Below are 57,671 nucleotides of genomic sequence, written 5' to 3' on the forward strand. Positions count from 1 at the left end.
GCCTTGACGAATCTCTTTGCGCTGCACACCGGTCACATAAGCGAGCATACCTTCCTCGCCGAAGTAACCTTTAGCAAGGTTGTCGGTGGACAAGGCTGCCGTGTGATAGGTCGGCAGTGTAATCAAGTGGTGGAAGATACCCGCTTCACGTGCAGCATCAGCCTGGAAAGACTGAATCCACTGGTCTGCCTCAATGGCCAAGTCGGTAGTATCGTAGTCAACGCTCATTAGCTGATCGCGCTCATATGCGGAAACATCCTTACCTGCTTCGCTCCAAGCATCGAAGACCTGTTGGCGAAAATTCAGGGTCCAGTTGAATGAGGGCGAGTTGTTATAGACCAGTTTTGCATTGGGTACTTGTTTGCGAATCGCATCCACCATGCCACCAATTTGACCCACGTGTGGCTTCTCGGTTTCGATCCACAAAAGATCTGCGCCATTTTGCAGGCTGGTCACACAATCCAGCACGCAGCGCTCTTCGCCAGTGCCCGCTTTAAAGCGATATAAGCCATTGGGCAAGCGTACCGGACGCACAAGCTTGCCATCTTGCTTGATCACCACATCGCCTTCTCGCACATCTTCAGCGCTTGCAACCGTTTCAGTTTCTAAGAAGGCATTGTATTTGTGAGCCAAGTCACCAGTGCTGCGAGACACGGGTATCTTCTGGGTCAGACCGGCACCCAAAGAGTCAGTACGCGCCACAATCACACCGTTATCTACACCCAACTCCAAAAAGGCATAGCGCACTGCATTGATTTTAGCTAGGAAGTCTTCGTGGGGTACGGTGACTTTGCCATCTTGGTGGCCACACTGCTTAGCATCTGATACCTGGTTCTCAATCTGAATGGCACAGGCGCCGGCTTCAATCATGCGCTTGGCTAACAAGTAGGTTGCCTCTTCGTTGCCAAAACCAGCGTCAATATCAGCAATAATAGGCACGACGTGTGTTTCGAAGTTATCAATGGCCTCTAGTGCCGCCTTTTCCTTCGCTTGGTCACCACTTTCACGAGCGGCATCTAGTTCACGATACAAATCATTTAGCTCTCTAGCATCTGCCTGACGCAGAAAAGTGTAGAGCTCCTCAATCAAGTCCGGCACGCTTGTTTTTTCGTGCATGGACTGGTCGGGCAGTGGCCCAAACTCACTGCGCAAAGCCGCGATCATCCAGCCCGAGAGGTAGAGATAGCGCTTACTAGTGGTACCGTGGTGCTTCTTGATCGCAATCATTTTCTGCTGGCCAATAAAGCCATGCCAGCAACCTAGAGATTGAGTGTACTGACTGGAGTCGGCGTCGTACTCAGCCATATCCTTGCGCATAATATCAGCGGTATAGCGAGCAATATCCAAACCCGTGCGAAAACGGTTTTGGAGTTTCATACGCGTAGCGTACTCAGGGTTAATGTGATCCCAGGAACCACCCTGCGCTTTGCGCAGTGCAGCAAATGTTTCAATAGTATTTTGGTAATTGGTCATGACGAGTACCTCGATGCCTGCAAGTGCTATGAGTAGGCCGCTGGAGCGCCCCAATGAATGAAGTACAAGTATCTTAGTTAGGGCTTTGGCATAAATAAAATAAATGATAAGTATTTTTGCCATTCACTAGATGAATGAGATATTTATATTTCTCCGCCAGCAAGATGTCTTGATAAGTCCAAAAAAAGCGCCTTGCCATGCAGGGGGCATAGTTCAAGCACTCCTTTTAGGGAACAAAAAAGCAGCCGATAATGCGGGATGAATAATTATCCTAGTAACTGCTAGCGGCTGAGGATAGAAAAATAGTTGAGCTATTCCACCGAGCGCAAAAATCACCTAGTCTCTATATTAATAATGATAATTGAACCGGAGGTGACGAATGGAACAGTTGAGCGGCCAGGACGCTATGTTCATCCACGCTGAGATTAAAGGGCTCCCACAACACATTGGCGGCGTGACAATCTATAACCCGGCTACTGCTGAAAATGGCATTGTCCGTTTCAAACAAATCCTAGCAATGCTCAGATCCCGGGTGCACCTTTCACCTATTTTTCGCCGCAAATTGGCCCCGGTTCCACTGGGTCTTGGCCAACCCTACTGGACTGAGGACCCCAACTTCGACCTGGAATACCATGTCCGCCATATCGCCCTGCCGCAACCCGGCGACTGGCGACAACTTTGTATCCAAGCGGCTCGAATCCACGCTATTCCCCTGGCCCGAGACAAGCCACTATGGGAGATGTACATCATCGAAGGCTTGGACAATGTCGAGGGCATCCCACCTGGCTGCTTCGCCTTGCTGTTAAAAGTTCACCACTCAGCTATGGATGGACCTACCGGCGCCCACTTTATGAGCCTGATGCACGATATGACCCCCGTGGTAGAAGAGCCGCCCGAAGCGCCGCCCTGGATCATCGAGCAGCCCTCAACACTGGCCATGCTAACGCGGGCCTACCTAGACGCCTTGCGCACGCCTGGCCGCGCGGTCCGCATGCTACGCGATGCAGTGCCTACCTACCGACGCCTGCGACGCGGCTATGCCGAGAAAAAATTTGAGAAAACCGGAGACATACCCCGCACCCGTTTCCAAGGCAAAGTGTCTCCTCACCGAGTAGTCGATGCCCGCACCTTCGATTTTGCTACTGTCCGCGAGCTGAAAAATGCTGTAGCTGGCGCCACTATCAACGATGCAATGCTAGCTATTGTCTCTGGCGCCATGCGGCTCTACCTCGAACAAAAGAACGAGTTACCCAGTCAAAGCCTTGTCACCGGTTGCCCTATTGATGTGCGCTCGCCAGAGGAACGTGCCACTGGCGGTAACATGGTTGGCTTTATGTCTGTATCGCTGTGCTCTGACATCAAAGACCCTGCAAAGCGCTTGGCGGCAATTCAGCGTAAATCCACTGAGGCCAAGGCCTATGCCGAAGCTCTCGGGCCGCGGATAGCGGTCGATATTACCGACCTGCTGCCCGGCGGGGTACTCGCGGTAGCTGTGCGCACCGCCGCTATCACCGGTCTGAGTGAATCCAACGTCATGGCCAATACAGTCGTCACTAACGTGCCTGGAGCACCCTACTCTCAGTATTTGTGTGGTGCCGAGTTGATCAAGAGTTTCAGCCTCGGTCCCCTGTTACCCAATATCGGCCTATTTCACATCGTGTATTCGAGTGTGCAGAAAAAACAAGGCGCGATCACGCTGTCATTTACGGCCTGCCGAGAAATGCTGCCAGACCCCGAGGTCTACGCCCAGTGCCTGCAAGACTCTTTCGACGAGATGTGCCAGAGCCTACTAACTAAAGGACAAGGGCAGTCTACCGGCAAAGGCAAAGCAAGCACCGCTAAGAAAAAAGCAGCTGCCAAAAAGCCCGCCGCCAAGGCTCGCAGTAAAGGCCCAGCCAAAGCAAGCGCTAGGACGAGTACATAAGATGCGGATTATGATGACTGGCGCCACCGGCTTTGTTGGCTATCACACTGCCAAGGCATTGCTTGCGGCTGGGCATGAACTGAGCCTACTAGTACGCAGCGTTGACAAAATGTTGGGCTTATTTGGTGAGGACGTCATCCACAGCAGTGTCCGGGGTGACTTCAACGATGCCAAGCGAGTTAAGCGCGCCCTCGATGGCTGCGATGCCGTAGTGCACTGCGCCGCAGTGGTAAACACCTCTAGCGACAATGCTGAGCAGGTCTATCAAGCCAATGTCGAGGGCGCCCGCCAAGTGATTGGCGGGGCTCTGGACAGCGGCGTGTCCCGTGTCATCTATGTCTCAAGTATCACCGCCCTATATGAGCCAACAGCGCAGTACCTTGATCAGGACTCGCCGCCCGGCAGGGGCATCGCCCAGAGCGGTTATGGCCGCTCAAAAATCACTTGTGAGCACTATGTGCGCAGCCTGCAGGATGCTGGGGAAGCCATCTATAGCACCTACCCAGGCTCAGTCATTGGCCCAGATGACCCGGGCCTGACCGACCCCCACAAAGGACTGGCATCTTTTCTGCAGAGCGGCCTCGCCCCGCTGATGCCGACAGGCAATCAATACATTGATGTACGCGATGTGGCTCAAGCGCACCTGCGCATACTGGAACGGGGCCCCGAAGCCCGCCGCTTTCCGCTAGGCGGTACTTACCTGCCTTGGCGAGACCACGGCCGCCTATTAGGCAAAATCACCGGGCGCTATTTTATGCCGCTGTGGGTACCGCCTTACCTACCCTTAGCAGCGGGGAAATTAATGGATAAAATCTCCCCATACCTACCGATTGAAACACCTTTCTCAGCCGAGGGTATGCAGTATGCCACTGAGTGGGTCATAATGGACGATTCTTTTACGAGCCAGTGCTTGGATCTAGCGTTCAGGCCACTGGAAGACACAATGCGCGAAGCGCTGATTTCGCTATTGCGCAAGGGCCAGATTTCAGCTCGCGCTGCGGGCCGTCTCGCCCGTGAATAAACTCCAATAGAGACAAACAAGTTAATGACTAAGCTGCTGCGCAAGCGTGAAGACCGCCGCATTGAGGAACTAAACAATGCTCTAGCCGAAGCTACTAGCTATCAGGACTGGCTGTCTCTGGCCGAACAGCACGATGAGTTAAGCGGCGCTACCATATGGCGTCGTCGCCCTGAATCCCGCGCTTATAACCACACCAGTATTCGCAACCGGCTCGATCGTCTGCAAAAATTACGCCGGGAAAAAAACGACCCAGGTCTGTTATTCGCTCTTAACGAAGGCATTCATGGCAACATGGCCGGTATGGGCCGCGCCAATCTACACGAGCGAGCACTCTGTGGCACCAAGCTACTCATTGAAAACTATGTCGAGGCCATCAGTGAATCCCTAGAGCACCTTGCCTTCCACGCCAGCTCCAATATTTCACAGGTAAAACGCCTTGAGTTTTTCCGCCGCGCCAGCCACTGCTACGGCCGCTCGGCCCTGATGCTAAGCGGTGGCGGCACACTGGGATACTTTCATTTTGGTGTACTCAAAGCACTCATCGAGCAAGAGCTGTGTCCGGTAGTGATTTCAGGTGCCAGTGCCGGCGCTTTTGTGGCAGCTATTGTGGGAACCCGCAGCGACACTGAGTATCTATCGCTATTTGAAAACAATTTCCTCGCCCGAGCTATGACTGAAAACCGTGGCAATTTAAAAATCGGCCTGGGCATGGACGAGGAAATTGATATGCCTGCGGTACGGGCAGAAATGGCAAAATTAATACCCGATCTGACCTTTTTAGAGGCCTATAAAAAAACTGGGCGTAGTATCAATATCACAATTTCACCCGCACAAGCTAATCAGGAATCTCGACTACTCAACCACATAGCATCTCCTAATGTCACCATACGCTCGGCTGTCCTTGCGAGCTCTGCGCTGCCTGGCGTCTTCCCTGCCGCGCAGCTTGAAGCCAAAGATGACCATGGCAAAGTGCAGCCCTACCTGCCACGCTTACGCTGGATTGATGGCTCGTTTTCTCAGGACCTACCGGCCAAACGACTGGCCCGTATGTACGGTGTGAATCACTTTATTGTCAGCCAAGTCATGCCCGGGCTCGGGCGCAGCAGGGCTAGCAGACCAGGCCTTTACGAGATCTTGTCAGATGCATGGATCGCTGCGACCAAACAATTTATGCGCGGCAGTCTCACCGCTGCCCAACGCTACTTTAGCGTCGGCCCCCGCGCCGGCACCGTACTTAATGCCGTAAACGGATTAATAGACCAACAGTTCAGTGGTGATATTAATATTTTCCCTTCCTACGGGCTTGGCAGTCTGCGCAATCTTTTAAAAGTTCTTAGCGAAGAGGAAATGACCGCTATTATTCATGCTGGTGAACGCGGAACTTGGCCGAAGATAGCCGCTATTGCCACCACTACGCGGATCGGCAGGACCCTAGACAATATTATGCATCACTACGATGTAGAACAGGCCCACTGGTTGCAAAGTGCACCGAGCACTGAATCGTTTAAAAAATCTAAACAAGCGGCTGCATCAAAAGCAAAAGCAGGCAAAAGTTCCGCCCGCAAAGGCTCCAAAAAAGGACCTCTGCAGGCGGTCTAAATGATCTCAAGCGGAAATAGTCGTCGAGAGTCCGGCGACCTTTAGCTAGCCTCAAGGACTGAGGCTGTTCTGCATATTCTTCGCAATGCTAGTAGCCACACGCTTGGCCCGCTCTGTTTTCGGGCCACTAAAATCAGCCTCAAGGCTCTGCATAAATAGCGCCAGCCAACGTTCAAAATCCGCGGGCAGCAAGCTGCGCTTGTCGTTCAGTTGACGGTGAATATTCATGGTGTGTCGCTGATACTTAGTCTCCCCCAAGAGCAGCTTACACCAGTAATCCTTGATGTGAGGAAGGTGTACGTCGAGGTCGATTTGGGCAACGTCCCAGAAAATCGGCGCTAGTTGCTCATCCTTTAGCATACGCGCATAAAAGCTCTCCACGAAGCGCTCTATATTGTCGCGAGAGTCTAAATCTACTTTTTCGGTGGGCGTAGCTGACATATTAAGTGAAGACCTCTAGCTCAGATATCTCTTCTCTTAGCTCAGCGTTTTTTCTTGTTCTTTTTAACATGCGCCATCATCCGGCGCTTGCGCTGCACCTGCCGCTGGCTAAGCTTATTCTGCTTGTCAGCGTAGGGGTTTTCACCCGCTCGAAACTCGACCCGCACTGGGGTGCCGACGAACTTGAGTTCACGTCGATAGACATTTTCTAGATAACGCTGGTAACTCGCTGGTACTTTACCGGTCTGGTTACCGTGCACAATAATTAAGGGTGGATTCTGTCCACCCGCATGGGCATAGCGTAATTTAATGCGGCGCCCATTAATCATTGGCGGTGGGTGATCAAATACCGCCCCTTCCAGAATACGCGTGAGCGCGTTGGTGCTAAGCTTTCTCGTTGCGCTGTCATAAGCAGCGTCAATTGACTTGTAGAGATGACCGACACCAGTACCGTGCAAAGCAGAGATAAAATGGGTGTCCGCATAATCAGCAAATTGTAATCGGCGGTTCAACTCGCTCTTAATCCAGTCGCGCTGATCAGCTTCGACACCATCCCACTTATTGACTGCCAGTACCAAGCCTCGACCGGCTTCAATACAGTGGCCCAGTAAGTGCATGTCCTGATCTACCAAACCTTCATGGGCATCCATCACCAGCACCACCACATGGGCGTCATCGATCGCTTTTAAGGTTTTGACAATGGAGAACTTCTCCACTGATAAGCGGACATTTTTACGCCGGCGTACACCGGCGGTATCAATCAGGGTATATTTCTGATCATTGCGCTCGAAATCGATGTAAATACTATCGCGCGTGGTACCAGGCTCGTCATACACCACCACCCGCTCTTCACCCAGCAGGCGATTGACCAAGGTCGACTTACCCACGTTGGGCCGACCGACAATTGCCACACGAATGCTGTCGTAAAGCTGTGCTTCGGGGCGCGCTTCCTGTGGCGGAAATTCAGCCAGCACCTGCTCTATCATGCTGTTCACACCGCGGCCATGACTGGCCGCGATACCAAACATTTTATCTACCCCAAGGGCGTAGAAATCACTTAAGGCGAGCGATTCATTCAGCCCGTCGATTTTATTTACGATCAGGAAAAATGACTTATTTCGCTGCCTCAAATGTCGAGCCAAAGCTTGATCAGCGGGATTGAGTCCAGCGCGAGCATCCACTAAAAACAGTACTGCATCGGACTCTTCAATGGCGACTAGTGACTGCTCCGCCATCTGCTCATCAATGCCCTCTTCATCGCCACTGATTCCACCAGTGTCAATCACCACAAAGGCCTGCGAGCCCACTTTGGCTTCACCGTACTTTCGATCCCGGGTCAAGCCCGAAAAATCAGCGACCAGCGCATCGCGACTACGCGTTAGCTGATTAAATAGCGTCGATTTACCCACATTAGGGCGACCGACCAAAGCAATTACCGGGATCATGTTTACTCCTCCAGGGGAGTAATCTGGTAGGCGGCCAAGCGGCCACTATTACCGTAAACGTAGAGCACATTGCCGTCGCTGAGCATATCTGCCCGAGCGCCGTCGCCGTCTGCTTTAAAGCGGCCGGCAAACTCACCATCCACTTGCGAAAGAATATGTACGATACCTTCAAAGTCAGCCACTGCTATATAACTACTGACTGGCGTCGGTCGCGACAAACCGCGATAAGCAAGCGCTGTCTGAGTCCAGCGTATGCCCTGACCACCGCGTAGATAAGCGTTCAAGCTGCCATCTTCATCGGCCACATAAACGTTGCCAAAACCCTGTGAAACACCTGAGAAAGAGGACACATTTTGCTGCCACAACTTGCGACCACTGCTGGCGTCGATGGCCGCAATTCGCCCCTGATAGCTAGCTGCGTAGAGCTCTTGGCCTACCAGCTCCATACTGCCATCGATATCGACAATGCGCTCAATTTCAGAACGACCTTGAGCGATAGCCACTCGAACCTCCCAGACAATACCACCGGTCTTAGCTTTAAAGGCCTGCACGCGTCCGTTAGCAAAAGCAGCGTAAACGATGCCGTCCTTTAAAATGGGAGTGCTGGTACCTCTCAGCGTTAAAACAGGCACGTTACTATCATAGGTCCAGAGTTTTTTACCACTCTTGTAATCAAAGCCCTGTAACTTGCCGTCGTAGCTTTGCGCGACAACAACCTCGCCATCACCCTGCGGTGGCGCCAGTACTTCGCCGCTCACCCCAGTTTTCCAAATGAGCGAACCATCGCTGGCGTCGAGGCGCATCACCGAACCATCAGCGCCGCCTAAAAACAGACTATTCTCATGGACGCCTACACCACCTGAAACCGCTGTTTCGAGCTTCTTCTGCCAGCGCTTCTTGCCATTCTTTCGCTTAAGGGCCATGACCTGACCATCACTAGAAGCCACATACAAGCTGTCGCCCTGCATGGCCGGCACAATGCGATAAAGGCCTTTGCCCTGACCTTTGCCGACGCTGGTCGACCAGAGCCGCTTAATGTCCACTGTTTTGGCAATATCCTGCAGTGCAGCTGGCTGGGTAGGATCTTCATCATCGTCAATTTGAAACCAGCCTTTGACGGTACTGCAGGCACTCAGCGACAGCACTAAGCCTAGCACTGTGAGCCAGCGCATCATTAGCGAGCTCATGCTCCCTCTCCTTGCAGCTCTGAGTCTGATCCTGCCTCTATCGCGCTGCCAGCATCCTGGCTCAATTCAACATCCGTTGGTGCCACAGGGTTCAGACTGCTCAGCTTCTGCTGCAAAGTCACGGTGTTTAACTGGCCTGGGTTCTCACTCTCTAACTGCCAGGCTAACTGATAGGCTTCGAGCGCCTCAGCGCGACGACCCGCGGCCAGCAAAGTATCACCTCGCGCTACTTGATAGGACGCCACATAAGGATTACTGCTGGTTACTTTGAGTAAGTCGAGCGCCGCCTCTGTATCGCCATTAGAAGCCAGCACACGAGCTAAACGCTGGCGCGCTACCAAGGCGATATCGCTGCTTCTATCCGCAGCGGATAAGACCCAACGCAACTCGCTTTCGGCCCGCTCTAAGTCACCATCGGCAACCGCTAAGCGAGCGAGTTGCAAACTGGCGAACTGGGCATAAGTTGTGCCTGAGTAGTCGTCTTTCAGTGACCCTGCCAAACGTTCGATCTCACCCTGACGAGCAGGTGTCAGCTCAGCTTGAGACGCAGAATTAAGCAGTTGCTGGTAGATATCTGAAGCCTGCTCGCGCTGCTGCTGTTGATACTGCTGCCAACCCTGCCAACCAAAAACGGCTAGCAAGGCCAGTCCGATACCGACAATGGTCGAGCGACCGTTTTCGTCCCACCAACGGCGCAGCGCTTCTACCTGTTCTTCTTCTGTGCGATATGATTCCACGTCTATTCCTTAACTTTCTAATTCAGTTTACGCCAGTGCGGCGCTGACAAATGCAGCTAACTCGGCCACTGCGACAGTGTGTTGATCGCCCGCTGTACGCAGGAATTTCACGGTACAGTTACCTGCCAAAACCTCATCGTCACCCCAGATCAAGGCCAGCTCTGCACCACTCTTGTCGGCTTTTTTCAGTTGGCTTTTAAAGCTGCCACCGCCTAAGTGCTGTACTATTCGATGCTTTGGCAAGGCATCTCGCAGCGGCTCCACAGCAGCTAGCGCCACGCGCGTAGCCTCGTCCCCAGCCGCCACCACATAGATATCAGCAGCGCTACTTGCAGGCTGCGACTGAGCTACTTCAGACAGCAGTAGCACTAAACGTTCCATGCCCATTGCAAAGCCAATTCCGGGCGTCGCTTTACCACCCAGCTGCTCGACCAAGCCATCATAACGGCCACCAGCACAAACTGTGCCTTGAGCACCTAGACGATCTGTAACCCACTCAAATACAGTTTTGTTGTAGTAATCCAGGCCTCTGACCAAGCGCGGGTTCACACGATAACTCAGACCTGCTGCATCGAGAAAGCCGCAGAGGGAAGAAAAGTCTTGTTTCGACTCATCATCCAAATAATCTGACAGGGCCGGCGCATCATTAAGCAAAGCTTGAGTGGCGGGATTTTTACTGTCGAGGATTCGCAGTGGGTTACTGTGTAAACGGCGCTGACTGTCCTCGTCCAGTTGCTCCTCGCGCTGCTGCAAATAGGCCACCAGAGCTTCGCGGTAAGCTTGACGCGAGGCGCTATTGCCAATGGTATTGAGCTCTAGCTCAACACTGTCAGCCAAACCGAGGCTTCGCCACAGGCGGGCAGTCAACAATATGAGCTCGGCGTCGATATCTGGGCTGGCGATACCAAAGGCTTCAACCCCTATTTGATGAAACTGGCGCTGCCGTCCTTTTTGTGGGCGCTCATAGCGGAACATCGGGCCGCTGTACCACAGCCGCTGTGGCGTGCCGAGTAAGCCCTGCTGAATAACCGCTCTCACGCAACCAGCTGTGCCCTCAGGGCGCAGTGTCAGGCTTTCAGCATTGCGATCATCAAAGGTATACATCTCTTTTTCGACAATATCAGTCACTTCACCGATAGAGCGCTTAAAGAGCTCGGTTCGCTCCACAATGGGCAAGCGAATTTCGCCGTAGCCGTAACTAGATAGAAGGCTGCGCACGCTCTGTTCGAGCGCCTGCCAAGAAGGGGTTTCATCCGGCAGAATATCATTCATACCCCGGATCGCACGTATGTTACTCACTACTTCTCCAAATCCGCGACCCTAGTTAGGCGCTTGTTTTACTAATCAGGTTTTGTTCTTGCCGAGCACGCTCAGCTTCAAGTGCACGGGCTTTTTCCCGAATCACTTGTTCTAGATGATCGATAAAGTCTTGGTTGCTGACTTTATGATCTGGTTCACCAGCAATGTAAATCAGGTTATTGGGCGTTGCGCCAGTCAAGCCAACATCGGCTTCGCGGGCCTCACCGGGACCATTAACAATACAGCCAATCACAGCGACATCCATAGGCGTGCGAATATCTTCCAAGCGCTGTTCGAGACTATTCATAGTCCCTATGACATCGAAGTTTTGCCGCGAGCAACTCGGGCAGGCAATAAAATTGATTCCGTTGGCTCGCAGCTTCAGGCTTTTTAAGATATCAAAGCCAACTTTTACCTCTTCAACCGGGTCTGCTGCCAGCGAGATGCGGATCGTGTCACCTATGCCATCCATCAACAGCATACCCAAGCCCACAGAGGACTTGACCGTGCCCCCGCGCAAGCCCCCGGCCTCGGTAATGCCCAAGTGCAGCGGCTGCTCTATCTGCTTAGCTAGCAGTCGATATGCCTCCACAGCCATAAATACATCGGAGGCTTTTACGCTCACTTTGAAGTCTTGGTAGTTAAATTTGTCTAGGATGTCCACATGGTGCAGAGCCGATTCTACCAGCGCCTCAGCGCATGGTTCGCCGTATTTGCGCTGTAGCTCTTTACCTAGCGAGCCGGCATTCACGCCAATGCGAATAGGTATGCCTTTGTCGCGCGCACTGTCGATGACCTCGCGCACTTTGTCGTCACGCCCTATGTTACCTGGGTTAATCCGCAGGCAATCCACCCCGTACTCAGCGACCTTGAGAGCAATTTTATGGTCAAAATGGATATCTGCTACCAGCGGTACTGTGACTCGGGCACGAATAGCTCGAAAAGCTTCCGCTGCATCCATACTGGGCACTGAGATGCGAACGATGTCTGCCCCAGCGTCGGCAATAGCTTGCACCTGCGCAACGGTGGCATCCACATCGCAGGTTTCTGTGTTGGTCATGCTCTGCACACTGATCGGTGCATCACCGCCCACTGGCACCGAGCCGACATGTATTTGGCGACTGACACGGCGTTTAATTGGAGACTCTTTCATAGCTCACCTGCTGCCGAATTGTGCTGCTGATTTAAGGTGGCTGGCGCAGGTTCTGCCGGAACATCGGCATCACTGCGCCCCCACCAAAGAACAAATACCAACACCAAAAGTATTGCCAGGCAAAGTCCGATAGCTAGGCCTACTTTTTGTGCTGGCAAAGCCGCAACGGGCTTGCGGCGGGCCTCTGTACTTTCACTCACCTCTTCAGCGGCGCTGTCAAAGGCATCTAGTAATGGCTGCGTATCGATTTCCAGCATCCGCCCGTAGGCTCTGATGTAGCCGCGCGCCAACAAGGGCGAACGCAGCGCAGCGTAGTCATTGTTTTCAATAATGCCGATATAAGACGGCAGCCAAAACAAACGCTCGGCCACTTCGCGCTGACTCAAACCCTGAGCTTCACGCGCCGCACGCAACATAGCACCTGGTGAATCCGGTGCTACTCCCAGCTCTTTATTCTCCACTTTGCACTCGCTTATAAGCTTGATATTCAGCTGATTTAGGATAAATATTACTTAATGCCAGCACATAGCTGCTCTCGGCATCATGATCACCACTGTGTTGCGCTAAGCGAATACCCAGCCACAGGCCACGTGCTGACTGCTGACGCACCTCGCGGCGATAATTCGCGTAATACGCTTCTGCGGCCTGATAGTCGCCGTCCTCAAAACGTAATATGGCCAACTCTAACAGTGCGATACGACTATTTCGCTCCATTAAAAGAGCCCGTTCAAATGCCTGCTGAGCCCCTCGTCTATCTGCTAATTGTAGACGGCATAAACCCAAATTGATGAAGGCCTGGGGACGAGCGCTATAGAGCGGATCCTTTATCACCTGCTCCAACTGCTTCTCTGCTTCTTCAAAGCGCGACTGAGAAAACAGAAAGGCCGCGTAGTTATTGCGCGCTCGTGAGAGCTTGCGGTCTAGACGAATGGCTTTTTTGAAGCTCTCTTCGGCTAACTCTGGCTCGCCAGTGCTTTGAAATACCAGCGCAAAAGCCTCGTGTACCTCGGCATTGTTTGGATCAATATGCGCTGCGGCTTTGAGATTGCGCTTGGCATCATCCCAATTTCCCTCGCCAATATATTGCCGTGCTAAAGCAACTCGCTTTTCCAGAGCGACTTGCGGTGAAGGAGGGTCGGTATAAACGCTCTCAGTGTGAGTCACACAGGCGCTGTGCAATAACAAGAGAGTCACTAGCGCTGTGTACTTCAGCAGCCCGACTCGACTTGGTGCTATAAAGGCCAATGCATTCATCCCCCTTGATTAAGCTGCGATTGTGCCGCGTTGCGGTATCGCTCACTGCGGCGAGTGCGGTCCACAACCTGGCCCACTAGCTGACCACAAGCTGCATCAATATCGTCGCCGCGGGTGGTCCGCACCGTGACAATATAGCCCGCATCCACCAGCACTTGCCAGAATCGCGACACGGCATTGCCACTGGGGCGGCGGTAATCGGACTGATCAAAGGTGTTAAAAGGGATTAAATTAATTTTACAGGGAAAGTCCCGCAGTAGTTCGGCCAGCTCTTGGGCCTGCTCTACCTGATCATTGACGCCCGCGATCAAGGTATATTCGATAGTCACTACCCGCTTGGTATCACGCTGGGCATCAATGTAATTAGCTGCAGATCGCAGCAACTGTGCGATCGGATACTTGCGATTAATGGGCACCAATTGATTGCGCAGCGCATCGTTGGGCGCATGCAGAGACACTGCCAGTGATACTTCACTGACTTGCGCCAACTTATCCAGCGCCGGCACCACGCCCGAGGTGCTTAGAGTGACCCGCCGCTTGGAAATACCGTAGGCGAGATCCTCCATCATTAAATCCATGGCTGAGACCACATTATCAAAATTCATCAGTGGCTCGCCCATACCCATCATCACCACATTAGTGACCACCCGAGGACTACCGGGCTTGAAGGCATCATAGGAGTTAATCGCCAGCCATACTTGCCCAATAATTTCCGCCGCGCTTAAATCGCGCTGGAAACCCTGCTTGCCAGTGGAGCAGAAGCTGCAATCCAAGCTGCAGCCCACTTGGGAGGAAACGCACAAAGTGGCACGGCCGCCCTCGGGAATTAACACAGCTTCAACTAAGCCGCCACCATCAACGCGAATGGCCCACTTCCGGGTGCCATCACTAGAGTCTTTTTGGCTGACAATTTCCGGTGGCCGCACCTCGGCTACCCGCTGCAGTTTTTCACGCAGCGCTTTGCCGAGGTTAGACATATCTTCAATCTGAGTGACACCGGCATGGTGTATCCACTTCAGCACTTGCTGGGCGCGGAACTTCTTCTCTCCCAGCTCGAGAAAAAATGCTTCCATTTGATCCCGAGTTAAGCCCAGCAGGTTCACCTTATCAGGTGTCGCGTCTGTAGCTATTTTGTCACTTGTTACAGTGGCGGATGTCATGCCGGTATCCCTGCGCCTTAGGCGCGGTCGCAAATCTCGCTAGCAGCGAAAAAGTAAGCTATTTCACGGGCCGCTGAAGCCGGTGAATCTGAACCGTGAACTGCGTTGGCATCGATAGACTCGGCAAAGTCAGCACGGATAGTGCCCGCATCAGCTTCTTGAGGGTTGGTTGCACCCATCAACTCGCGGTTTTTTGCAATGGCGTTCTCACCTTCAAGCACCTGCACGAGTACTGGGCCAGAGGTCATAAACTCAATCAGTGCCGGGAAGAAAGGACGCTCGCGGTGCTCTGCATAGAAACCACCAGCCACTTCTTCGCTCAACTGAAGCATTTTGGCGGCGACGATGCGCAGGCCATTCTCTTCAAAGCGTGAATAAATTTTGCCAATGACGTTTTTGCCAACTGCATCGGGTTTTACGATGGAAAAAGTGCGTTCTACTGCCATGAGTTTGTCTCCGGTAGGTGATGTGGGGCGCGCGGCGACCCAGCGGGCATCGAGCAACAATGTGTCAAAGCGGCCGGTTTCACCGAGGCGCGTTTAAAGCCGCGCAATTATACGGACTTTGGGCCCCAGTTTCACCCTAGACTTAGCCGCAAGCTGATATTCTTTTTCTTTTAAATCAGCAACTTAAGCAGAACCTTTAGAAAAGCGAAAATTTCACTAAGCGCCTGGGACTCAAGTGGCGCCATCGGCGGCATTGCGCTGCTGCCAGCGAGGGTTACGCTGCCGCAGTTGTGAAACTGTTTTACGCAGCAACTCCGCGGCTCGCTGGGCCTCATCTAAGCTGCTAAAGCGACCGAAACTGAAACGCAGCGAGCTGTGGGCTGTGGCGTCATCCAACCCCAAGGCCCGCAACACATAGGAGGGCTCAAGACTGGCCGAGGTGCAGGCCGAACCACTGGAAATAGCCAAATCCTTCAGCGCCATCAGCAGTGACTCGCCTTCGACGTAAGAGAAAGCGATATTAATCGCCCCCGGCAAGCGCTCTGCGCCGCCGCCATTGACTAGCAATTCCGGCACATCCTCAAGCGCTTGCCAAAAAGTATCGCGCAACTCGCGGATCCGCTCAGCTTCTGCGGCCATCTCCTGCCTGGCAATCGCAGCCGCCTCGCCCATACCGACAATTTGATGTGTCGCCAAGGTTCCTGAGCGCATGCCTCGCTCGTGGCCGCCACCGTGGATCTGGGCTTGCAAGCGAACCGCTGGATTACGTCTCACATAGAGCGCACCCATGCCTTTTGGGCCATACATTTTATGCGCCGACATGGACAGCAAATCCACTGGCCAGCGCGCCAGATCAATGTCGATTTTACCGGCGCTCTGAGCCGCATCGACGTGCAGCAATACCCCAGCTTGGCGGGTAATCTCGGCAATTGCCGCAATATCGTTGATGGTGCCTATTTCATTGTTGGCGTGCATGATACTCACTAGCACCGTATCTGGCCGCAGAGCTGCAGCTACCGCCTCAGGCGCAATTAGCCCCGTGGCAGAGGGCGCCAGATAAGTCACCTCAAAGCCCTCGCTCTCAAGCTGCGCGCAAGTATCAAGCACAGCTTTGTGTTCGATACTCGAGGTAACAATATGCTGGCCACGTTCACGGTAAAAATGCGCAGCACCCTTAATTGCCAAGTTATTCGACTCTGTGGCCCCAGAGGTCCACACAATCTCCCGCGGATCAGCGCCAATCAGATCAGCCACTTGTCGGCGCGCCTCCTCAACGGCGGCCTCTGCGCGCCAGCCAAACATATGCGAGCGCGAGGCCGGATTGCCAAAATTACCGTCAATTGTCAGGCATTGGCACATTTTTTCAGCGACCCGTGGATCAACCGGTGTGGTCGCTAGATAATCAAGATAAATAGGTCCTGACATGCTTACTCTCCCTCGGCTACCGGTCGGGGCACAAACTTCTGGGTCTCGGTCAAAATCCCCCGCAAAATATTGAGCTCCATTTCATCTAGGCGAACGCGGCCATATAAACGCCGCAGACGCGACATTAGCTGCCGCGGCGCAGCGGGATCGAGAAACTCAATATCCACCAGCGTCTGCTCTAAGTGCTGATAAAAGCGCTCCATGTTTTCACTGCTGCTAAAGGGCGTATCCCACTGCTCGTCCTCACGCTGTGGCAGCGTATCTGCCTCCAACAGCATGCGCAGCTCATAACACACAATTTGTACCGCCATGGCTAAATTTAGGGAACTGTAATCCGCAGAAGTAGGAATATTGAGGTGCAAGTTACACAGCTGCAGCTCATCATTAGTGAGCCCCCGATCTTCGCGACCAAAAACCACTGCCACCTGTTCGCGACTAGAGGCCTCTGCCATCCGCTGGGCGCAGTGACGGGGATCGAGCAACGGCCAAGGTATACGGCGACCGCGCGCACTGGTTCCCACCACAAACTGACAATCGGCAACTGCCTCAGCCAAGCTCGAGCTAAGCACTGCTCGATCCAGCACATCGCTGGCCGCAGCCGCGCGCCACTGGGCCTGCTCATCGGGAAACTGGCGTGGTTCCACTAAGTATAAATTTTTCAATCCCATATTTTTCATGGCACGTGCCACAGCGCCGATGTTACCGGGATGAGATGTATTGACCAATACGATACGAATATTGTCGAGATTCATTAGCTGCCGAATGTTGGGGGCCTAGTCTGTCAATATGGGCAATTTCTGCGATTGAATGACGCAAGCACAAGACTCATGATGCGGGCGTGAGGCGCCAGCGAGGGCGGTATTATAGCAGGTTTTACACTGTGATCTGGTCCCATTTCGCTGCTATAATCCCGCGCCCACAGCAAATCACCTAGGATCAAACACTATGGAACCGATGGTCAACATCGCACTACGTGCCGCCCGCAAAGCTGGCGAGCAGATTGTGCGCGCCTCCGACGACTTGGAGCGTGTTGAAGTTGTGGCCAAAGGGCACAACGATTTCGTCTCAGAAGTGGACCGAGCAGCAGAACGCGAGATCATCTACCAGTTACAAAAAGCCTACCCCGATCACGCCTTTTTGGGTGAAGAAGGCGGCCTACAGGGCGACGAAGACGCAGACTATCGCTGGGTCATCGACCCCTTAGACGGCACCACTAATTTTTTGCGCGGCATTCCGCACTACGGCATTTCGATTGCCTGCTTCTACAAAGGCAAGGTCGAGCATGCGGTAGTACTCGACCCCGTTCGCCGTGAAGAATTTACCGCCTCCCGCGGTCGCGGCGCGCGTTTGAATGGCCGCCGCATACGAGTGAGCAAGCGTCAATCTCTCGACGGCGCACTCTTAGGTACTGGTATCCCCTTTAAAAACCACTGCGACGACGCCCTACGTGGCTACAGCAAAAGCTTAGAAATACTGGCTGGACAAACCGCCGGCATCCGGCGCGCAGGCGCAGCATCGCTGGACTTGGCCTACGTGGCGGCAGGTCGCCTGGATGCATTTTGGGAAAAAGGGCTGTCCATTTGGGATATTGCCGCCGGTACCCTGCTGGTACGCGAGGCAGGTGGCTTGGTGGCCGACTTCAATGGCGCCGACAAGCACTTTGAAAGTGGCGACATTGTTTGCGGCAACCCGAAATGCTTCAAGTCGGTACTGCAAGTGACTAAGCCCTTACTCGGCTAAGAGCAGCTCAGGCAGCAGCACAAGTCAATGTCCCGCCTTGCGCGGGACTTTAACACTAACAACAATGCAGCTTCTTATGCTGTCTGAGTAGCTAAATAGTACTCAGACAGCAGAGCCAATACTTAGGGCAACACTTCCTCTTGCTCTGCCCCTTCCTTGACTGGAATCATCAAGTCTTCCTTGTTCACCTTTAGCAGCAACAATGTGCTGGCAGAGACATAGATAGACGAATAAGTACCGATAGCCACACCAACAATCAGCGCAAGAGCAAAGCCGTTGATCATCTCTCCGCCAAAAACTGCCAGTGAAATAAGTACCAGCAAGGTGGTCAGAGAGGTCACCAAGGTCCGGCTCAAGGTCTCAGTCAGCGAGATATTAATAATCTCCACCGGATCAGAGCGGCGCAATTTGCGGAAATTTTCCCGGATGCGGTCGGCCACAACAATGGTGTCGTTCAGCGAATAACCGATCACCGCGAGTAAAGCCGCCAGCACCGTCAGGTCAAACTCAAGGCCGATAACAGAGAAGAAGCCCAAGGTCACGATGACGTCGTGCACCAAGCCCGACACGGCGCCCACAGCGAACTTAAACTGAAAGCGAAAGGCGATATACACCATCACTAGGCCCAAGGCTAAAAGCATGGCCAAGCCGCCCTGCTCGCGCAGCTCATCACCTACCTGCGGGCCAACGAACTCAATACGGCGCAGTTCGACAGTTCCGGCAAAATTATCCTGCAATAGCTCAACCAATGCTGGGCCTGATTTATCGGAGTGCCCCTGTGGCAGCCGAATCAAAACATCCTGGTCACTACCAAAGCTAACGACGATGGCGCCATCGAAAGTACCGCCCTCCAGCAAGCCGCGAATCTCAGTCAAATTGGCAGTCTCACTGTAGTGCACCTCCACTAAGGTGCCGCCAGTAAAATCCAGCCCCCAGTTGAGCTGCTTAGTCACCAATGAACCGATGGCCACAATGAGCAAGATGGCAGAAAAAGCCATTGCCAGCTTACGCTGACCCATAAAGTTTATAATTTTCATGACTTGGGCCCCCCAATAGCCAAGGATTTCACTTTACGGCCACCATAGAACAGGTTGACCATGGCACGGGTACCCACGATTGCAGTAAACATCGAGGTCACAATACCGACTGACAGCGTGACAGCAAAGCCTTTAATCGGCCCAGTGCCTACTGCATACAGAATAACCGCCACAATCAGCGTGGTGATGTTGGCATCGAGAATAGTCGACAGCGCCGCATCATAGCCAGAATGGATCGCCATTTGCGGCGACCTACCATCGCGTATTTCCTCCCGTATTCGAGAGAAGATTAGCACGTTGGCGTCCACCGCCATCCCCACCGTCAGCACGATACCGGCAATACCCGGCAGGGTTAAGGTAGCGCCCAACAATGACATAAAGGCCAGTAGCAATACCAGGTTAAAGCTCAACGCCACCACCGCAAAAACACCAAATACACGGTAGTAGAGAACCATAAATAGCACGACCAAAGCTAAGCCATACTGCACTGACTTAACCCCGAGGCGAATATTCTCGGCCCCCAATGAAGGACCAATCGTTCGCTCTTCCACAAAGCTAATAGGGGCAGCAAGAGCACCCGCTCGCAGCATCAGTGCCAGTTCAGATGACTCCAAGGGGCTATCCAAACCAGTGATCTGAAACTGTGCGCCTAGGGCCGACTGAATGACTGGCGCAGTCAGTAGTTTGCGCTCGTCATAGGGAATCTTAACAGCCACCTCCGTGCCATCGGCCTGCTGTTCGTAGCGGGTGCGGTATTTACGCTCAATAAAGAGCACCCCCATACGCCGCTTGACGTTATTGCGCGTGGCGCGCGACATCAGGCTACCGCCTTCACTATCCAAGCTAATTTGCACATTGGGTCGGCCGTTTTGATCAAAACTAGCCTGCGCATTCGACACCCGCTCGCCGGTGATAATGACGTCGCGCTCCAACCACTCTTTCATTCCAGCGCGATCGGCACTGCGGTATTCAAACTGCTGCTTGTCACTCGCTGGGGCATCCATATTGGCGACTAAGCGGAACTCGAGGTTGGCCACTTTACCCAAGATCCGTTTAGCTTCAGCGGTGTCTTGAATACCTGGCAACTCGACCACGATACGATTTTTGCCCTGCCGCTGTACTAGCGGCTCAGAGACGCCCAACTCATTCACTCGATTGCGGATGGTGGTAAGGTTCTGACTTACGGCGTAATCGGCTATTTCACTGCGTGTTTGCTCAGTCATCGCCGCCCTCACCGAGAAGTTATCACCCTCATCTAAGCGCTCAAGGGTCAGTTCTGGGTGATTCTCAGCGATCAGCGAGCGAGCCTCCTCGCGCTGGCTCTCAGAGCGGAAACGGGCGACTACACGGCCCTGTTTATCCATACTGACCATGCCGCGGATACGTTTTTCACGCAAAGCACGCTTCACAGCGTTGAGGTAATATTCTTGCCGCCGCTCGGTGGCCGCCTCGACATCTACCTCTAGCTTAAAGTGCACACCTCCGCTGAGGTCCAAGCCCAACTTCATTGGCTGCGCCCCGAGAGCACTGAGCCAACTCGGCGTGGTCGGGGCCAAGTTCAAAGCGATGATAAAACCGTCGCCTAAGGCCCGCTGCACCCGAGCCTGAGCAGTCAACTGCTGCTCGGCGCTGCGCAGTCTAATCAGGGCATTGCGGCCATTTTCATCGATTAGCTCATCAAAATGCTCGATGCCGGCCTCTTCCAGTGCCCGTGTAGCCCGCGACAAGATTGCCTCGTCAATAACCTGGGCACTGTTTTCACCGGTAATCTGCAGGGCCGGATCGGGGGCAAATAGGTTGGGGGCTGCATAGACTAAGCCGATCGTGATCACAAAGAGCACGATCAGATATTTCCACAGCGGGTACTTATTTAGCATAGTATTGCTCTAACAGAGGAAAAGATATCGGGGGCCATCAAGACCCCCGGATTTGGCAAAAGCGCCATTATAAATTATCAGCTAGCAGTCACAAGTGACGGCCTTGGACGCATTTAGCCCAACCAAGCGCGAGCATTGCAGAATAAGCGCAACCAGCCAGCATCTTCACGCCACTCTTGCGGTGCCCAGGAACACTGTACCGTGCGATATACCCGCTCGGGATGTGGCATCATGATGGTAGCCCGCCCATCCAAACTACTCAGACCAGTAATACCGGCAGGTGAGCCGTTCGGGTTAGCAGGATAGTCACTGGCTACGCTCAGGTCATTTTCTAAGAAGCGCAACGCAATGGTGCCGCTGTCTTCACAGCGCTGTTGCTGTGCTGCACTTTGGAACTCTGCTCGCCCTTCACCGTGTGCCACGACAATAGGCAAGTAGGAGCCCGCCATATCCGACATCAATACTGAGGGGCTCTGCTCTACCCGCACCAAGGCGTAGCGCGCTTCAAACTGTTCGGAACGGTTGCGTACAAAACGCGGCCAGTGCTCCGCGCCCGGGATCAACTCTTTTAGGGTCGACACCATTTGGCAGCCATTACACACGCCGAGGGTGAAACTGTCTTCACGCTGGAAGAAGTCACTGAACTGTTGGCGCAACACTGGATTGAACAAAATACTCTTAGCCCAGCCTTCACCAGCACCAAGTACGTCACCGTAAGAAAAGCCACCGCAGGCCACTAAGCCTTTGAAGCCCTCGAGCCCACGCCTGCCGTTGAGGAGGTCACTCATATGCACATCGACTGGGGCAAAACCTGCTCGATGGAAGGCCGCTGCCATCTCAACATGGCCATTGACCCCTTGCTCGCGCAAAATGGCCACCTCGGGACGCGCCCCTTTATTAATAAAGGGAGCGGCAATATCTTCGGCGGGGTCATAGCTCAGACTGACGGATAAGCCGGGATCGTCAGCCCCGATTCGCTGAAACTCTTCTCGGGCACAGTCTGGGTTGTCGCGCAGTGCCTGGAGCTCATAGCTGGTACGCGCCCACAGGGACTGCAGCCGTGCTCGGCTGCCACGCAAGAGCAGCTCGTCAGCGCTGTGGATTTCAATCTCATCACCGCTCTGAGCACGACCAATTACATGCAGACAGTCAGCTAGCCCCAGCGTCGCAGCCTGGGATTGGAAAGCCGCCAGATCACTATCAGCAAGCTGTAATACAACACCCACCTCTTCGGCAAAGAGTTTGCCCATTGATTCACCTGGCAAGCTGCCTACATCGACACGCAAACCACAGCGAGCGGCAAAAGCCATTTCCAGCAAACTGACCAATAAGCCACCGTCAGAACGGTCGTGATAAGCCAGCACAGTACCTGCGGCAAGCTGGCTTTGCACCAACTGGAACAGAGCCTTCAAGTCGGCGGCACTATCGAGATCGGCTACCGCGTCACCAAGCTGGTTATAGACTTGGGCCAAGGCCGAAGCACCTAGGCGGTTAGCACCGCGCCCTAGATCCAGCAACACCAAGCTAGCATCCTGACGCACTTGCAATTGTGGAGTCACTGTCCGGCGCACGTCGATGACCGGAGCAAAGGCTGAAATAACTAGCGACATCGGCGCGGTCACCGACTTTTCAGTGCCCTGATCATCCCAGGTAGTGCGCATCGACATGGAGTCTTTACCCACCGGAATGGTAATCCCCAGCTCTGGGCACAATTCCATGCCTACCGCTCGCACGGTATCGTAGAGAATCTCATCTTCTGCGCCATAGCCCGCCGCGCACATCCAGTTAGCGGAGAGCTTGATGTCTTCCAGCTTGCCGATAGAAGCGGCGCAGATATTGGTAATCGCTTCTGCTACAGCCATACGCCCGGAGGCGGGGCCATTAACAAGCGCCAGCGGCGTGCGCTCTCCCATAGCCATGGCTTCACCAGCCGTACTATCGTAAGAGACCGTGGTTACCGCGCAGTCTGCCACTGGCACCTGCCAGGGTCCGACCATTTGATCCCGAGCAACCATGCCGGTGACACTGCGGTCACCAATCGTAATCAAAAAGCTTTTACTCGCCACAGCTGGCAATTGCAGCACGCGCTCGGTAGCTTCAGCAATGCTTGCGCTGATCTGCAGCGCAGGCTGCTCCACGCTCTGACGGGTAATTTCTCGGTGCATGCGAGGCGGCTTGCCAAACAAAACCGACATTGGCAGATCGACTGGTAAATTGCCAAACTCTTTATCGCTGACCTCGAGCAAGAGCTCATCGCTGGCTTCGCCTACCACGGCAAAGGGGCAGCGCTCACGCTGGCAAATGGCCTCGAAACGCGCCAAATTGGCTGGCTCAACCGCCATAACATAGCGCTCTTGAGACTCGTTGCACCAAATTTCCAGAGGTGACATGCCGGGTTCATCATTGGGGATCTCACGCAGTTTAAAGCGTCCACCCCGGCCACCATCTTTGACCAATTCAGGTAAGGCATTAGATAAGCCACCTGCGCCCACATCGTGAATAAAAGCAATTGGGTTGTCTTCACCGAGCTGCCAGCAGCGGTCAATAACCTCTTGGCAACGCCGCTCCATCTCTGGGTTCTGCCGCTGCACTGAAGCAAAATCGAGGTCTTCGGCGCTACTACCACTGGCCATGGATGAGGCCGCGCCGCCGCCCAAGCCAATCAACATGGCAGGGCCACCGAGCACAATCAAATGCGCACCGGCGGAAAACTCACCTTTCTGAACATGCTCTTCGCGAACGTTACCGTAGCCACCGGCGATCATAATGGGCTTGTGGTAGCCACGCACCTCGCGGCCATTAACGCCAAGCACCTCACACTCATAGCTACGGAAATAGCCGCAGAGATTGGGGCGACCAAATTCGTTGTTAAATGCGGCCCCGCCTATCGGTCCTTCCAGCATAATATCCAGTGCTGAAACAATGCGCTCTGGCTTGCCGTAGGCTTGCTCCCAAGGCTGCTGATAACCAGGGATATTGAGGTTTGACACCGAGAAGCCCGTCAAGCCGACTTTGGGCTTAGAACCGCGTCCTACCGCGCCCTCATCTCGAATCTCACCGCCAGCACCGGTACCGGCACCGGCAAAGGGGGCAATAGCCGTAGGGTGGTTATGGGTTTCTACCTTCATCAGAAGGTGGATATTTTCTTGTGTAAAACGGTAATGGCAGCTTTCCGGATCCGGGTAAAAACGCCCTGCATGGTGCCCTACCACGACCGCCGCATTGTCCGAATAGGCAGAGAGAACATTCTCTCCACCACACTTATAGGTGTTGCGGATCATGCCGAACAGGCTGTGCTCTTGCTCAACACCGTCAATACTCCAGCTGGCATTGAAAATTTTGTGGCGACAGTGCTCGGAGTTGGCCTGAGCGAACATCATCAGCTCGACGTCGGTCGGGTTGCGCCCTAGACCGTGGAAACTATCAACCAAGTAGTCAATTTCGTCATCGGCCAAGGCCAAGCCCAGTTCAGTATCAGCCGTGACTAAGGCCTGACGCCCACCATCGAGCACATCAATCAGCGCCAGCGGTGCCGGTTGGGCTTCTTTAAACAGCACTGCAGCAGCTTCAAGTGAAGGCAGCACGCTTTCCGTCATACGATCGTGCAGTAATTGCTCCACTTCGCGCCGCTGCGCGCCACTCAAGCCCGCTGGTATCTGGAGATAGTAAGCCACCCCGCGCTCTAAGCGCTTGACCTCATCCAGGCCACAGTTACGGGCGATATCAGTGGCCTTGCTGGACCAGGGCGAAATAGTGCCTGGTCGTGGCACAACCAGGAGTAACTCGGCTTCTGAGGCCACCGGCGCAGTGTCTTGCTGTGCTTGCGGACCATAGTCCAGCAGCTTTGCCAACACCGCTTCGCGCTCCGCACTTAAGCTTGCACTAAGATGAGTGAAATGGACAAACTCACTGTGCAATAGTTTTAGGTCCGGATGAAGGTCGAAAAGCCGAGCTTCCAGTTTGTCTCGCCGAAAGGCTGACAGGGCCGGTGCACCACGCAGGATCAACATGCTGGGAATGACTCCAAAGGAGGTTTATAGGAAGGCGCACATTGTACTGTATTGGCTTGCCGGCGTTAACCGGTATTACCCTCTGCTATGACGGTAATTGTCACTGTCAGGCAAGAGGCGGATAAGTATAGAATAAGCCCATGTATCGCCACCCTGCCAAAACCTTCATTTCCCTGCTACTAGCCCTTTCTTTGTCTATTCTGCTAGTGGCTTGCTCCAATGACGACCGCCTTGCGAATATCAAAGAGCGCGGTACGCTGGTGGTGGTCAGTCGAAACAGCCCTACCACCTACTATTTAGATAAAAACGGAGCGGCCGGCTTTGAGTATGATTTAGCGCAATTATTTGCCGAAGAGCTAGGTGTAGAGCTTATCATGCAGCCCGCCTTCACCCTCGATGCGCTTTTTACGCGCCTGCGCAGAGGAGAAGCTGATATCGCTGCTGCGGGCCTCAGCCGCTCGGCACATCGCGATGCACAGTTTTTAGCTTCAGTGCCTTACGCCACGCTAACCCCGATCATTATTTATAAGACAGGCCACAAACGGCCACGCAAGCTCAGTGATATTGAGGGCCGAACGCTGCTCGTGTTGCGAGACAGCAGCCATGCCGAGACGCTGCGGGAGCTGCAGGCTAGCGACTTTCCCGATATCGAATGGCAGGAACTTGAAGAGGCCGACTCAATGGAGCTACTGGAGCGGGTAGCGAGCCAAGAGAGCGAGTTAGCCCTGATCGACTCCAGCGAATTTAGCGTGCAGCAAAGTCTCTACCCACGGGTAGCCAAAGCCTTCGACCTAGGCGCAGAAGAGGACATGGTGTGGTATATGCCCGCCGGCGATGACAGTCAAAGCCTACAACTAGCGGTCAATGAGTTTATCAATAAGCTGCGCGGCGACGGCCGCTTAGAGAGGATGCGCGAACAACACTTTGGCCACGCCTCGGTACTTTCCCGAATAGGCTCCCATACCTTTTCACGCAACATGAACTCTACGCTGCCGCGCTATGAAGCGCTGATCCGTGCAGTTGCCGATGAATACCAGCTCGACTGGCACTTACTGGCAGCGGTGGCCTATCAAGAGTCCCACTGGGACCCCAAAGCCACCTCTCCCACTGGAGTGCGAGGCATGATGATGCTGACCTACCCGACAGCCCGCGAAATGGGGGTCAAAGACCGTCTTGATGCACGCCAGAGCCTACGCGGTGGGGCTCGCTACCTGAAAAACATACAGCGCAGACTGCCCTCCGACATCGAAGAACCCGACCGCACCTGGATGGCACTCGCTGCCTATAATATTGGCCTAGCTCACCTTGAGGATGCACGTGTGCTGACCGAGCGCCAAGGAGGCGACCCGCATCTCTGGAGCGAGGTGATGGAGCGCTTGCCGCTACTACAAAAAAGAGAGTTTTACCGGACCCTGCGCTACGGCTACGCAAGGGGACAAGAAGCCGCAACCTATGTGCAAAACATACGCCACTACTACAGTATCTTACAGTGGCAAGCGAGCCCAGTTGACCAGTTAACACCACCACAAAACACTGACCAACATTTACCCCAAGCACTGCGGCATATTCAGCTCAAAGCCCTGTAATACCTCAATTCAGCGCCGAGCCCGGAAGAAGGCTCGCAGGCGCTCACTGCTCTGCTCGGCCAGCACTCCTCCCTGCCAAGTCACACGGTGGTTATACCAAGACTGCTCTAGCTGCGAGGCCTGACTGCAAATCACCCCGGCCCGGGGCTCAGTAGCAGCAAATACTAAATGCGCTACTCGGGCGTGAACAATGGCGCCGGCACACATCGTGCAGGGCTCCAAGGTGACGTACAGCAGGGCACCGGGCAAACGGTAATTGCCAACATGCCGTGCTGCTGCCCGCAAGGCGACAATTTCTGCATGGGCACTAGGGTCAGCTGAGGAAATGACCTGGTTAAAACCCTCTCCAAGTAACTCACCGTCACGCACCAGCACCGCTCCCACAGGCACCTCACCGAGCTCCGCAGCGCGATCAGCTAGCTCTAGTGCTCGCTGCATCCAATATTGATGCTCAGTGGTACTCACTATCACTGATATCCTTGTAGCCTAGCCTCGCCTGACGAGACTGGCAGGAAACAAAGGCAGCATAGCGGCTGCCAAGCTAAATCTAATGACATGGTCAATATCCAGTGAATCATTCCAAGTGATAAGTAACAGAGCACTTGAGACATTTTACTCAGCCTAGAGCAGCTCTGCAGCAGATCAATCCCTAGGCCTCTAGCCCGACACTTGCTCCATACCAAGATCAATTCATCTTAGCGAGCAAATCCCGCTGTAAATGCCGCGCAATATAAAGGTAGAGCGCGCCGGCTATGGCCATAACAAACACCACCCAAGAGAGAGACTGGCGCAAGCCGGAGGCACTAGCGCTTAAACAAACTTGAGCCTTCAGCTGCCCCATTGCTACTATGAGTGCAGACTCGCTAGCCTTACAGGCCTCTACGCTCAACTCTGCAGAAAAAGGAGAGCTCGCCAACTCAGCACTCATCAACCAATCACTGAGCAAACCTACAGCCAATGGCCCCAAACCATAACCGAGCAAATTAATGATAAACAACAACAAAGCCACCGCAGTGGCGCGCGAACGCATGCTGACCACGCCTTGGCATATGGTGTACTGAGCACCCAAGAAAGAGTAGTGCAAGATACTGCCAAGCAGCATGAAAGCCACGGCAGAGCCCAGACTCTCCGCACTAAAGGCTAAAAAGTAAATTGGCGCCGCCAGCAGCAAACCATAGCCAGGGATCCAGGCCACAGCATTGGGATAGCGAGCGCTGATGCGCTCAGTGAGATAGCCAGCACCAAAAGCACCTAAGGAAGCCGTTAGGCCCAAGGGCACGGCTACTTGCGTCGCCACTTCAGCCACACTCAGATCATGAGAGCGCTGAAAGAAAGCCGCTTGAAAATTCAGCATGCCATAGCCGGCAAAAGAGACCGTAGAAGCCGCGATGGCATTGAGCCAGTAACTCCGCTTAGCGGCCAGCTCCGCTAAACTTGCACGAAAACCCAAGTCTTCTAGCACTGGAGTGCCTGGCGGGTCGGCATAACCACGCGGGGGTTCACGCACAATAAATAGGACCGCAATGCCGATTAAAATGCCCGGGACACCCAAGACCAGAAAGGCCTCTCGCCAGGAAAACATTTCTGCTAAAGGCCCGCCAAAAGCATTGGCTAATACACCACCAATAGTGATACCCAGTGTATAAGTTGCCAGCGCTCGGGCGCGGCTACGGGGTGGAAAGTAATCGGCTATCAATGAATTAGCCGGCGGTGTGCAGCCAGCCTCACCGATGCCTACTCCGATGCGAAAAATCAGCAGCGCGGCAAAGCTGCCAGCCAGACCGCAGAGCGCGGTCATCGCTGACCAAACAACGACACTAGCCGCAATGATCCGAACGCGATTATAACGCTCTGACAAACGCGCGAGTGGAATACCCGCAAGGGTATACATCAGGGCAAAGCCAAAACCGGACAGCAGGCCAAACTGCCAGTCCTGTAAGCGAAACTCTTCAATGATGGGCTGCGCCACCACGCCGATTAACACCCGGTCAATAAAATTGAGGGTGTAGACCAAGGTGAGCGTAACTAGAACAAAATGTCGGTAAGCCGGCGTGCCAAAGCCCTGGCCGCGACCAAAACCACCCACAGGAGTACTTGCCCTAAGCGTCATGCATGTGCTCCTGCTAGCCTGCCTCAAGCCCTCAATCAGGCTTGTTGCGTCTCAACTATCAAGCGATATTGGCCAGGAGTCATGCCAAACCATCGCTTACAAGCCCGCGTAAGGCTGGCGCCATCGCTGTACCCACTGGACTGCACCACATCCTCTAGGGAGTGACGCGGGTCTTTCAGCAACTCTGCGACAATATTTTTCATCAGCTCATCTTTAATAGCTTGATAAGAAGTACCCGCCAGTTTGAGCTGGCGCCTGAGGGTCTGCGGCCCAAGGCCCAGGCTTTTACAAAGCTCATCATAGCTTGGCAAAGCACCCTGCTCCTGCAACTGTTCGGACAGCACTTTGCGAAGCTGCCCTTTGAGGCTCACCTGATCGTCCATCACGCGCACGACGTCCACCGGTGAGTCCTTTAACCAACTGGTCAACTCGGGCTTACTGCGCCTCAACTGGCTTTGCAAAAAGCTGGCCGAAAAGGCAAAACAGCTGCTCTCAGATTCATACTCGATTGGCGAATCGAGTAGCCGACTGCAGACCGCGTGATGCTCAGGCTTGGCGTGGGAAAAGCGTACTATTGATAGCGGTATCTGCTGATCAATCGCCCAGCAAAGAAAGCGATGCCACAGCATGGTGTAAAACTCCACTAAAAAGTGCTCTGGATCCCCCTCCCCCTCATAACAAGAGTGCTTTACTACCGCCAGGTTACCTTCGCGGCACAGTTCCACCGCCATGGACTGAGGCGGCAGGAAAGCAAAAATACGCTGGCCCCTGAGCAGTGCTTCCTGCAAAGTGCGACCATCAAGCATATAATCGCAAGCTAAGGCCCAAGTACCGCGACGCATCTTTTCTGGGCTGAGCCCAAAAAACTCATCCTCAGTGGTCTTCCAAAGTGCCCGCAGTAGCAGTGCGACCTCGTCTTCAACTCCGGCCTGTGAGTGGGTATTTTCCTCCAGTTTCTGCACTAAACGCTCACGCGCTAGCGGATCTGTCACCTCGTTTAATGTTCGGGCAATCAATTGGTCGATCACACGTAGATAGTGTGTTCTCTCTTCCTGCAATCCTGAGTCCTCAAAACTGGTGCCACAGCTTAGTGGCACCAAGTATATACTCCAGCTGGGACAGCTGCTGAAGTGCTAATGCAGCATTTGAGTGGCTAATCAGGCACTCACTTCCTCAAGGCTTGGGAAGTCAATATAGCCTTCGTCACCACCCCCGTAGACCAGTGCAGGGTCGCCCATGGGTGCCAACTCAGCATCGTTGGCAAAGCGCTCAACCAAATCTGGGTTACACATATAGGGTCGGGCAATGGAAATAGCAGCTACCTGAGGGTTGACAAGTGCTGCTTGTGCCCTCTGTTTATTGTAGCCCCCATTGAGGATCAACTGCCCTTTGTATAAAGGAAGTAAGTCCTCTGTACTGAAATCAGCCGGTGCCTCCGCAGTACTTTTGGACACTTCTGATTCGTTGATTTCCTCGACCAGTTCTAAGAAGGCCAAATTGCGACTATTAAGCTCGGACACAGCATGGAGATAGAGTGTTCTAGGGTCACTGTCGTGGCAATCCCAAGTAGAAGAGAATGGCGACAAACGTACACCCGTGCGTTCTGCGCCTATCTCAGCGATCACCGCATCGGTCACTTCCAGCAAGAAACGGCAGCGGTTAGCGACCGAGCCACCATACTCATCATCGCGTTGGTTGACCCCATCGCGCAAAAACTGATCGATCAGGTAGCCGTTAGCTGCGTGGATTTCCACTCCGTCAAAACCAGCCTCAATAGCATTGCGCGCGCCCAAGCGATACTGCTCGACAACGCCGGCTATCTCCTCCAAGTCAAGCGCCCGAGGCTGGGAAGTCGGCTGAAAGCCATCTGGCGTAAAGGTGCGAATGTCACCGCGCACCGCTGAGGATGAAACCGGCGCTTGGCCATTTTCCTGAAAACAGCTATGAGATACTCGCCCAGAGTGCCAAATTTGACAGACGATACGCCCCCCTGCTGCATGAACTGCATCGGTAACTGCTTTCCAACCTGCAACCTGCTCAGGCGTGTAGATCCCCGGGGTATTAATAGTCCCTGTCCCCTGAATCGACACTTGGGTTGCTTCAGTAATAATAAGACCAGCACTTGCCCGTTGAGCATAATAGGTCGCATTGGATGAGTTCGGTACGGTATTTGGTGTACGGGCGCGTGTCATCGGCCCCATGGCAATGCGGTTACTCAATTTAATCGAGCCTAAAGTGGTTGGGGAAAACAAAACATCAGACATGAAGAGTAGCTCCTTTTTTGGCCTGCCTGTAGCGCGGGCAACTAGGGGATGTTATATACAGTAAAAGTTTGGATTGGATTGATTCTATGCCTTTTGAACCTAGTGATATAGGCAAGGGGGGATCAGCTTGCCACTGGTTCAATCAGCGCGACCAAGAGCACACAGAGCCCACTAGGTTTTATTGTCGCTGGCTGGCACAGTCAAAAACAGCGGCCATGATATGGCCGAGCAGCCCTAAGAGCAAATACCAAGCCTTTGGATCAGCGTCAAAAGGTGAAGCTGCGGACAGTTAAGGGCAATTACAGAGCCTATCAAGCCTTGCGCCCCGCAAAAGCTAATAAAGCTAAGGTACTAAAGCCACCAAAACACCAAAAAAGCAGCAAAACGCTACCGAAGATTGAAGTGCTTTCAGTTTCTGCCAGGGGCAGCCAGGCAAGCACTGCGCAGATCACTAGTAAGAGCAGAGCTACAAGCACAGGACGAATAAAACTACCTTTAGCTGAAACTTCAAGCTGATCAGAAGTCGAACGGGGAATAACTCCACTAACACTTTTCACAACTACTTCACCTCTACATCAATACGTCTACTTAAGTTCTCATTCTGCTTTATGACAATAACTAGCATAGTTCAGAGTAGGTATTTTTGCCGAGACTAAAGGAAACTTGCGCCCCACCACTAAAGTGTCGCAAACGATCAGCCGCCCTGCCACTTAGGACTAGCGCTATATCGCCAAGCTTTAAGGCTCACCATTCTTCTTATCTGGGTCTTTATCACCGCCGGATATATACTTACGAGCAGCCGCAGAAAATACAAAAACTGCAAGCAAAAGCGTAATAAGCCCCACAGCGCCCAAAACGTACATGATAGGCTCCATCACAGCACCTTGTTTAGAGTTGGAGCAGGGCCCCTAGCTCAGAGGGTTCAGAGCAGTGTGTCCCGCATATCCAGCTTACAAGCAAGTTGCGCGCCAAAAATAAAACCCATTAATAAAACAAAGACTTACTAGACAACTATTGGTTTACAAAGGCTAGACAGCACTTCACTGTCAAAGATTCTGACAAGGGAGGGACAAACAAATAAAACGAAATTGCTGAGCTCGCAGCTGATTAGAAAAATCAAAACCTTAGAGCACTGCGGTTTTACTTTCTCAGCGCACACCTTCGCCGAACAGAACAATTTCGGTGGTACTGAGAATAATCATGAAGTCTAGAAAAAGGCTTTGGTTTTTAACGTAATACAATTCGTATTGCAGCTTCTTTCGGGCATCCTCTTCACTCGCCCCGTAGGGGTAGTGAAGCTGGGCCCAACCGGCAATCCCCGGCTTAACCAAATGGCGGCTGTTGTAGTAGGGAATTTTTTCAGCTAGTTCGGACACGAACTCTGGTCGCTCTGGTCGTGGGCCGACCAAGGACATTTCGCCATAGAGTATATTCAAGATTTGAGGCAGCTCATCAATCCTCAAACGTCTTATCACCGACCCGACCCGAGTCACTCGCTGATCATTTTTTTCCGCCCAACGAGCCTTACCATCACCCTCTGCATCCACGCTCATACTGCGCAATTTCAGAAGGTCGAACAGATCGCCATTCATACCCACTCGCTGCTGCCGATATAGCACCGGCGCGCCAAAGCCGTCTTCGATCCAGATCGCAACCACCGCCAAGAGCATCAGGGGCCAAGTCATCATTAGCAGCAACAGACTGGTCGTAATATCAAACAGTCGTTTGTTCAATAGTTTTTGGCTGCCGCGGCCAAAGCCATCGGAAAAAGCCAACCAACTAGGATCGATGAATTCGAGCATAATCCTACTCGATTCGCGCTCAAAGAAGCTAGCCAAGCCCTGAACCTGCACTCCTGCCATACGGCAGGCTAATAGATCCTCCACTGGCAGCACTTTTCGGCGGTCATCCACTGCTACAACTATCTGATCCACCTTTTTAGCTAAGACAAGATCCAGCAGCGACTGATCACTGTTTAAAACCTGCTCCCCCTCCACTTGTACCCTTTCTTCAGTTATGCGCACAAAACCAACAAAAGTGAAACCGCTGCGATCGCTCTTACGCCGCAACCAACTGAGTGCTGTAGCTGCCTTTTGGCCAGCACCTAGCACTAAGACTCTGGATTTAAGTTCCTCAATATTTATTAGCCGTTGAAAGCACCAACGGCTCAGCAAAATGAGGACAAAAGCGGTCAAAAGTATCTGTACAAAGGCGCCGCGCCACAAATGCAAGTTAGGCAGCAAATAAAACAACAATGACATGCCCAAAACACTAATGACAAAAGCACTCAACAGCCGCAATAAAATACCGGAGGGGCCGTCCCGTAGCTGAGGTTTATACAAGCCCATTGCTGTCATAGAGACGACAGTTACTAGGGAAAATACTAAAGCGCGTGGCCAGATAGCGCCTAGGTGGTCCGAAACCACGGCCTGCTGTTGAAAAAAGTAGAAATAAGTGCCCAAGTAAAACGCACAAAAACACAATAGTGTTTCAACTAGTACTAACAAATAGTGCGCTTTGTGTATGTAATGGTTAAATAGTTTTATCGTTCGCACTGGAGCCCCCTAAAACCACTTCGGTCTCAGTCTCACAAGACTCTCTCTGCTTGTTCAAACTAGCACCTGCTGTGGCGCAGGGTGACCGAGAAATAAGTGAGGGCTTGCACTGTAGCCATAAGCCCCCGACTGATACACCACCACCAAGTCCCCTGGCTGCGCTTTAGGCAAGATGACTTTACTAGCTAAGATATCTAGAGGGGTGCACAGAGGCCCCACTATTGTCACCTCTTCAAGCTCCTCACTCGCAAGGCGATTCCCTAAGCACACAGGGTAGTTCTTACGTATCACCTGACCAAAATTTCCTGACGCGGCCAAGTGATGATGAAGCCCTCCGTTTGTCACTAGATAGGTTGTTCCACGAGACTCTTTACGATCAATCACTTCAGCAACATAAATGCCGGCTTCCGCCACCAAATAGCGCCCTAGCTCCATAATTAATTCGGTCCCCGGCAAGGCACTTTTAGCTAATGCGATTAATTGATCTAAGTTTTCAGCAATCCTGTCCAGCTCCAGCGGAAGCTCCCCTGGGAAATAGGGAACCCCAAGCCCACCACCGATATTCAAAGTACGCAGCTTGCTAGGTGCGTACTCAGCCAAGTTTATGGCCAGCTCTAGGGTTTTGTTTTGAGATTCAATGATGGCCTCTGCCCGAAGATTCTGCGAGCCACTAAAAATATGAAAGCCCTGAAAGTCGAGCCCTATTTGTCCCAGCTCTTCAAGCATAGCTGGGACCCGCTCTTGATCGACTCCAAAGGGTTTTGGTCCCCCCCCCATCTGCATGCCCGAAGCCTTCAATTCAAAAGCGGGATTGACGCGAACCGCCACCTTTGGGTTGCAGCCGAGCTCTTCAGCAAGCACAGCCAGACGTCGCAGCTCGCCCTCGGACTCCAGGTTAATCACGACACCCGCCGCTGCAGCTCTTCGGAGCTCGGAATCTGACTTGCCCGGACCAGCAAAACTAATTCGCTCAGGAGCAAGACCACAATCCAGCGCAAGCTGCATCTCTCCTGCCGAGGCCACGTCCAAGCCGTCTGTCAGGCCAGCAAGACACTGGATCACTGCGGGCATAGGGTTAGCTTTCACCGCATAATGCAACTGCAGTGAGGCTGGCATTAGTTGACGAAAAGTGGCTACGCGAGCTTCCACTAGCGCCCGATCATAAGCGTAAAATGGCGTACTACCCACTCTTGCCGCCAGAGTGCTAAGGCTCAGATCACCCACTATTAACTCATTATCACGCTGTGAAAACTGCCTCATCTCAGCGTGACGTGGTGCCGACTTTACTGTCATTGGAGCTCCTGAAAATAACTGCTGTACTGAGCAGCTAAAGACTTGCGGTCCAACTTGCCATTTGGGTTAGCTGGCAGCTGCTCAAGTACAAGGATATCCAGTGGTACCATAAAATTAGGTAGCTCCTGCCGACAGTGTAGCTGTATAGCTTCTTTCATTTGAGATGACTCCCTGTTCGACTCGATGGTAACAAGCGCCAAAATGGCCTGGCCCAGTGCGGAGTGCGGAAGCCCCAAGGCAAGCGCTTGAACTACCCCGCCAACAGTATAGATCACCTCCTCTACTTCACTTGGGCTGACACGGTAGCCAGAGGTTTTGATCATGTCATCTTTGCGGCTGACGAAATATAGATAACCCTCACTATCTTTGCGTACTTGATCCCCAGACCATACCGCCAGTTCAGCTGTACATAATTCAGCAGGCTGTCCCGGTGACGGCCGAAAACGCAAGGCCGTAGTCTCTGGGTCATTCCAATAGCCTAAAGAAACCAAGGCACCCCGATGAACCAATTCCCCCACCTCGCCCGGGGCACACTCCTCGCCATCGGCATTAACGACCATGATCTGGGCATTGGGTATGGCCTTACCGATGGAGTCCGGTCGGATTGCCACTTGTTCAGGCGGCAGGTAGGTCGAGCGAAATGCCTCTGTCAGCCCATACATAAGGAAGATGCGGCAGGCAGGCAAGTGCTTCGCAAGAGCTTTCGTTGTTGCCGTGGGCATAGCCCCGCCCGTGTTAGTAATATAGCGCAGTGGACGCGAAGCATCCGCTGGCCAATCTAAGTTGGCTAAATGATTCCAAATCACTGGGACAGCAGCTAAGCCCGTGATTTCGTATTTAGCCAGTGCACGCAATACGTCTCTGGGCAGCAAGTAGTCCATTAGCACTGCCGTCCCGCCCACCAGGAACATCGTGCTAAGCTGGCTGAAACCAGCATCAAAGCTTAAGGGTAACAGAGCTAAAACGCGATCATCTGGGCTATTTTCAAGGTAGTTCGAAACACTTTCCGCCCCTACAATCAGATTCCTATGGGATAGCACGACCCCTTTAGGCGCACCAGTGCTACCAGAGGTATAGAATATGGCCGCTATGTCTGCATCAATAGCCTGCTGGTAAGCTACGTCACAATAACTATCAAGAAACTTTGACCAGAGCATGACTGGAATGGGATAGGCTTCGCAGTCTTCGGCTGACATTTCATCAACCACAATGCTCAACTTGAGGTCGGGGCAGCTTGCCAACAGGGCTTGAAGAGACGCCAAACGCTGCCTTGAGGTCACTAACACACGAACCTTGCAGTGCTGCAAGATATAGAGCAGTTGTTTAGGCTTAAGTAGCGGATTTACTGGCACGAATGTCGCAGTAGCAGCAGAGCTACCAAATATAGCGACCACCGCTTCAAGTTGCTTAGGGAGCCAGATGGCAACACGCTCACCAGCACTGAGTCCCTTGCGCCTCAATCCCGCTGCAAATGCTAAGCACTCAGTCCAAAGTGTTTGGTAGTCGAGGGCTTGGTCACGATACAGCAAAGCAATATGCTGCGGTCTCTGTTGCGCCTGCTTCTCAATCAGTTGATGTAACAAATACGCCATCTTCTACCGCACTCATATTCATTGAAGCCAAAGCTTACAGTAACAAACAAAACACTTAAGCAATATATAAGTACCGTAAAGCTAGAGTGCGGGAGTGCTCGACTAGTCTAAACTGTGAACCAGGCACGGTCTCTAAGCCAAAATCTCGGTAAAGTTACAAAAACCGGAGGTGTATAGCTTCAGTGATCAGCAAATCGGATGTTGCACGCTGGCGTCGACGAAGCGCCTTCAAACCTGCGCCTGTGCCGGTCACTTACTTTATTCTCGGCTGGGCGACTCTGTCCCTATCGCTAGCGCCATTTCTCCACTTCCCATTACTTGGAGCATTGCCCTATCTGCTTGCAGTGCTTTATCTCGCAATACTCTACTTTTTACCCAGGGCCTGGCTGTATGTACTTCCTCTAGCTACGGTACTTTTAGACTTTTCCACCATAACTGGTCGGCCCTTATTCAACCTATATGACTTAGTCTTTTTGCTGACTATATCGGGCGGTTTGATGTTTAACCGCTATAAGATTGGCGTTTTAGCACCGAGCACCGCAATCGTTGCGATTGAAATATACCTTCTGGTGGTATTGCTAAGTGTTGGCCTTTGGCACAACTTGCTTTCGCCACCAGGCGCACTCTTAAGTCCAGCCTTAGAGAGTCAGGATTATGGCTATACAGTGCTCAAAGCGCTGATTTGGGGAATTCTGTTACTCCCCATGTACGGGCACGCGATACAACGAAATAAAATAAAGACTACCCGTGACTTAGTGCTAGGGATGTTGGCCGCGGCTCTTGCCATCTGTCTTCTTGTGGGCTGGGAGCACCTTGCCCTTGCCGGAACCCTAGGTGGCAAAGATGTCGTTGATAACTACCATCCCTCTGCCTACCTTTCAGACACGGGGGTACATGCGGCCACACTGAACACCCTCTGCCTGCTATTCGCGCCTTTTCTCCTGTACGCAATAAATCATTTTAAAGTGCGAGTTAAGCTACTCGCAGGAATTGCTTTAATCGGCCTTATACTGGTGTTAATTAGCACTCAGCTCTATGTCTCGCTTTGGGCTTTATGCGTTCTAAGCTTGCTGTACTTCAGCCTTGAGTATTACTTATTAATACGCAAAAACAATACAAACAGCCTAGTGAAGCACAAGAAATGGGCCGCCCTTAGCATAGCCCTAAGTCTTTTCGCTTTCGCAGTGCTCGGCGAACAAGGGCTTAAACTTTTAGAGGAAGGGACAGAGGCTAAACAGTATGGAGAGTCAAAGCTCATTCGGTGGTTAATAGGGGATTTGGCGGGCAAGGATCGCCAAGAACAACAGCGCGGTATGGAAGATATTCGTATAACTGATGGCTCAAACGGCAGCTTGTTAATGCTATCACCCTCCCCAAGCCCTAGACCAAAGCTACTACTGGGCCAGAAAATCCAACTAAAATATACTCACGATTACTCCCTAATCGTACGCGCACGCTCTAACGGGCCGGCGAGTCTCGATATTCGTATTTGTGAAACCACTACAACATTATCCCCTAAGCTATTAGCACAGTGTGCAAAAACCAGTCTAGCTTACGAGGCTCCTTACGGAGAATTTCGAAAGCTAAAAGTCGAGCTTGAGCTGCCACAAAAAGCTAGAGGGAACTTACGACCACATTTACCGATAGTCTTGCTGCTCCACAATCCAAGCCCCGAAGCTACCATCGAAGTTGACTCTATTGCTGTAAGCCACAGTGAAATCAATAAGGTACGCAATAGCTCATTCTCCAACGGTCTTGATCACTGGCTGCACTATTACTCTAAAGATCGCGCAGCTAGCGATAATACGGCTAATCTTTTCGTCAATTTAGCCCAACAATCAGGAATGCTGGCAGTGCTCTTACTTGCTTACCTTGTGGCTCAGCTACTCATAAACTCTCTTAATGAGCATGACAGGGACTCCTTACTACCTGTTTATATTGCTGCCGTTAGTGGGGTCTGCCTGCTTGGCTTTAGTACCAATAGCCTTCTTTCGCCAAGAGCTGCCTGGCTATTTTACTTTTTATTATTTGCAGGGCTGACACAACTAAAAGCGAAAACTCAGGTAGAAAGATGAAGCTCAGAGGGTGTTTAGACTCATGCTAGTGAAGCAGGAAGGGCAAAACCTATAAGATCAGAGAGGGCTAAAACTAATAGTAAACACTGCTTGCAATTGATTGAATATGTTGTTGAATGGTATAGCTGCAGATAGCCAAAATCACAATTATTAGTGCGCTTTCAAGGCACAGTAGGCTAGGTAATTAGAATGTATATTACGACCTATAACAGACTCGCAGTGATAGTTCTGCTATGCCTTACCCCGGCTTACGCGGCAGCTGCAAACAAAGTTGCGCCCTGGGTCGGTGAAACACTGCAGGGAGCACCCTGCAGAGGCTCAGATATGAATTATGGCCCCTTCGACTACCTGCAACGAAACCTACTGCCCAAGCAGTTACGCATTGTTGAAAAACACCATTTCACCCCTGCAATGGAGCAGCTCATCGCCGGTAGCAGTACAGTTCCGAACATTCGCTATACACTGAGGGCATGGCCCAATCACCACCGAGCCCTCTACGCAATGATCCGTGCCCAGGGGCTAACAGACAGAGATATTGGTCAACACAAAGGCACACCCGTTGAGTGCTTCCTGCAAAGAGCCATCAACTTTAGCCCCAATGATAGCAGTGCAAAAATGCTCTATGGGATATTTCTACAGAGCAAAGGAAAACATGATGCGGCCTTAAAGTATTACCTTGCGGCAGAGAAAATAGACCCGAACAACCTCCAAATAAAATATAACCTTGGCTTATTACTGGTCGACCGTAGAGAATACACTGAGGCCAGCCGCTATGCCCAAGAAGTGTACGATAAAGGCTTTCCCATGCCAGGACTGCGCAACAAACTACGCAGCACAGGCCACTGGCCGGAGGACTCAAGAGGACTGAAGCAGCAGGAGTGATCAAGGCGCGATACGCCCAAAAGAAGATCTTGGCTAAAAGCAAGTCAACCCAACTACCTGCGACTCAACACTCAAATACCCGATGATATTCACTACCCGAAAGGCCATAGCTTTTAGCGTTGCTGCCAGATATATCAGCTTACTAGTCCAGTTCGCCGCGATGATGGTGCTGGCTAGATTGCTGACGCCTGAAGATATCGGTATTTATAGTGCTGGCTTTTCGATCGTTGCACTCGCGCACCTATTTCGCGACTTCGGCTTAAACCAATACCTAATCCAAGAACGGAACCTGAGTCGAGAAAGCATCGTTACGGCATTTACCCTTACGCTGCTGATTTCCTGGAGCCTGGGAATAGTAGTTTATTTAAGCGGTGGAATGGCCGCTCGCTTCTTTGGCGAAGAAGATATCCAAGGGCTCGTCCAGCTACTATCGATCAACTTTTTTATAATCCCCATTGGCTCAATCACCTTAGCTTTATTGCGCAAAGCCTTAAAATTTCAAATCACATCATCGATTGCTGTAATAGCATCAGCTTGTGGCGTCGCTGTATCCATAGTAACGGCACTTGATGGCGCACGTTACTTCTGCCTAGCTTATGGTGCAGTCACGGAAAGTGCCGCCATGGTACTACTCTCCCAGCTTTACCGACCTAAAGATGCGCGCTTAGGGCTGAGCTTATATGGCGCCAAAAAAATACTGAAATTTGGCTCTATTGTTGGAGTTGGCAATATCGTCCACCGACTATCAATCTCTGGCTCTGATGCACTAATTGCCAAGTTTCTAGGTATGAGCGCCTTGGGTTTTTACTCCCGCGCTTTTGGCACTTACTCACTATTTGACCAACTATTCACCAGTAGCATCAGCAGCACAATTTTACCCTTATTCTCACGCGAAAATGACAATATCACTGCCATGCGAAACAATTATCTTAAGGCTTTAAGTTATTCGCTTATATTCGCCTGGCCATTTTTTGCCATCCTTTATCTATTTACTAGTGAAATAATGCTAGTGCTGTATGGGCCTCAATGGGGAGAGGCTGTAGTACTAGTTAAAATCCTTTGTGTAGCGGGCTTTTTGGTTCCTCCCATATTGTTCAGTGATAACTTGTTTATTGCCTTGGGTCGCCCTGATATCACTTTAAAAATCAGAATGGTCGCGAACTTAGCAAAGCTAGGGATGGTAGCTATAGCCTGTCAATTCAGTTTAAAAGCCGTCTGTATCGCAATAGTAATCTTCTTTTTACTAAAACTACTGCTCTCTATCAGTTACTTATGGAGCAGCTTAGCACTACGTTTTAAACCATTATTAAAGGTTTTCTGTCAGACTCTACCTTGCCTAATCCTCTCCATTATCCCGGTAGTTCTAGCTGATTACTGGGCTGCTGCATGGCTAGAAAAAAACGAACTTCTGCATATAAGCATAATTGTCTGCATTGCAGCCATTGGATGGCTGAGTGGCTTACTGCTCAGCAAGCACCCTTTCACCGCAGAGTTGTTTGCAATAAGCAGTAAACTTTCTGGAATGCGAGCGAAATGAACAACAACCCACTCTCTAAATGGCATGCAGCCATAAAGTATCACCCTATAGTCACGCGACTAGCAAATTTATACTACAGACTCGGCAACCGAAAATTAGAGAGCGTGATATTTGTAGCTACAACAGGTCGCAGTGGCACCCTGACTTTAGTCGACATCTTTAGCCAGATCCCTGATTGCTTGGCAGTACATGAACCCTATCCAGTCATGAACGGCTCTATCCTTCACGATGCCAACTATGGACGTAAGGATACTGTGACGCGATTTTACAAGGAACGAAAATCAGTCAATATTCGCCGGGCTGCTTCGGGCGCTCGATACTATCTTGAAGCCAATCATTTGTTTATAAAAACCTTTGTTGAGCAAACCTCACAAGACTTTGGCGATCGCCTGCGTATTATTCACCTAGTACGAAACCCGATGGCAGTGGCAAGTTCAATTTACTGCTTGCATGATGAACCCGGAACCGAGGCTGGCAACCGTTGGTGGCTTGATTATCGAGCACCGTCGAACCTCATCAACATAGCTGAATTATTGGAAAACTCCCCTAGGTTTTCCAATCCCTACTTTAAGTGTCTCTGGTATTGGTTTGAGCTAGAAGCGCGAACGGCCTATTGGAAAAAACATTTGCCACAGACACCAGTCGTTACTTTCTATACAGAGGACTTTTCATCTGCGACTGAACTTAAGAGACTGTTTAGCGAGTTAGGCATTGTAGTCAAGGGTATAGACCCCGAAAGCCTTACACAGCTCCACAGTCATCAACGAAGTCACCAGAAACAAAGACAGCCTCTGCCTGCAGATCTGCAGCTAGAAATGCTGAATACTTTCATTACTGAAATGACAGGGCGTTCCTATGCCCTGCCAGAGAGCTTGTCTCGCTATGTCGAACTCTGAAACCCAGCCGCAACGCGTATTAGTCCTTGATGCTGACACACTGCCGGCCCTAGCAATCGTGCGCTCTCTCGGAAAACTCGGACTCCATGTCCAAGCTGCGTCTCATACTGAAAAACCTATCACTAGCTATTCACGATATGCCGCCGAGTCCTTGCAGTACCCATCGCCACTGACTCAAGAACCTGATTTTTTAGAGTGGGTCTCTGCCCAGATTGCTTCCAGCTCAGCGCCAGTAATGGTAGTACCCGCGACCGAGCGCACTATGGTCCCACTATCAAGGCACTTTCAATCACCTGGGCAGCGTCAGTTTTTTGCAATGCCGGCACACAGAGCATTGGAGCAAGTGCTCGATAAATCACAAACCTCTAAACTCGCACAATCTTGTGATATTCCTCAACCGCGCAGCTGGACGCTACACAAGATTGAGGATCTCGAGCGACTCCTGCCTCAGCTGGTATTCCCGCTAGTGGTCAAACCCGCTCGTTCAATCCCAGAAGGCGAACAGCGCCAGCCATTGACCGTTAAATATGCCCACTCCGCTGTAGGGCTCAGGAACATAGTCAACACTATGCTCAAACATACTCACTTAATTTTACAGGAGTATTTTCGCGGTGAGGGAGTCGGTGTTGAGGTTCTTGCTAGAAATGGTGTCGTTGAGTATGCCTTTCAGCATCGTCGGCTGCACGAAGTCCCACTGAGCGGGGGCGGCAGCAGCTTGCGAATCAGTGAAGATATCCACCCACCATTGCTAAAGGCCAGCAAAACACTCATGGCAAAACTAAACTGGAATGGCGTAGCAATGGTCGAGTTCAAGCAGAATCCGGACTCTGGGGAGTTTATTCTGGTTGAGATAAACGGGCGGTTCTGGGGCTCACTACCGCTTGCTACAGCGGCCGGAGCAGACTTCCCCCGCCTACTCTGGGCTTTGCACCATAAGCTGCCACTGCCTGAGTTAGCTCAATACAAACGTGCCTTGCGCTGCCGCAAACTTTCCAGTGACTTACACTGGCTAGAAGCTGTACTGCGACAAGAGGGTGATACCCGACTAGTCCCTATTCCTTCCCGTAGGCAGGCAATACAGGAAACCCTAGGGATGTTATTACCAAAAGAGCGCTTTGACGCTCAGAGCTTCAGTGATCCGCTTCCGGGGATCGTAGATATTGGCCGTATTCTTGCTAACTATAGAAAACGACTCAGTAGTGCCTTAATCGACAAGAGGCACCAGTGGCGCATTACTCGCGCTAGCAATGAAAAAAAAGTTGCGCAACACTTAGTGAATGCTCGGCGCTTGCTCTTTGTCTGCTACGGCAATATCAATCGCAGTGCAGTAGCGCAAGCCTTGTGTGAGCAATTACCAAACTACAACCTCAGGCCAGAATGCAGATCTGCAGGTTTCCACTCTGAACCAGGTCGGCCGGCCGATGATCGAATGGTGGCATTGGCTGCAGCAGACAATATCAAGCTAGACAACTCTTTGTCCTCAGTATTGACCCCCGAGTTAATCGAGTGGGCTGACCTTGTATTAGTGATGGAGTGTAGCCAGGTACAACAGGTTTACTCGATAAGCAGCGCTACACCGGTAGTATTACTTGGTGGTACCAAGCATGCACGATGTCGCGCGCGCGAGATTCCTGACCCTTACAACCAATCGAAGGAGATCTATAGCGCTGTATATAATCAGATTAAGCACTGCGTCGAGTCTCTGCTTGTAACCTGGAACAGCTCGAAATCTCCAGTCAGTAAAACGAGTGCTTAAGCTTGCGCTGCCTTGGGCTTGTTCTACTCATTGCTCTAGCAGCTGTCGCTATGTTTAAAGTGATGGAAAGCACATTACACAAGACAACTATCGAATATAAACACAGTCCTCAAGGCACTCTTGTACTCGATATCTACTCACGAAAACCAGAGGCTCAACAGCGCCGCCCGGCGATACTTTACCTCTTCGGTGGCGGCTGGCTTAGCGGCCACAGGGAGCAATTCCAGACTCAAGCTGAATATTTTGCAGATCAAGGAATGGTGAGCATACTAGTTGATTATCGTGTATTTAGCAGACACCAAACCACCCCCCTTGACGCTTTGGATGACGCCCAGGATGCTTTCGATTGGGTCAGCCATCATGCGACAAAGCTCAGCATAGACCCCAATAAGATCATTATCGCTGGCGGCTCCTCCGGTGGTCACTTAGCACTCTGTAGCGCTTTAAACTGCAATGGCAGGGGACTCTCTACCAAGCCAGTGGCGCTGATCTTATACAACCCAGTAACTGACTTGAGAGCTGCTAGTCCCGAGCTAGGTTTCTCAGAGGGTGAGCTAGCTCTATTAGCAAACATGACAAGAGAGGAAATACACCAGTTTTCACCAGCTACACAGCCTTGCAAAAAGCTCCCACCAACATTAATTATCTATGGCATGGAGGACCCTTTGTTAGCTCAAGCTGAACAAGGTTTATGTGCCAAAACCTCAGAGCACACTCCAGCAATGCAAATCATGCGCTGGCCAGGGGTCGGTCATGGCTTCTTCAATAAGGAACCCTGGTTGCATGAAACTACAAAGGCAACTGAACAGTTCTTGCTTAAACTCCAGGTACTGCCAACTTCTACTGATACTTCCACTTTACCAAGGAGCTCTAACAAATGATCGACAGCGCCCTCCGACACTCACATCTTTTTATTGCCGGAACCCACCGCAGCGGCACCTCGCTTATCCACGAAATACTGCGTGAACACCCGGCAATTAGTGGCTTTCGGGATACACCCGCTTATATGGAAGATGAGGGCCAATTTTTACAGTCTGTATATCCACGCGGGGAAGAGTTTGGTGGGCCTGGGCGATTTGCCTTTGAAAGCTCAGCACACATGACAGAAACACACCCTCTAGTTTCCGCTGACAATGCCCAGCGCCTCTTTGGTGAGTGGAGTCAATACTGGGATCTGAGAAAGCCTATTTTAGTTGAAAAGTCCCCGCCAAACATCATTCGCACTCGCTTTCTTCAAGCCTTATTTCCAAACTCACACTTTCTGATCATTCTTCGCCATCCTGTAGCTGTAGCTTATGCCACACAAAAATGGAGTAAAACATCGATCAACTCGCTGATTGACCATACCTTAAGGGCTTATGAAATATTTTTTGAGGATCGATCGTATTTGGCTAATTGCCACCTAGTCTATTACGAAGATTTTGTAGAAAGACCACAAGAGATTGTTGACCAAATCTTCGAGTTTCTAGGCTTGGAAAAACAAAACTTAGATCGTGAAATATCCCCACTTGTTAATCAGCGTTACTTCGAGTCTTGGCGCAATGATCGTCGAAAATTCTGGCGCCCAGTGCCCAGGCGTGTTTCTCCTGAGCTAGAGCTATGCGCCAATAGAGTGGGTTACAGCTTAAAAGGAGAGTGCAAACTGCCTGAGACAGCACACTTGGAATAACCATGTCTAACAAGCGCCGCTAACTCACTTGCTGTGCAAGATTTCTAGCCTCTCTAGGAGTATCCGATTAACCTGTTGACGATCTGCAGAGCTAGAAAAGGCCTGATCTGCCTCCGGTAAATCAATACGCTGAATCATCTTTTTTGACAATTCATGAGCCCAAGCTTTATCCCGATGCAGGAGCTCATCAAACTCTCGGCTGACTATGCTGCGGCCGCTCATTAGCAACAACAACTCGCCGTCAAATTCACATAGGCCATGCAACATGCGGTCGATAAAATGTCGCTTCTCAGTAACTGAGCTAGCAGACTGCCCAAGACCTAGGCGCGTTTGAGAGCGACGCAGCAGGCTAGTTAGTGCTCCACGAGCATAGCCCAGCAAGTCATACTCCATACGAAGTAGCTTAAGCCAAAATGACTTTTCTTTTAGACGTTGCAGATAATGCTGTCGTACTACTACCGCCTGTGTTTCACGAGTACTGACCCAGGGGTTACCGATCACTAGACTGTCAACCAAAGGCAAAGCATGAGCGTGTATCATAATCCCCGAAGCGGCATCACAGCCCCCCCAGAGGACGATATGTTCCAGCTCAGGAACTGCCCTTCTAAACCTATCTACAGCACTAGCTAAATCATCCCCAATCTCTTCAAAGCCCAAAAACTCGCCACTGCTATCGCCCATCCCACGATAGTCAAAGCGCATCACAGCAAAGCCTTTGGCAGCAAGTTCTCGCGCCATCTTAACTAACCCGCGTCCAACACCTGCGCGATATTGAGGCCCACCGGCAACAACGGTAAGCACTCCGATTCGGCTTGGTATTGGCGCATGATGTATCACACCAATCAGCTGCTCTTGGCAGCATTCAAAAACGACGGGCTCGACCTTTGCTGCCTTTATATTCATGAGTAGATATCGCCCATCAACTTGAATATTTCGAAGTTCTCATCCCGTTCATTTAACTGCCAAATTGCCGGCCCACAGAAAGGCTGGGCATTCACTGAGTGCCCAGCAACCTTCAATTTATCTAGCAATTTTGCCGTTGGAATAGGAAAAGGCCGACTCTGCTCACTAACATGCTCTAACCATGTCACAGGGATCTGTGTGCTAGCCGGATTGGGAGTAATTTCAAGTGATTGAAGCTCAACCATCAGCTCACCACCGAGGGGGTAACCAGCAATTTCAACAGCTTGGCCGGCTAGCCACTGAGCTTTTATCTGATCACTGCTTTCAGCTGCCCTCTCACGTCCAAGGCCTGCAGCGATTCTCTGTCTAATCAGTTGACGCACGAAATTCTGGCCGGATAAGACTGGCTGCCATAACAATAACTGGTCAACCTTCGCAGGGTGCCGAACAGTATAATGCCAAGCTAAAAGTGCTCCGCTGCGCAGCCCCCATAATATCACCGGCTGCTGAAAAGCATCTTCAACAGTAGTGACTGCCAGAGCCATATCGTCAAACCAGCTTGCTAGGCTTGAATTTATTAACTCCCCATCACTGTCACCTGTACCACGAAAGTCGAATAAGGTGCAGCCGTAACCACGCTGAGCGAGCTGCCTTGACTGGCCAGCCACCCATGATCGACAGCGGTTCATTTCCTCGGCAAAGGGAGGCACATAAACAAATTGGGCTTTTGCTGCGCTTTCTGGCTGAAAAGACAGAGTAAAAATTTGCTGCCCAGTCGCCCCGATGAATTGGGCTGAAGTTTTCAATGCGCTATGCCGCTCAAGACATTTTGGCTTCGATAAAATCTGCCAATGAACCTACAGATTCAAATATTTCTCCCGAAATTTCGTCATCGTAGATTTCACAGCCAGTCTCATCTTCAATAGAAGCAAGAATTGAGGTAATCGTCAGGGAATTGAACTCAGGTATGGCTCCGAGTAAGGCTGTATCCCGCTGGAAGCTTGAAACGGCATCTAGCTGCAGATTTGTCTGCAGTATATGCCGAGTTAAAGTCAATGCATCCATATTTAAGGTATCCAAGTTAGAAAGTTATTAGATGCTTTTGCATATAGCTTAAAAACAACTGCACTAAATCGGTTTTAAAAGCTTCTCTGCACAACATAGCGAGCCCTCAACATTAAAAGTCGCCCGCCCAAGTAAATAGTATATGCGAACCATCGCAAGGACATGCCATAGACCAAAGCTTCCTTCGCACTCACATAAGCAGGCCCAAACTCACCATTATCTACCAACAAATGGCTTAACCGCTTACAAGTGACAAGCAAGTGTTGACGGCATTTGTTGCGCACCACAGTTTTTTCGGCCGCCACATAATTACACGACAAGAGGTGGCGACGTATTTGCAAACGCTGAACACGGCTTAGGGATAGAGATGCACTCTCCCCTGATGATGCATCAGGTATATGATGCTGAGCAACAAACTCGGGCAGGTGTAAAATAACCTGAGCTTGGTCTACACAGCGCAGATAAAAATCCAAATCTTCTTCGTAGCGTAGATACTCATTAAAGCCGCCTAAGTCTACAAAGAACTCTCGTCGCACAAGGGTCGTGTTCAGGTGATTAAAGCCTTGGTAAGCCATCAGATCTTCAGCAAAGATGCGATAGCAGCCATCTTTGAATTCCCGCCCTTGTTGTTGCAGCTGCTTAGCTAAGCCATGAAGCCACAGTGGCTGCTCTAGCCCGCCACCTTCAGGAACCGCCATTTGGTTGGCGTATAACAGGTCGATCTCTGCTTGCTCACCAATCACCTGATAGGCTTTAGATAAAAAGCCCTGATCTGTCCACAAATCATCATCATCTAAAAATGCAAGGTACTGACCAGAACTACACCAGCTCCCAACATTTCGAGCATATGCTGGACCGCGACCTCGCGGATAACAACCAAGGCGCAGGTAGCGTATTTCTATGTCTGTCTGCTGAGATAAACTCTCCAGTGAATGGGCAATTAGCTCAGTGACTTCCTGCTCGGAGCCGTCATCAACAACAAGCAGTTCAAAACTTCTCATGGTCTGGGCTAGAACAGACTCTACTGCGCGCAGCAAATCTTTCGGCCGGTTTCGTGTAGCTATAACCACACTATAAACTGGGGTTGTCATGCTGGCCGATGCTCAAATGGGGGTAACATTTATTATCAATTCCAGTTAGCAAGGCTAAGCACAGTATTTAGGGTCCTGTCGGGCATTGCAAATGCGTTTCTTAGCATCCTAGCTAGATAAGATAGGTTTTTAGACCACCGGACCAGTTTACACCTAAAAAGACCCCGAGGAAGCCATGCAAAATAGCGAAATCCTTGCCATCAATCACCAAAAAATAGACTACACTACTAATGTTGCTCCTATGGCTCGCAACCGCGCGCCTGAACCCAGCGACTTCGAGATATAAGCTGTCATATGTGTGACCTCCTAAGCTTCCCCACCTGTCTGAGATGGCTACTGTATTTTGGGCTAATCATCCCAAGCGGGCTTGTCTACGCTCAAAGCAACACTGTCGACTACACAAATGTGAGCGCAGAGGTTTGGGCGGAGTTTATCCGCATAAAACGTGGACAAATCGAGCCCCTCTCCGAATCTGCGACCATAAACTCCCGGCAAGATACTAGCTCTCGGCTAAACTCATTTTTACAGAATCAACAGCGGACTGGGCCATTCACAGCAGCGCCTGAATCACAGTCTAGTGCGCAATTTAACAATACTGGCCAAACATCACAGGACATCATCTACACTCGCGTCCCCAGAACGCATGGCAGTCACGAGGTCACACTAAAAGATGGCAGTACTTACACCCTTGCCAGCCCTGATATCTGGGATCGCCTGCCAGACACAAGGCATGTCTTTGATGGTTTTAACGCCCCGGGGCAACTCATTCTCCACAGGGCAGACGGCACAGAAAAAATCCTTTTCGACTGTTTTAAACTTAAACAGCCCTGTGTCCCTCTTGACCCAGCTGTGTCTCTTGATGGACAAAAAGTTCTATTTTCTGTTTATAGCTCAAACAAGCTCGTCCAGGCTAAATGGTCAGGCACCACCCTGCCCAATAAACGCCTTGGAAAGGCCACAAGCGCACGATTACATGTTGTCGATCTGTCCAGCGGGAGCGTAAGTGCATTAGCTCACACACCAGGCACGATGGATATCAGTCCAGCTTGGTTGCCCGATGGACGGATTATGTTTGCTTCTGATCGGCAAGGTGGCCGAGAGCCATTTCTAGATCGTATTAGCCCCAACAACCGTCCTGACCCACAGCTCTATATTGCTGATGCTGATGCTACAAGTGCGGTAAATATCACTCCACATGAAGTCAGCTCAGCGATGCATCCATACGTCCTGCGCAGCGGGCGAATTGTCTACGGTTCGCAATGGCTCAGCCATAACTTGGCTTATATCCACACCAACGGGGGCATTAACTGGCCGGGCACTCAAGATAACATGTGGGTCGTTATGGATATTGACTCTCGAGGTGGTGATATGAACGCCTTGTTAGGTGCACATCGTACGAGCTTAAAAACCTCAACGGGCCGCAGGAAAACCATGAAAGCCCTACATTTTTTAGGCCAGCGAGCTAACGGTGATATCTGTGTCGCTAACTACTATCGCGGCAACAACTTGGGGCTCGGTGACGTGCTATGCTGGCCCCCTGAGCCCAATGGCATCGAAGGGCAGCTACCACGCTTTCTACCAAGAAATATCTACAATGTTGCAGATTGGTCTGTATCCAATGATCAGGCATCTAGGCGCGTGAATGGCATATACCAAGGTAAAATTGGCTATCCGGAAGGCGCTGACAACAATCAACTATTACTAACCTTGGGACGAGGCTACTGCACCCAGGTGTCAGGTAGTCTAAAGAGCTTCCAGGAGGACGTTGCTGAGCAACCCAATAAGCTGGCCTGCGATACGGGGATCTACTTAACTACTCAAATTCCCTCCAAATCGATCGACGATTTAGCCAAAGTGGTCGACAGAGCCGAGTGGCATGAGTTTGGGGCTAGGGTCATAGCCCCTAGACAGGTCGAACAACCGCCGGTTTTAGACACATCAGACGGCTCTTGCCAGCTCGCCAGCAGCAATGCTGCAGACTCAGAAACTGCGCCTTACAAAGCTTATAGGTTCAATCATAATTATGCGGTATCAGCCAATAACGGCGGCGAAATTGACGGCCTAGCACAGAGTGAACTTGCTGGAATTCGCTTTTGGGAAGTGTTGCCTAACAGCCCCACTAAAACCTTCACCAACATAAGCGGCAACCGTTTGCGAGACTTGGGCTTAGTGCCCCTACTTGCCGACAAATCGTTCAAGGTCGCCCTACCCTGCGACACAGCTTTCATCATGGCAGGTATCGATGCTAAAGGAAGAGTTATCAAGCGCGATCAAGTCCCACAATCACTCCGCCCAGGTGAAAAGCGTGTATGCAGCGGCTGTCACCTGCACTCCCGTAAAGGTCGGCATTATGAGAAGTCGCTCGCTTTCGGCTCAGAGGCCATACCATTATTAACTGCACGCCCGGTACCAACTTATGAGCGCTATATAAAGCCTATTTTTGAGCGCCACTGTATTACTTGTCACGTCAGCGATGTGCCCTTAATGGACTATGACAAGCTTGTTTGGGATCCCTTCCAAGCAAGCATCCCTGAAGATCGCAGAATCCAAGTCAGTAACTCCAACAACCCAAGACGAAAGTACGGCTTACAGCGCCCCTATACCAGTAAATACATAAATAGCATGTTCGCACGCGAGAGCTTGCTGTACTGGAAAGCTGCAAACCAACGCAGCGATGGCAGAACTGACCAAACCTACGCCAACGACATTGACTTCGGTCCCTCGCACCCGACCGACATCACAGAGGATGAGCTGAGAATTCTAGCCCACTGGATTGACTCTGGCGCCACGCGAATAAAGCCAAAAGATTGAATCATGGCCACTTAAGTATTCGGTAGAGGGGCGAGTGTTTGGACTCAGTATCTACCTGACAAAGCAAATAGATCACAATCGCTGGCGCTACCAAGACTCAGGCAAGTAATCTATCGGACGCTATGAAATGCTAAGCATTGCTTATGTCTAACAACTTGTGCTTCAGCTCCTAAAAAGCCACACTTAATATTCAAGTTTTCGCTAGTAAGTGACTTGTCGCCATAATGGATTAGAGGGAAATGGACATTCAAGCTGATCAGGCTGCCCCAGCCATGCAAGAAAAAAAAAGGCCCCAACCAGGCTTTGTTGCCACGCTCTCATTTACAGTAAGTGCGCCATCAGAGGCAGTGAAAACAACAGTCTGGCCGCACCATAGCTCGAAGGATTCTGGCTCAGTCAGCTCATCGGATATTTTCTACGACGACGCTGACCATCACTTCAGCATTGCTGCATGTGGTAGTTTTCTATGGCAAAGCGAGAATCTAGCCCAAGTCGCCAAGCAGTCGGGGGTTGGCGCAGCTCTGGCCGAAGCCTATCGAACTGAAGGCCTGGGGATGGTAGGCAGTCTACGCGGCTCATTTGCACTAGTGCTGGTAGATTTTCAACAGCAACGCATTCTCGCCGCGACCGACCGCTTTGGCACTATACCAGTGTTTTATCGCAGTGACGGGCAGCGTGTTTTTGTAGCTACCGACCTACAAGATATAGCGCCGGAAGGTGCAGAAGTTGAGGTCTCGCCTCAAGCGATCTTCGACTACTGCTACTTTCATGTGGTTCCTGCTCCCCTTTCAATCATACCCGAAACTAGCAAGTTGCCAGCTGCCCACCAGTTGCTGTGGGCAAATGGCGCAAGGCAAGTCAGCCCCTATTGGACTCCCGACTTTAATCGCAAGCTATCCCCAGAAGCCACGGCAAACAAACAGCATGAACTGCAAGACCTCCTGCGCAACTCAGTACAACGCTGCTTAGTAGCTGCTGAAAAGCCAGGCGCCTTCCTAAGTGGTGGATTGGACTCATCCACTGTCGTGGGCATGATGGCCGAAAACGGTAGCGAGGGCCAAGCCTACACCATCGGTTTTGACGCCGATGGTTATGATGAAATGCCCTACGCGCGACTAGCGGCCGAGCATTTTGGTGTAAAGCTCAATGAGTACTACCTGACTCCTGAGGATATCGTCGACTCTTTGCCATTACTCGCTCGCAACACACAAGAGCCCTTTGGTAACTCATCCTTATTGCCGGCCTACTACTGTGCCCGCATGGCAGAGCGTGACGGTGTTGATGTCATGCTTGCCGGAGATGGCGGTGATGAATTATTTGCCGGTAACGAGCGCTATCTACACCAGCGGGTCTTTCGTCCTTATGGGAAATTACCACGCGCTATCCGTCACAATGTCATCGAGCCGCTAGCAGATCGGGTACCGGCCTCCATGCCACTTATCAACAAACTAGCCAGCTATGTGAAGCAAGCCAAAACTCCCCTGCCTGAGCGACTACAAACTTACAACTTTCTGCACCGCTTTGACCTTGCGCAGATGTTTCAGCCAAGCTTTCTCAGTGCTGTAGATACCGAACACCCCAGCGCGTTGCTACGCGAGCTTTATCAACGCCCCTTGCACGGTAGCGAGCTCGACCGCATGCTTTATCACGATTGGCAGGTTACTTTGGCAGACAATGATCTGAGAAAGGTGTATTTCGCCTGTCGCATGGCCGGCGTGCATGTCGCCTATCCAATGCTCGATACCGACCTTGCAGACTTTTCGATCCACATACCGGATGAGATTCGCTTGAAAAAAGGCCGTCTCAGAGCATTTTACAAAGCGGGGCTCAAGGGTTGGCTGCCAGATGCCACCCTCAAAAAAACTAAACAGGGTTTCGGCCTGCCCTTTGGTGTGTGGATGCGAGAGCACCGACCTTTGCAGGAACTTGTCTACGATAGTATCGCCGAGCTGCGTCAGAGAAACATTATTCAACCGGCCTTTCTCGATGAATCTGTCAAGCTGCACCGTGAAGGGCACGCCAGCTATTATGGCGAACTACTTTGGATACTCACCTATCTGGAACTATGGCTGGCATCACGGTGATCTGCTCAAGTTTTAAACTGCGCATAAGCACCCCTGAAGAGCGCGTATTCTAATGCGAGGACCGAACAAGCTGCTGGCAGCTACTTTACCTGCATTCCTAGCACTGCGTGGCCGCCAAAGTCTGTCGATCCTAAACTATCACCGTGTACTCGCTGAGCCAGACCCAATGCGCCCGGATGAGCCAGACTCAGCAACATTTCGCTGGCAGATGAAACTACTGGCGGATTACTTTCACCCAGTCGGGCTTGAGGAAGCCGTCATTCGACTCTCACAAGGCTCTCTTCCAGAGCGTGCCGTATGTGTCACTTTTGATGACGGCTATGCTGACAATGCCGAAGTTGCTGCCCCAATACTCGAGGCACTAAATATTCCAGCCACAATATTCGTGGCCACTGGCTTTATCAATGGTGGGCTGATGTGGAATGATACTATTATGGAGTTCGCTCGGATTGCTGCAGCCGGCACTTACCATGCAGGCAAGTTTGAGCTATCGATACCGGAGGCAGCCGGTTACGACATACGTCGACTAAAAGCGGGAGCATTGATCCGAGAAATTAAGCACCTGCCTGTGGCAGAGCGGCAATCACTCGTGGATCAACTCATAGCATGCACGCAGCCCCTCCTCCCACACGATTTGATGATGAACGAGGCTCAGCTCAAAGAACTTAGCACAAGGGACATTCAGTTAGGGGCCCATACCGTTTCCCACCCGATTTTAGCCAGCCTTGATGATAACCTTGCCCTGAAGGAGATTACGCGTTCCAAAAGTGATCTAGAGGCCATTACTGGGCTGCCTACACGCTTGTTTGCCTACCCAAACGGCAAAGCGAACATTGACTACCTGCAGCAGCACTGCAAGATGGTAGCAAAGGCCGGCTTCCTTGCCGCAGTGAGCACCCAGTGGGGAGTGGCCAGAGCAGACAGCGACCCCTATCAACTCCCTCGCTTTACGCCCTGGGATAAAACTCCCAGCCGCTTTTTGCTACGATTAATGCTTAATTACCATAGGAAAAGCGATACTGACTCTAAGGGCTTTTCATTATGACGAGGGATGCCTGCCTAGCGGCCATCGAAGCCTTACATCCCCCATCTGAGATACCAAGTCCTCAGCAGTATCTACGCCTCTATCACCCCAGCCATAGCAGTTACAGCACCTTGCCTAGTGTACTACTAAAGGCAGAGACACAATTGTCGCAAGCAGATCCCCGCTTAGTCGAAGCCTATAACCGTTTTTTATTGGCCTATTTGCTAAGCGAATTTCACCCCAGCCGCTGCCCGCTCATACTCACTGAGTCGATCAAAGAATTGTTCGACGCTCAAATAAAACGGCTCAACAATAGCTGCGAGCAAGGCTCTACTGATCACTTTACACTTCACAATGATAGCTTTCGGAAGGATTTAGCTATTGCGACAGGTCGACTGATACCACTTGGCGCAGAGTTTGCCCAAGTCAACGCAGGCATTCCTAGACGACTCTTAATAAGCGGGGGAGCAAAACAGTTCTGTCGCTTCGGGGCCTTTATGATCCGTCAAAAAGGTCAACTTAGTGGCTTTTTAGAACTGCATGCGCATCCACACTACCTAGATGACTTTAACCCAGAAGGTTGGACTCTTTGCCTCAAGAGGTTAGCCAAATTACTACAGCACAACCCTAATCTTCCCGGTGTGTTTAGCAGTAGCTGGTTTTTAGATCCACAATTAGAGCGTATCAGCCCTCGACTAGCTTATCTCCGCGAGCAGACGATAGCCTCTGGAGCACAACTGTTCTACGTAGGACCAGACACAACGGGCAATTCTGGTGCTATCAATCGCAGTCCGACTCGCCGAATCCTATTTGAACGCGGTGAGTACACGCCGGTTATTTATACGCGTATCTGGACTCGGCCAGCACTCTGCCGATCAGTCGCTTGCTTAAAAGAGTACTAAAAGCGCAGCAAGACTAAATAATCTACGCCTTCCGTAGAAGCTTGGCTAGCCGAGGAGCCTGCTTCAAACTTCCGTAGTTCTTAATAAATTCGCGCATACTTGAGTCAAGTATACCCCGTCCGTGGAGCTGTAAAAAATCAAGACCTCCAAGGTCATTTAACTCTAAGAATACGGGGCCACTATCGCTAACTATCACATCCCAGTGCAGCAGCTGCATGGGGCTAAAGGCAATTGATGCACGCAATACTTCAGCGCGTATGGTATCCCAAAAAGGAATTTTAAATTTGTCAAAGCGTTGACCACAAACGGGGTGTGCCTCTAACCACTGCGAACCAGGCCAAAATGCAGTGACGGCAGGAGAAACCTCTCCTGTATGATTATCAATAGCACACACCATATTACCACTAGTACCACTAGTACCACTAGTACCACTAGTACCACTAGTACCACTAGTACCACTAGTACCACTAGTACCACTAGTACCACTAGTACCACTAGTACCACGTACAAAATTATCTCCGTGATTACCTGGACGAACAAGCTTCCAAATACAGCGATGTATAACAGGACCAGAACCCTGACCATTTTGAACCACGATTCGTAACCCAGAAGGCACTTCGGTGCCAGTAAATTCTGTGAGCTCGTGGTGCTGACGAATTACGGACTGAACAAGGTAGCCTGCTTCAGGTCGATAAAATTCTCGATTCGGATTATCTATAGCATTAAGAATCAACTCATTGAAAGTAAGTCTACCTAGCCCTATCACATCAAACTGTTTGAGTACCGGATCATAACTATTAACTAACACCCCACCGATACCTTTTTGAGTATGTACTGGCTTCATGAACACTGGCAAGCTCTCACTTTCCGTTAGATAATCACGAAGAGCTTCAACACTTTTCAATTGTGACTGCACATGGCTGGGGAAAGAACCGCAAGGTCGATAGAAGGCTCGGGTTTCCGCAATAGGAAGATTAAAAGACTTGGCAAGTATCTCAAAGACCAATTTATCCCAGGCCGGACTAACTGCACTGCGAGGATTTAACGCCAAGCTTGTCTCTGCTGCTACGCCACTACCTTGAAAAGAGCAATAGTACTCAGCGATATTCTCATCAATTGCATATATACCAAGTTGGTAATAATCCTGCACCGAGCATGTGGGGTTCAGTTTATACTACTGAAAAATTTCTTTGATCTGGGTAATGGCTGATTTTCTGTGGGACTGTTTCACCTGCCGCATGCATTGAATATAGTACTGTAACCTAGCGATTTTATCATTCAGTTTACGTTTCAAAGGTAATTCTTTTTATAATAGTTATATGTTGTGAATGCTCTTTCTTTAGATATCCCAGCGCCCCTTTCCACGGCGTGTTACGCGCCAATCCAACCAGTCTGGCTTGACACTGCGACGATATAAGCGGCGCATAATACCTCCAAAAAAATAACGATCTATTTGTCCAATTAACTGTTTTCTTTGAAAGCCATAATAATATTTCCGCATCTTTCGATAGAATGCCTCATTACCCTTAGTCTTGGCCAAAAAAATTAACTCTTCCAAAGAAGCAGCAACTCCTTCATCTTTTGGCTTTAAGTACTTAAGTAGTCTAAGGTCATCCAATCGCGGCAAGGCAGCACAGCTTCCGCCAAGCAATTCAATCGCCACCATAGTGCGGACACACTTGGGGCAGGCACCACAGTTACTTCCGATTCCGCGCCAACAGACTTGCAGATTATTCGAAAGCCAGTCGTGCTCTATCACATCTCTGACTTTTTCACTGCGACTACAACCAGCACCATAATGAATCACCTCGCTTGCCTCAGTACTCCACATAGGGTCAAGCAATGGATGTGTTCCCCATGGAAATAATTCGTCGTAATTATGGGAAGAGGGTACATATACCCTAGCCATCCCGAGAGCACCTCCTACTGTCGACAAATACAGGCCGTGACCAAAACGCCAAGTCAAACGTCGTTTATCAGTCCACTCGCGAATATTAGTACGGATAGGGATGAGCTGTTTGCTGATGGAGTTTGCAAATTTACAATAGCGCTCAACCATCTCTGCCCAGCTTTTTTCCGTATGTCCGCTGTCAAAGCCCCAGGAAACGACAAGATGGGTCACTGTGTCGAGCTTGTGAAGTAGCGCATGAGAACTATCGATGCCACCGGAAAAAAAACAAGCAACGTGACTCGACGTCGGTTCAATAACTGTAGTCTGCGCGATGAGAGGGACCCGCGTTAGATCACGATTCCAGTTGGCAAAGATCGACTGAACCTCTGCAAAACGCCCAGCGACGGCCGCTGAAACGGGGATATCGTCATCTATCACAATTGGCAAGCCAGAAATC

The 57,671-nt window shown here is 51.4% G+C and carries 46 protein-coding genes (2 of these 46 cut by a window edge); 16 read left to right on the top strand and 30 right to left on the bottom strand.

Features of this window, described 5'->3' with window-relative positions; translation table 11 throughout:
• On the bottom strand, positions 1-1,473 hold the 5' portion of the coding sequence (locus H2508_RS05955; protein ID WP_182170082.1) for an isocitrate lyase. It extends 126 nt beyond the left edge of the window; 1,473 of the gene's 1,599 nt are visible here — the first part of the coding sequence; its start codon is at positions 1,471-1,473; its stop codon lies off the left edge, out of view.
• A 379-nt stretch (positions 1,474-1,852) separates the two neighbouring features.
• Here H2508_RS05955 and H2508_RS05960 point away from each other — a divergent pair, with 379 nt between their 5' ends.
• The 3 genes from H2508_RS05960 to H2508_RS05970 are packed head-to-tail and all read left to right on the top strand — an operon-like array spanning position 1,853 to position 6,017.
• Positions 1,853-3,397, top strand: coding sequence for a WS/DGAT/MGAT family O-acyltransferase (locus tag H2508_RS05960; protein ID WP_182170085.1), 1,545 nt, complete (start codon positions 1,853-1,855; stop codon positions 3,395-3,397).
• Between the two features lies 1 nt (position 3,398).
• The gene (locus H2508_RS05965; RefSeq protein WP_182170089.1) at positions 3,399-4,418 is read left to right on the top strand and encodes an NAD-dependent epimerase/dehydratase family protein; all 1,020 of its coding nucleotides are present in this window, start codon (positions 3,399-3,401) and stop codon (positions 4,416-4,418) included.
• A 24-nt stretch (positions 4,419-4,442) separates the two neighbouring features.
• Entirely contained in the window at positions 4,443-6,017 is a 1,575-nt protein-coding gene (locus H2508_RS05970; protein ID WP_182170091.1) for a DUF3336 domain-containing protein, read from the top strand.
• A gap of 51 nt (positions 6,018-6,068) precedes the next feature.
• Here the strand turns inward: H2508_RS05970 and H2508_RS05975 are convergent, their stop codons facing one another.
• From H2508_RS05975 to trmJ, 12 genes are all read right to left on the bottom strand, one after another.
• Positions 6,069-6,458: a group III truncated hemoglobin gene (locus H2508_RS05975; protein ID WP_182170094.1), complete on the bottom strand. Its 390-nt coding sequence runs from the start codon at positions 6,456-6,458 to the stop codon at positions 6,069-6,071.
• A 41-nt stretch (positions 6,459-6,499) separates the two neighbouring features.
• The gene (gene der / locus H2508_RS05980) at positions 6,500-7,903 is read right to left on the bottom strand and encodes a ribosome biogenesis GTPase Der (protein WP_182170097.1); all 1,404 of its coding nucleotides are present in this window, start codon (positions 7,901-7,903) and stop codon (positions 6,500-6,502) included.
• Between the two features lie 2 nt (positions 7,904-7,905).
• Entirely contained in the window at positions 7,906-9,090 is a 1,185-nt protein-coding gene (gene bamB, locus H2508_RS05985; protein WP_235964890.1) for an outer membrane protein assembly factor BamB, read from the bottom strand.
• Positions 9,087-9,827, bottom strand: coding sequence for a YfgM family protein (locus H2508_RS05990; protein WP_182170100.1), 741 nt, complete (start codon positions 9,825-9,827; stop codon positions 9,087-9,089). Before H2508_RS05990 ends, bamB begins: the two co-directional genes overlap by 4 nt.
• A 27-nt stretch (positions 9,828-9,854) precedes the next feature.
• The gene (gene hisS, locus H2508_RS05995; RefSeq protein ID WP_182170103.1) at positions 9,855-11,126 is read right to left on the bottom strand and encodes a histidine--tRNA ligase; all 1,272 of its coding nucleotides are present in this window, start codon (positions 11,124-11,126) and stop codon (positions 9,855-9,857) included.
• 25 nt (positions 11,127-11,151) lie between these two features.
• Positions 11,152-12,279: a flavodoxin-dependent (E)-4-hydroxy-3-methylbut-2-enyl-diphosphate synthase gene (gene ispG, locus H2508_RS06000; protein WP_182170106.1), complete on the bottom strand. Its 1,128-nt coding sequence runs from the start codon at positions 12,277-12,279 to the stop codon at positions 11,152-11,154.
• Positions 12,276-12,740, bottom strand: coding sequence for a helix-turn-helix domain-containing protein (locus tag H2508_RS06005; protein WP_182170109.1), 465 nt, complete (start codon positions 12,738-12,740; stop codon positions 12,276-12,278). Before H2508_RS06005 ends, ispG begins: the two co-directional genes overlap by 4 nt.
• Positions 12,730-13,524, bottom strand: coding sequence for a type IV pilus biogenesis/stability protein PilW (gene pilW / locus H2508_RS06010; protein ID WP_235964899.1), 795 nt, complete (start codon positions 13,522-13,524; stop codon positions 12,730-12,732). The genes H2508_RS06005 and pilW overlap by 11 nt, the downstream gene beginning before the upstream one ends.
• Before the next feature lie 5 nt (positions 13,525-13,529).
• On the bottom strand, positions 13,530-14,693 hold the full coding sequence (rlmN, locus tag H2508_RS06015; protein ID WP_182170115.1) for a 23S rRNA (adenine(2503)-C(2))-methyltransferase RlmN: 1,164 nt from the start codon (positions 14,691-14,693) through the stop codon (positions 13,530-13,532).
• 17 nt (positions 14,694-14,710) lie between these two features.
• Complete coding sequence (gene ndk, locus H2508_RS06020; protein WP_182170118.1) at positions 14,711-15,139, bottom strand: nucleoside-diphosphate kinase; 429 nt, start codon at positions 15,137-15,139, stop codon at positions 14,711-14,713.
• Between the two features lie 231 nt (positions 15,140-15,370).
• Complete coding sequence (locus H2508_RS06025) at positions 15,371-16,564, bottom strand: IscS subfamily cysteine desulfurase (protein WP_182170122.1); 1,194 nt, start codon at positions 16,562-16,564, stop codon at positions 15,371-15,373.
• Between the two features lie 2 nt (positions 16,565-16,566).
• Entirely contained in the window at positions 16,567-17,316 is a 750-nt protein-coding gene (gene trmJ, locus H2508_RS06030; protein ID WP_182170125.1) for a tRNA (cytosine(32)/uridine(32)-2'-O)-methyltransferase TrmJ, read from the bottom strand.
• 193 nt (positions 17,317-17,509) lie between these two features.
• Here trmJ and H2508_RS06035 point away from each other — a divergent pair, with 193 nt between their 5' ends.
• On the top strand, positions 17,510-18,304 hold the full coding sequence (locus tag H2508_RS06035) for an inositol monophosphatase family protein (RefSeq protein ID WP_182170128.1): 795 nt from the start codon (positions 17,510-17,512) through the stop codon (positions 18,302-18,304).
• Positions 18,305-18,426: 122 nt separating this feature from the next.
• On the opposite strand, the gene secF is transcribed toward H2508_RS06035, so the two are convergent.
• The 3 genes from secF to purL all read right to left on the bottom strand — a co-directional run bounded on the left by secF (position 18,427) and on the right by purL (position 25,228).
• The gene (secF, locus tag H2508_RS06040) at positions 18,427-19,341 is read right to left on the bottom strand and encodes a protein translocase subunit SecF (RefSeq protein ID WP_182170131.1); all 915 of its coding nucleotides are present in this window, start codon (positions 19,339-19,341) and stop codon (positions 18,427-18,429) included.
• The gene (secD, locus tag H2508_RS06045; protein WP_182170134.1) at positions 19,338-21,218 is read right to left on the bottom strand and encodes a protein translocase subunit SecD; all 1,881 of its coding nucleotides are present in this window, start codon (positions 21,216-21,218) and stop codon (positions 19,338-19,340) included. The genes secF and secD overlap by 4 nt, the downstream gene beginning before the upstream one ends.
• 113 nt (positions 21,219-21,331) lie before the next feature.
• Positions 21,332-25,228, bottom strand: coding sequence for a phosphoribosylformylglycinamidine synthase (purL, locus tag H2508_RS06050; RefSeq protein WP_182170137.1), 3,897 nt, complete (start codon positions 25,226-25,228; stop codon positions 21,332-21,334).
• 140 nt (positions 25,229-25,368) lie between these two features.
• Here purL and mltF point away from each other — a divergent pair, with 140 nt between their 5' ends.
• Positions 25,369-26,814: a membrane-bound lytic murein transglycosylase MltF gene (gene mltF, locus H2508_RS06055; protein ID WP_182170140.1), complete on the top strand. Its 1,446-nt coding sequence runs from the start codon at positions 25,369-25,371 to the stop codon at positions 26,812-26,814.
• A 9-nt stretch (positions 26,815-26,823) separates the two neighbouring features.
• Here the strand turns inward: mltF and tadA are convergent, their stop codons facing one another.
• The 8 genes from tadA to H2508_RS06090 form a co-directional block, all read right to left on the bottom strand.
• Positions 26,824-27,279: a tRNA adenosine(34) deaminase TadA gene (gene tadA, locus H2508_RS06060; RefSeq protein WP_456238866.1), complete on the bottom strand. Its 456-nt coding sequence runs from the start codon at positions 27,277-27,279 to the stop codon at positions 26,824-26,826.
• A 220-nt stretch (positions 27,280-27,499) separates the two neighbouring features.
• On the bottom strand, positions 27,500-28,924 hold the full coding sequence (locus H2508_RS06065) for a spinster family MFS transporter (RefSeq protein ID WP_182170143.1): 1,425 nt from the start codon (positions 28,922-28,924) through the stop codon (positions 27,500-27,502).
• Between the two features lie 35 nt (positions 28,925-28,959).
• Entirely contained in the window at positions 28,960-30,021 is a 1,062-nt protein-coding gene (locus H2508_RS06070; protein WP_182170146.1) for an AraC family transcriptional regulator, read from the bottom strand.
• 60 nt (positions 30,022-30,081) lie between these two features.
• Positions 30,082-31,188, bottom strand: a complete 1,107-nt coding sequence (locus tag H2508_RS06075; RefSeq protein WP_182170149.1) for an alkene reductase — start codon at positions 31,186-31,188, stop codon at positions 30,082-30,084.
• Between the two features lie 737 nt (positions 31,189-31,925).
• The gene (locus H2508_RS15110; RefSeq protein ID WP_268920702.1) at positions 31,926-32,051 is read right to left on the bottom strand and encodes a hypothetical protein; all 126 of its coding nucleotides are present in this window, start codon (positions 32,049-32,051) and stop codon (positions 31,926-31,928) included.
• A 285-nt stretch (positions 32,052-32,336) separates the two neighbouring features.
• The gene (locus H2508_RS06080; RefSeq protein WP_182170152.1) at positions 32,337-33,743 is read right to left on the bottom strand and encodes a TIGR03013 family XrtA/PEP-CTERM system glycosyltransferase; all 1,407 of its coding nucleotides are present in this window, start codon (positions 33,741-33,743) and stop codon (positions 32,337-32,339) included.
• A 54-nt stretch (positions 33,744-33,797) separates the two neighbouring features.
• Positions 33,798-35,036, bottom strand: coding sequence for a pyridoxal-dependent decarboxylase, exosortase A system-associated (locus tag H2508_RS06085; protein WP_182170155.1), 1,239 nt, complete (start codon positions 35,034-35,036; stop codon positions 33,798-33,800).
• The gene (locus H2508_RS06090; protein ID WP_182170158.1) at positions 35,033-36,628 is read right to left on the bottom strand and encodes an acyl-CoA ligase (AMP-forming), exosortase A system-associated; all 1,596 of its coding nucleotides are present in this window, start codon (positions 36,626-36,628) and stop codon (positions 35,033-35,035) included. The genes H2508_RS06085 and H2508_RS06090 overlap by 4 nt, the downstream gene beginning before the upstream one ends.
• A 182-nt stretch (positions 36,629-36,810) precedes the next feature.
• Between H2508_RS06090 and H2508_RS06095 the strand changes: the two genes are divergently transcribed.
• From H2508_RS06095 to H2508_RS06125, 7 genes are all read left to right on the top strand, one after another.
• On the top strand, positions 36,811-38,703 hold the full coding sequence (locus tag H2508_RS06095) for a hypothetical protein (RefSeq protein WP_182170161.1): 1,893 nt from the start codon (positions 36,811-36,813) through the stop codon (positions 38,701-38,703).
• A gap of 189 nt (positions 38,704-38,892) precedes the next feature.
• Entirely contained in the window at positions 38,893-39,585 is a 693-nt protein-coding gene (locus H2508_RS06100; protein WP_182170164.1) for a tetratricopeptide repeat protein, read from the top strand.
• An 82-nt stretch (positions 39,586-39,667) separates the two neighbouring features.
• Positions 39,668-41,122 carry a lipopolysaccharide biosynthesis protein gene (locus H2508_RS06105; protein WP_268920703.1) on the top strand — a complete coding sequence of 485 codons (1,455 nt, stop codon included), beginning with the start codon at positions 39,668-39,670 and terminating at the stop codon, positions 41,120-41,122.
• Entirely contained in the window at positions 41,119-42,018 is a 900-nt protein-coding gene (locus H2508_RS06110) for a sulfotransferase domain-containing protein (RefSeq protein ID WP_182170170.1), read from the top strand. Before H2508_RS06105 ends, H2508_RS06110 begins: the two co-directional genes overlap by 4 nt.
• Positions 42,005-43,774: an arsenate reductase/protein-tyrosine-phosphatase family protein gene (locus tag H2508_RS06115; RefSeq protein WP_182170173.1), complete on the top strand. Its 1,770-nt coding sequence runs from the start codon at positions 42,005-42,007 to the stop codon at positions 43,772-43,774. Before H2508_RS06110 ends, H2508_RS06115 begins: the two co-directional genes overlap by 14 nt.
• A gap of 50 nt (positions 43,775-43,824) precedes the next feature.
• Positions 43,825-44,655, top strand: coding sequence for an alpha/beta hydrolase (locus H2508_RS06120; RefSeq protein ID WP_182170176.1), 831 nt, complete (start codon positions 43,825-43,827; stop codon positions 44,653-44,655).
• Positions 44,652-45,443 carry a sulfotransferase family protein gene (locus tag H2508_RS06125; RefSeq protein WP_182170179.1) on the top strand — a complete coding sequence of 264 codons (792 nt, stop codon included), beginning with the start codon at positions 44,652-44,654 and terminating at the stop codon, positions 45,441-45,443. The genes H2508_RS06120 and H2508_RS06125 overlap by 4 nt, the downstream gene beginning before the upstream one ends.
• Positions 45,444-45,467: 24 nt before the next feature.
• On the opposite strand, the gene H2508_RS06130 is transcribed toward H2508_RS06125, so the two are convergent.
• From H2508_RS06130 to H2508_RS06145, 4 genes are all read right to left on the bottom strand, one after another.
• Complete coding sequence (locus tag H2508_RS06130) at positions 45,468-46,346, bottom strand: hydrolase 1, exosortase A system-associated (protein ID WP_182170182.1); 879 nt, start codon at positions 46,344-46,346, stop codon at positions 45,468-45,470.
• A complete protein-coding gene (locus tag H2508_RS06135) occupies positions 46,343-47,152 on the bottom strand; it encodes a hydrolase 2, exosortase A system-associated (protein WP_182170185.1) in 810 nt (269 codons plus the stop codon). Before H2508_RS06135 ends, H2508_RS06130 begins: the two co-directional genes overlap by 4 nt.
• Positions 47,153-47,165: 13 nt before the next feature.
• The gene (locus tag H2508_RS06140) at positions 47,166-47,411 is read right to left on the bottom strand and encodes an acyl carrier protein (protein ID WP_182170187.1); all 246 of its coding nucleotides are present in this window, start codon (positions 47,409-47,411) and stop codon (positions 47,166-47,168) included.
• A 74-nt stretch (positions 47,412-47,485) separates the two neighbouring features.
• Entirely contained in the window at positions 47,486-48,502 is a 1,017-nt protein-coding gene (locus H2508_RS06145; RefSeq protein WP_182170190.1) for a glycosyltransferase, read from the bottom strand.
• 1,029 nt (positions 48,503-49,531) lie between these two features.
• Here H2508_RS06145 and H2508_RS06150 point away from each other — a divergent pair.
• The 4 genes from H2508_RS06150 (at position 49,532) to H2508_RS06165 (ending at position 55,323) form a co-directional block, all read left to right on the top strand.
• A complete protein-coding gene (locus H2508_RS06150) occupies positions 49,532-51,313 on the top strand; it encodes an HzsA-related protein (RefSeq protein WP_182170883.1) in 1,782 nt (593 codons plus the stop codon).
• A 347-nt stretch (positions 51,314-51,660) separates the two neighbouring features.
• On the top strand, positions 51,661-53,397 hold the full coding sequence (locus tag H2508_RS06155; protein ID WP_220463588.1) for an asparagine synthetase B family protein: 1,737 nt from the start codon (positions 51,661-51,663) through the stop codon (positions 53,395-53,397).
• A gap of 52 nt (positions 53,398-53,449) precedes the next feature.
• Positions 53,450-54,442: a polysaccharide deacetylase family protein gene (locus H2508_RS06160; RefSeq protein WP_220463589.1), complete on the top strand. Its 993-nt coding sequence runs from the start codon at positions 53,450-53,452 to the stop codon at positions 54,440-54,442.
• Complete coding sequence (locus H2508_RS06165) at positions 54,439-55,323, top strand: hypothetical protein (protein ID WP_182170193.1); 885 nt, start codon at positions 54,439-54,441, stop codon at positions 55,321-55,323. Before H2508_RS06160 ends, H2508_RS06165 begins: the two co-directional genes overlap by 4 nt.
• 22 nt (positions 55,324-55,345) lie before the next feature.
• Here H2508_RS06165 and H2508_RS06170 read toward each other — a convergent pair whose 3' ends face one another.
• Together H2508_RS06170 and H2508_RS06175 are read right to left on the bottom strand one after the other, a co-directional pair.
• Positions 55,346-56,473, bottom strand: a complete 1,128-nt coding sequence (locus H2508_RS06170; RefSeq protein ID WP_182170196.1) for a sugar-transfer associated ATP-grasp domain-containing protein — start codon at positions 56,471-56,473, stop codon at positions 55,346-55,348.
• Positions 56,474-56,662: 189 nt separating this feature from the next.
• A protein-coding gene (locus H2508_RS06175) for a hypothetical protein (RefSeq protein WP_182170199.1) crosses the window boundary here: on the bottom strand, positions 56,663-57,671 show its 3' portion. The gene runs 173 nt beyond the window's last position; 1,009 of the gene's 1,182 nt are visible here — the last part of the coding sequence; its start codon lies off the right edge, out of view; its stop codon occupies positions 56,663-56,665.

The organism is Sediminihaliea albiluteola (assembly GCF_014077625.1).
Taxonomy (GTDB): Bacteria; Pseudomonadota; Gammaproteobacteria; order Pseudomonadales; family Halieaceae; genus Sediminihaliea; species Sediminihaliea albiluteola.

Bases quoted from the DNA above. Each gene is read 5' to 3' on its own strand.
- H2508_RS05960 (WP_182170085.1), top strand. From the start codon at position 1,853: ATGGAACAGTTGAGCGGCCAGGACGCTATGTTCATCCACGCTGAGATT.
- H2508_RS05965 (WP_182170089.1), top strand. From the start codon at position 3,399: ATGCGGATTATGATGACTGGCGCCACCGGCTTTGTTGGCTATCACACT.
- H2508_RS05970 (WP_182170091.1), top strand. From the start codon at position 4,443: ATGACTAAGCTGCTGCGCAAGCGTGAAGACCGCCGCATTGAGGAACTA.
- H2508_RS05975 (WP_182170094.1), bottom strand. From the start codon at position 6,458: ATGTCAGCTACGCCCACCGAAAAAGTAGATTTAGACTCTCGCGACAAT.
- der (WP_182170097.1), bottom strand. From the start codon at position 7,903: ATGATCCCGGTAATTGCTTTGGTCGGTCGCCCTAATGTGGGTAAATCG.
- bamB (WP_235964890.1), bottom strand. From the start codon at position 9,090: ATGAGCTCGCTAATGATGCGCTGGCTCACAGTGCTAGGCTTAGTGCTG.
- ispG (WP_182170106.1), bottom strand. From the start codon at position 12,279: ATGAAAGAGTCTCCAATTAAACGCCGTGTCAGTCGCCAAATACATGTC.
- rlmN (WP_182170115.1), bottom strand. From the start codon at position 14,693: ATGACATCCGCCACTGTAACAAGTGACAAAATAGCTACAGACGCGACA.
- ndk (WP_182170118.1), bottom strand. From the start codon at position 15,139: ATGGCAGTAGAACGCACTTTTTCCATCGTAAAACCCGATGCAGTTGGC.
- H2508_RS06025 (WP_182170122.1), bottom strand. From the start codon at position 16,564: ATGTCAGGACCTATTTATCTTGATTATCTAGCGACCACACCGGTTGAT.
- trmJ (WP_182170125.1), bottom strand. From the start codon at position 17,316: ATGAATCTCGACAATATTCGTATCGTATTGGTCAATACATCTCATCCC.
- H2508_RS06035 (WP_182170128.1), top strand. From the start codon at position 17,510: ATGGAACCGATGGTCAACATCGCACTACGTGCCGCCCGCAAAGCTGGC.
- secF (WP_182170131.1), bottom strand. From the start codon at position 19,341: ATGAAAATTATAAACTTTATGGGTCAGCGTAAGCTGGCAATGGCTTTT.
- secD (WP_182170134.1), bottom strand. From the start codon at position 21,218: ATGCTAAATAAGTACCCGCTGTGGAAATATCTGATCGTGCTCTTTGTG.
- purL (WP_182170137.1), bottom strand. From the start codon at position 25,228: ATGTTGATCCTGCGTGGTGCACCGGCCCTGTCAGCCTTTCGGCGAGAC.
- mltF (WP_182170140.1), top strand. From the start codon at position 25,369: ATGTATCGCCACCCTGCCAAAACCTTCATTTCCCTGCTACTAGCCCTT.
- H2508_RS06065 (WP_182170143.1), bottom strand. From the start codon at position 28,924: ATGACGCTTAGGGCAAGTACTCCTGTGGGTGGTTTTGGTCGCGGCCAG.
- H2508_RS06075 (WP_182170149.1), bottom strand. From the start codon at position 31,188: ATGTCTGATGTTTTGTTTTCCCCAACCACTTTAGGCTCGATTAAATTG.
- H2508_RS15110 (WP_268920702.1), bottom strand. From the start codon at position 32,051: ATGTACGTTTTGGGCGCTGTGGGGCTTATTACGCTTTTGCTTGCAGTT.
- H2508_RS06085 (WP_182170155.1), bottom strand. From the start codon at position 35,036: ATGACAGTAAAGTCGGCACCACGTCACGCTGAGATGAGGCAGTTTTCA.
- H2508_RS06090 (WP_182170158.1), bottom strand. From the start codon at position 36,628: ATGGCGTATTTGTTACATCAACTGATTGAGAAGCAGGCGCAACAGAGA.
- H2508_RS06100 (WP_182170164.1), top strand. From the start codon at position 38,893: ATGTATATTACGACCTATAACAGACTCGCAGTGATAGTTCTGCTATGC.
- H2508_RS06105 (WP_268920703.1), top strand. From the start codon at position 39,668: ATGATATTCACTACCCGAAAGGCCATAGCTTTTAGCGTTGCTGCCAGA.
- H2508_RS06110 (WP_182170170.1), top strand. From the start codon at position 41,119: ATGAACAACAACCCACTCTCTAAATGGCATGCAGCCATAAAGTATCAC.
- H2508_RS06115 (WP_182170173.1), top strand. From the start codon at position 42,005: ATGTCGAACTCTGAAACCCAGCCGCAACGCGTATTAGTCCTTGATGCT.
- H2508_RS06120 (WP_182170176.1), top strand. From the start codon at position 43,825: ATGTTTAAAGTGATGGAAAGCACATTACACAAGACAACTATCGAATAT.
- H2508_RS06125 (WP_182170179.1), top strand. From the start codon at position 44,652: ATGATCGACAGCGCCCTCCGACACTCACATCTTTTTATTGCCGGAACC.
- H2508_RS06130 (WP_182170182.1), bottom strand. From the start codon at position 46,346: ATGAATATAAAGGCAGCAAAGGTCGAGCCCGTCGTTTTTGAATGCTGC.
- H2508_RS06140 (WP_182170187.1), bottom strand. From the start codon at position 47,411: ATGGATGCATTGACTTTAACTCGGCATATACTGCAGACAAATCTGCAG.
- H2508_RS06145 (WP_182170190.1), bottom strand. From the start codon at position 48,502: ATGACAACCCCAGTTTATAGTGTGGTTATAGCTACACGAAACCGGCCG.
- H2508_RS06150 (WP_182170883.1), top strand. From the start codon at position 49,532: ATGGATATCAGTCCAGCTTGGTTGCCCGATGGACGGATTATGTTTGCT.
- H2508_RS06160 (WP_220463589.1), top strand. From the start codon at position 53,450: ATGCGAGGACCGAACAAGCTGCTGGCAGCTACTTTACCTGCATTCCTA.
- H2508_RS06165 (WP_182170193.1), top strand. From the start codon at position 54,439: ATGACGAGGGATGCCTGCCTAGCGGCCATCGAAGCCTTACATCCCCCA.